We start from the raw sequence: 57,671 nt of genomic DNA, 5'->3' as shown, positions 1-57,671 counted from the left end.
GCAAAGCGCGGGTTTTCTTCCCGCATCGAGTAGCCTTTGTAGTAGTAAAGACTGGCATTCATCCGTTCCACGTAGGGCGTAAAGATGACATCCGCAGTGCCAAATTCATCGAGGAAATAAGGCCCCGGAGTGCTAGCCAAGGCTGCTTCTACCTGGGTGACGACGCTGATAAATTGGTTGCGGTTGTGCTGTTCTACTTTGGCTGAACTTGCTGGGTAGCACAGCCAAGAGCACCAAGCCCTAAACAGCAGTCGTTCTAGCCGCCGCATGGGTATGACTGCGGGGTTTTCCATGCCCAAACCCAAGGGGCCATAGACTCGTTCGAGGGCGATTAAGATGTCATCGCTTTCGGTGATGATGCGGCCGTCTAGTTCGATCGCCGGTAGCATTCCCGATGGCACTTTGCGCTTGTACCAGCTTTCCTTTTCCCCATAGCAGAACATTGTAACTTTGTCAATACGGTAGGGGATTTGTTTTTCTTCCAGCCACAGCCAGATTTTTTGGCAGTAAGGACACCAAGCATGGTTATCGCGGTACAGGGTGACTCGCACATCGGATTCGGTTTTACCGAAGAGGCGCAAGCGGGATTGGGCGTTCGTTGGCCCGTTGACGCGATCGACTTCAAAGTCTGTGAGGGCTTCTAATTCTATCCAGCTTAGGGGGGTCATGCGATTTTAGATTTTAGATTTTAGATTTTAGATTGGAGAATTGAAGACAGCGACTGCTTCGTGGCAATAATAAAACTTACGCACCAACTCTATCTGTAGGGTGCGCTGTGCGCGCACCTTACCTCTACCCATAACGTATTCAACTATTTTTTGGTCTTAGTTCTGAATAAGATAGTTGGTTCTCAGTTAAACAACACTTTGAGGACTCAAGTCCTCACTACAAACTTAACTACAATTAAGGCGACAGTTGGGGAGGGGGTGGGGCGTCTTGAATTTTAGCCAGTGCTGCTTTCATTTCAGGAGTGGCTAGCAACTTTTGCGTATCTGCAATTAAACGATCGCCCCAGAGGTTTTCTTTGAGATATTCTACGGTAGCATAGCGTTTGTCTAGTTTCAGAGCTGCTTCTCCCATCGCTAAGCCTTTTTCTTTGTCACCTTTGGTGTAGAATGCTACTGCTAGAGCTAGCATTGCTTCGGCTGCTTTGTCGTCGATCGCGATCGCTTCTTGCCAGCGTTTGATGGCGCTATCAACATCTCCCATTTCGTATTTGACTAATCCGATATTGTTGACAGCAGGCCACAGGTTTTTTTCTAAAGCAAAGGCTTTTTCGTATTGGGCGATCGCCTGATCAAACCGCTTCAGCTTATAAAAAGCATTGCCTAAATCAAATAATGCACCTGGAGTGTCTGGTTTGAGTTTTAATCCTGCTTGCAAATATTCAACTGCTTTCTCGTAGTTCGCTTTCCGAAAGTAAGCTTCTCCCAAGACAAATTTAATTGATGGATTTTCTGGTGACAGAGATTGAGCTTGCCCCAAAGCTTCAATGCCTTTGTCAAACTGCTCGACTTGAAGGTACAAGCTACCTAACAAAGTCCAAGTTTGAGCATTTTTGGGGGCTAACTGTGTGGCGAGTTCGGCTCTAGGTACCGCTAGTTGGTACTGCTGCAGTCTGGCTAGCTGGACGGCTTCTTCTGCAAGGCTCAAGGCCGTTTGTTCGAGTTGGGCCGAGTCGATTTGCAGGGTGTAAGGCAGGAGTGCCTGTGCCACAGCAGGCTGGGGCATTGCCCCCAAACCGAGTGCGAGTAGCAGAGATAGTAAAGGAATGCGATTAGGCACTGTACAGCCCCAGAAAAAAATATAAGGGTTTCTCGATCGCCTATAATAACTCATATTTTTGAGTTTTGATATTGCTTCTTGACTCGGCACACTTCGGGGTTTTCATTTAAATACTTCTCAAATTATGTTTACACTCAGGCTAGCCCTTTTTATTCACTGTTTTATAGACGACTAATCTCCTCACTACAAATAGGCAAAATTATGAGTTATTATAAACTTGAATCAGTTAACAAATAACGCTTCGCGGTTGTCAGTTAAAGAGTTACAACATTCTGTTTTTGCTCATAAACAATAGTTTATTTTTACTGTTAGAGAGTAGTAAATTCCTCAATACAAACCTGGTAAATTTTTCATTTTCAGGAACTTGAGTGAGTTAATAAAGCCTGTTGAATTTTGTCTAACAATTGTGCTGCCGATAAGGAAGAAGGCAAAATTTTGGCAGATACTTCTTGCAGTAAAAAGTCGATCGCCTCTGATTCCGAATTTACAGCCGATCGATAATCCCAGACTAAAATTGGCAGTTTTACTGCCATTTGGCGCAGGTTCGACAGCGCCTGCAGCATAGCGGTTGATTCTGAGGGGGCATCTCGCAAGCACAGCAAAACTAAGTCAACGCTTTGATATTGCAACTGCTGCAAAACTTCTGTCCAGCAGGGAGCGATCGACCCTCGAAATCCTGCGGTGTGGATGTATTGAATCAAAGCTTGAAGGTTGGGACTAGAAAACTGGGAATTGGGGAGGGGAATCTCGGCATTTGTTCGATCGCAATGTTCCAATTCTTCCGTCGGGTTCCCCCCAGAAGAGGAGTGCAAATCGGGTAAAGTCGAAATGTCAGCAAATAAAATGCTGGGCTTCCAACTCATGCCCGCAGCAACTTGAATCACTTGCCACAAAGCACTTGGCACCAACCCGGTTGGTGAAGTTTCACTGTCGTCGGGACTGGTAGTGGCTAAACAGGGAAATACCGACAATCCTTTGACTTGATTTGCCAGTTGCGTAGTGCGGGGGTCTAAAGTCACCAAGGGGAGAGAACCCAAATTTCGAGACCGACTTAACTGTTCGATAAAAGCTAAGGGGTTTTGCAGTTGACTTGTACCATCCAAGACGATCGCGTCGGGGCGCCAAATTCTGGCCACGAGTTCTGCTTGGCCGAGGTCGTCTGCTTCTAAAACCCGGCAGTAGTTGGGGTTGAGCAGTAAAGCGGAACCTTGAGAGGAACTGTTTTGCGGGCTGAGCCACAATACAGTTAAAGAACTCCTCACCTTGGCGGTACTGCCATTAGTGTCGCCAATCGAGTCCGCCAGCAGTCGCCGCAAAGCGGATTCTTCGATCGGCAAGCTCAAAAAGCCTTCGGCCCTGTTGACACTGGCCCGTTCTTTTTCGCCTCTGGTGGCCGTGACGATCGCCGGAATCGATCGGGTATCCGGGTCACTCTTGAGCAGCGTCAGCACGTCCCAACCCGACAGCAGTGGCAGCAGCGGGTTGAGGAAAATCGCTTCGGGACTGAACCTGCGAGCTTTTTCCAGCGCTTCGGTGCCGGAACGGGCGACTATTACTTGGTAGCCCAAACCTGAGATGACGTTGGTTAAATCTTCGATATATTTGGGAACTGCTTCGACTATTAATACTAAACGAGAGCGAGAATTGGCCGTCAGAGTCGGATATTGGGGTTTTAATAATTCTTCTTCAGCGGCTCCCGATGCCGAGACTTCTTCTCTGCAGTTTGCCGGAGGATTTGGCGGCAGCAACAGGGTAAATTGAGAGCCTTGATTTTCTGAGGAAATAAACGAAACGTCCCCACCGTGCAGCCGAGCTAGGCGTTGAGTCAGTACCAGTCCCAGTCCGGTTCCTTGAAAGCGCCTGGTGAGGGGGCTTTCTAGCTGTTGGAATTTCTGAAAGATTAGATGCTGTTTGTCGGCGGGGATGCCGATGCCAGTGTCCCAAACTTTGAATGCGATCCAGCCTTCCCAAACATTTACTTTCAATCCGATTTTGCCGCCGAGTTCGGTGAATTTTAGGGCGTTGGAAAGGAGGTTAACCAGCATTTGCCGCAGTCGCAGTTCATCCGCAATTAATTGGCTCAGTCCTGGTTCTATTTCGAGTGTAAATTCTATTTGGGCGGATGGTTCTGCGTTTGCTGTGCCGTCAGTTTTGCTTGGTTCGGGTGGTTTTTTTTCTTCTTGCTGTTGCAGTTGTTTTGCTTGTTCAAAGGCTCTTTGGCAGGTTGATGTTATTTCGACTGCTTCGGGAATTAGTTCTAGCTGTCCGGTTTCCATCCGGGTCAGGTCTAATATATCGTTAACTATTGTCATCAAGTGCCGCCCGCTTTTATGGATTAGTTTGGCGTAGCGTGTTTGGCGATCGTTGAGTTCTCCGATCAATTTATCTTTGAGGAGGCTGGACAAACCGAGGACGGCGGTGAGCGGGGTTTTTAATTCGTGGCTGATGCAGGATAAAAATTCGTCTTTTAGTCGGTTGAGGTGGATTAAATCTGCGTTTTTCGCTGCTAGTTCTTTGGCGACTAAATGTTCTTCGGTGACATCTTGTCCCATTACTAAAATTAGCTGCTCTGAGAGCGGTTGTTTGACAAATTGCCAGATCCGTTCTTGGCCTTTTTGTACGGGGCAGTCGCAAATATAGGTATCTGGTTTGCCGGCGGTGGGGCACCAAGCTGGAGCGGTTAAGGTTGAGGGGGAGGCGGCGGCGTACAAGGGCAGCGGGCAACTGGTGGCTGCTGTGGAATCGCGATCGCCCGAACTACGTGCTCCTACTAGGCTCCTGCAGTCTTTTGTGATAGCCTCTAACTGCACGCTCTTGTATTCGCTTGTTAAATGGCTTGGTTTGCGGGGCGAGTGTTTACCCAAATTTGCTGCTGGTTCTGGAACTGGTTCTGGGCCGGCTCCCAGCAAACTCCGCCACGCTGCGTTTTGGCTGACTATTTGTGCGGTAGGGGTTTGCAATCTCAGGGGCAGGGGCAGTTTTTCCAACAGTTCAACTAGGGAGTTCAGGTTTTCCGAAGGTTTCAATCCTGCTTCTAGAAAGCGTAGTTGAGCGTCTAGGGCCGTGGCGATGGCTTCGGAAACCGGTTTTAATTCGATTTCTTTGACGGCTGTTTCCTGCTCTGTCAGGCTGCAGAGCGAGCTGCTGTTGAGTGCGGCGAATTGCAGCAGGCTCAGGCTGTCTAGCATTCCTAAAAATTTACCGCTGGCATCTGTGACGGCGATCGGGCTGTTTGAGGAAATGCCTGCGGTTTGGCCGTTTGGCCGGGCTGGGGTTTTCAATTCCTCTGTTTGCAGGTACTCCCAGAATTCGCTGACGCTCATAGTGGCGGGTAATGCCCTGACTGGTTCGATCGCGATCGAGCTTTCTGACAAAGGTTGCTGCCCGTCGTTTGGGCGATCGGCCGCGCGGGCCCAAAGGCTGCGGAGGTAAACTAATCCCAGGGGCTGTAGCTGTTCGTTGACTATGGCGACTCGATCGCAGTTGCAGGAGCTGAAAATTGACTGCAGCGATGCTAGCGCTGCTGTTTGGAGGCACACCGGCACTGGCTCGATAAAATTTTTGAGACTGGGGGTGGTGAGTGGCATAACAAACCTGAGAGTCGGCTCGCGAGAGCAGTAATATTTTTGATGCTCAATGTAGCTGCGGATTTCTGTATCTTATTTGTTTTATATCAGTTCCTTATCAGGCCCGGGATCTGCACCGAGACCTGGGAGTTCGATGCCTACACCTGATTTGAGGCGACTAGCAATTATTTTAAGGCTTAAGCTTAATTGCAGAAATCACGCTCAGGGTGCTTGACACAAAAACCACGGAGTAAACTTTGAGTCTTCCTCTGGTAGAAGCGCATCACTTATTTTGGGGTTAAGATTGGTTAAAATAAATGTTGAGATGATTGTTAAAATGTTAAGTTTTTTGTAAAGGAGATATCAACTCTGAGCGATCCAGCACTTTCAGGTAACTTAGGTGGTGCACCTACAGCTTTGCTTCCTCAACTTTCTATCGGTATTTTTGTCCGCTCTGAGGAAATTGCAGCCTCTGCGATCGAGCTTTTGAGAGGCGAACGCTATGCTTTAACGCACATTAAGTCGGCAGTGGAGTTTTTGGGGTTCCTTAAACACAATTATCACCTTGATTGTTTGGTTTTGGAGGTGGATGGGGATCTGCGAGCGCTTCTGGGCAAGCTGCAAGAACGATCGCTCTTTTTGCCTGCTGTGATTTTTTCGCCTCACGCGCAGGTAGATGGCAGGCCCGAAGCACCATATTCAGATGGTTTTGAGGCCGCAGCCAGTAACGCCAACCAGAGTCAAGACGAAAGCTGTGCTTTTTTTTATCACCCTGCTGAGGTGCAACTGGCAATCGCTCAAGCGAGCGAAATAGCTGCCGGTATCGATCGGGCGATCGCACAATTTCTGAAACTTTCAACTCCGGTTCCTTTCAATTACCAATCCGTAACGATCGATGCGACAGCCCAATTGACTGCTCAAAGTTTGCTCAGCCGACAGCAGCGGCGGCTGGCGGAAAAACTACGGGAGCGATTAGGATACTTAGGTGTGTATTATAAAAGAAATTCCCAGATTTTTTTGAGAAATCTGTCGGCAACCGAGAAGCAAAAGTTTTTGGAGCAACTCAAGTCAAGTTATCGCGACATCGTTTTGAATTATTTTTCTCAAGATACTGCGGTCAACAATCAAATAGATGAATTTGTGAATTTGGCTTTTTTTGCTGACGTTCCCGTGACTCAAATTGTAGAAATTCACATGGAATTGATGGACGAGTTTGCTAAACAGCTAAAATTAGAAGGGCGCAGCGAGGAAATATTGCTGGATTACCGTTTGACCCTGATTGACGCGATCGCTCATATGTGCGAGATGTATCGGCGATCGATTCCGAAAGAGACCTCTCAAGGTAGAATGTAGAAGGGATTCGGCATAATTTAAGAAACAAAAGGTAGAAGGTAGAATCTAACAAAAAAGAAAGGAGCCGACCAACGGCCGCGCGAGCGCGAGGCTGAAATTATTATAAAATAACAAAGAACAGCGGATTTAAGACAAATAACAACTACAACTAACATCTGACAACTAATACTCAACATTTTAAAAAGTTCATGAGTCCTCTGAAGAAAACCTACGTTCTGAAGCTATACGTTGCGGGGAATACTCCCAACTCAGTGCGAGCTTTGAAAACCCTAAAGGACATCCTAGAACAAGAATTTCAAGGCGTCTACGCGCTGAAAGTCATAGATGTTCTCAAAAACCCTCAGCTAGCAGAAGAGGACAAAATATTGGCAACCCCGACGCTGGCCAAAATCCTGCCGCCGCCGGTGCGAAAAATTATTGGCGATTTGTCCGATCGTGAGAAAGTTCTGATAGGATTAGATTTGCTCTATGAAGAACTTCGCGAAGAAGACCTGAATTCATAAGATAATCAGGTAAGAGTCAGTCGATTTTAGATTTGAGACTTCGGTTTGGCGTGAAACGTTCGGCGAGCGCTCAGTCGAAGCGTCCAGTCGCGCTCTGTCGAACGATTTTAGATTTTAGATTTACTCCACAGATGAATCGGGGAGGTTGAACAAAAGTCTAAAATTTCTATCTTTCCACGACAGGAGTACGTGGCACGGTATCGGTTTTTGGGCGGGGTCATTAGTCAGCAGTCAGCAGTCATTAGTTATTGAGCAAGAGCCAAAACTAAAAGCTGGGTACAAAGACTCATGATCGGCGGTTAATGAGTGACAACTAAAGAATACTGAGAGTTGACAAAAATCGACATGAATGAAATTAGTCAAACGGTTAAACGAGAAGGATTGGTAACGGCAGGAGTTGAAAAAATTCGCACGATGATTGAGGGTTTCGATGACATCAGTCACGGCGGAATGCCCATCGGCCGAACCACCCTAGTCAGCGGCACATCAGGAACGGGAAAAACTTTATTTGCCGTACAATTTCTCTATAATGGAATTACCCATTTTGACGAAGCTGGAGTTTTCGTAACTTTTGAAGAATCTCCGACAGATATTATTAAAAATGCTTGCAGTTTCGGTTGGGATCTGGCACGGTTAATCGAGGAAGGCAAGCTATTTATTTTGGACGCTTCCCCCGATCCAGAAGGTCAAGATATCGTAGGAAATTTTGATTTATCAGCCTTAATTGAGCGAATTCAGTACGCCATTCGCAAATACAAAGCCAAGCGGGTTTCAATAGATTCTGTTACCGCCGTATTTCAGCAGTACGATGCTGCATCGGTGGTGCGCCGAGAAATTTTTCGCTTAGTTGCGCGCCTCAAACAAGTCGGAGCAACTACAGTTATGACGACGGAACGGGTGGAAGAATACGGCCCGGTGGCTCGGTTTGGAGTGGAAGAGTTTGTGTCGGATAATGTGGTGATTGTTCGCAACGTATTGGAAGGAGAACGCCGCCGCCGCACCATCGAAATTTTGAAGTTGCGCGGTACAACTCACATGAAGGGCGAATATCCTTTTACTATGACTAATGACGGAATTAATATTTTCCCATTAGGGGCGATGCGATTAACTCAAAAGTCTTCCAACGTGCGGGTTTCTTCGGGCGATAAAACTCTCGACGAGATGTGCGGTGGCGGCTTCTTCAAAGACTCGATTATTTTGGCTACGGGTGCAACGGGAACCGGCAAAACGCTGTTGGTGAGCAAGTTCTTGCAGAATGCTTGTATGAACGGCAATCGGGCGCTGCTGTTTGCCTATGAAGAGTCGCGGGCTCAGTTGTTCCGCAATGCTTATTCTTGGGGCATTGATTTTGAGGAAATGGAACAGAAAGGAATGCTGAAGCTGCTGTGTACTTACCCGGAATCTGCCGGTTTGGAAGACCACTTGCAGACTATTAAATCAGAAATTGCGGAGTTCAAACCTTCTCGAATTGCTATAGACTCGCTGTCGGCCTTAGCTAGGGGTGTCAGCAATAATGCTTTCAGGCAATTTGTGATCGGAGTGACAGGTTTTGCGAAGCAGGAAGAAATAACCGGCTTTTTTACGAATACAAGCGACCAGTTTATGGGTTCTAATTCGATTACGGACTCCCATATTTCTACGATTACTGACACGATTATTATGCTGCAGTATGTAGAGATTCGAGGCGAAATGTCGCGGGCCATTAATGTGTTTAAGATGCGCGGTTCCTGGCACGATAAAGGAATTCGGGAATACACAATTACTGAAAGAGGCCCACAAATTAAAGATTCGTTCCGTGGTTACGAACGGATTATCAGCGGTTCTCCGACTCGGATTACGATTAATGAGAAGAGTGAGCTATCGCGGATTCTCCAGGGTGTGCAAGGTCAAGACGATGAGGATATTTGAGAGTTAACAGTAATTCGTCGTTGTTAAAAGTAGGTTGGGTTGAGCTAGGAAACCCAACTTTTTTAATTTGAGGAGTTTGTGAACATTTATAGCAACCGCGACAATGTTTTGCAGGTTCTTAATTGCGGAAATAGGAGCTTTTATTGCCTATCGAACCCAATACCTATAGTTTTTATACAGCAACAATACCTTGGGTCAAATCCAATACCCTGGCGATCGCAAATCTCTTGAATTGTGCTGGGAAGGCGAATGCTTGCTGTATGATCAACCTCAGCTCAATTGGCAAACAGGTAGCCTTGCTGGTGTTAAAGTTATAGTAGGAGAGCCTTCTCCTGAACTAGGTTGGATTCATCGCTATCGATGTATTCCCATTGCCGAAAAAACTGGATTGATTTTGCCCGAAGAGCAAATTGATTTTAGAGCAAGCTTGTGGGCAATATCAGCAGTGGCTAGCAGCCCGACTAATTCTGCCTAATATCGCGGTGAATCTGTCGGCACGTCAACTCACCCAGCCGACTTTAATCGCTAAGAGCGATCGCATTGTTGAGCGCACCGAGATGAAGCCAAAATATCTATAGCTACAGATAACGGAAACTGTCATGATGCTTAATGTTGACATTACCTACAATCTTTTGAGCCAATGATCGAAGCGTGGTATTTGGATTTTTGTCGATGATTTTGGGAGTGGCTATGCTGCTTTTAACTACCTGAAAAATTTTCCGGTAAAGTCGCTCAAAATTGATCCCTCATTGTGCGCGAGTGATTTAGCCAGCGATCCGCTCTATCGCGGAATTGCCAAACCCATAGTTGTAATCCCAGATGGCTTAAATCCGATCGCAATTTCCGAAGGAATTGGAACCCCAGCGCAAGGGCAATAGTTAAAAGCGATCGCGTGTGAAATCGGGCAGGGTTATATGTTTAGCCAGCCTGTCAGTGCTGAGGTTGCCACTCAATTAATCCCACATCCTGAATTGTTGTCTACCACTATGTGGGATCAGCAATCCTCGCTCATGAAAGCGCACAAAAGTCTTATAATTAATTTAATGCTCGTGTCGCTCAAATGACTAAAAAAATTTTCTTACGTAATAATATAAAAGTGTTTGGACAAGGCACCCAGACCATGATGTTTGCTCATGGATTTGGGTGCGATCAAAATATGTGGCGTTTCGTAACAAGGGCATTCGAGAAGGACTACAAAATTATCCTATTTGATTATGTAGGTTCTGGAAAGTCTGATATTAGTGCCTACAGTTATGAACGTTACAGCGACCTCCATGGGTATGTTCAAGATGTCCTCGACATCTGTGAAGAATTGGCGTTAAGGGATGTGATTTTTGTAGGTCATTCTGTCAGCAGTATGATCGGCCTTCTGTGCTCAATTCAAGCTCCTAATTACTTTAATAGCCTGATTCTCCTAGGGCCTTCACCTTGCTACATCAATGATTTACCAAATTATTACGGAGGGTTTGAGCGCAAAGATATTGAGGATCTCCTCGATATCATGGAGAAAAATTACATTGGTTGGGCAAGCTTTCTGGCGCCAATGGTGATGCAGAATCAGGATCGTCCAGAGTTAAGTGAGGAACTTGAGGCAAGTTTTTGTTCCACCGATCCGGTGGTGGCAAGTCGCTTTGCCGAGGTGACTTTTTACTCTGACAATCGCAGTGATTTACCGAATGCCTCAGTACCTTCACTGATATTGCAATGCGCTGATGACGTGATTGCTCCCACTGAGGTAGGGCATTACCTCCACCGCCACCTACCTAAAAGTACGCTACGGCTGATGAAAGCTACGGGACATTGCCCGCACCTGAGTCATCCACAAGAGACGATCGAGATGATTAAGGAGTATTTGAGTTTACCTCATACTACTTGATTTGTATGGCAAACATGACCTACCAGATAAACGAACTACTCAACACGTCACCCTGTGGATTCCTCTCGTTTGCTGACGAGGGTACGATCGTAATGGTCAACGCCACATTACTGCAATTACTCGGATACGAAACCGATGAACTGCGGGGACAGAAAATGGAATTCATTCTGCCAATGGCCAGCCGGATTTTCTATCAAACCCATTTCTTCCCCCTGTTGAAGCTCCACGGTAAAGTAGAGGAAATTTACTTTTCATTAAGGTCAAAGCAGGGTAGTGATATACCTATGCTGATCAACGCTGTGCGTCGGAATCAGGGAGGAAACTTCATCAACAATTGCATCTTGATCTGTATCCGCCAGCGTATCCTATACGAAGGTGAAATTATTAAAGCCAAAAAAGCAGCAGAGGCAGCTATTCTCGCCCAAAAGCAAGCAGAAATCGCTCTGCGGAAACAGTACGACAAGGCTATATTACTTCAAGAAATTACTCAACACATCCGTCAATCTCTTGATTTGTCTACAATTTTTGAGATTGCTTCGCAGGAGATTCGCTTGTTTCTTGATGCCGAGCGCGTCGGCATATTTAAGTTCGATCCTGACAGTAAATTTGGATATGGTGAGTTTGTTTCAGAATCCGTAGGCGAAGGATGTAAATTGGTAAGCAGAAATCAATTTAACCACCACTGTGGTGGTGGACAATATCCTGATTCATATCAAGAAGAGAGAATGCAGGTAGTAGAAGATATCAATAATATTGACCTTCAACACTGTTACCGCGCTCTTGGGAAACAATTTCCGGTTCGGGCTAATTTAGTTGCGCCGTTGCTCAATGGACAAGATTTGTGGGGGTTGTTATGTATTCATCAATGTTCTGCTCCTCGGCAATGGGAAGAATTTGAAGTTGACCTTGTTAAACAGATTGCTAATCAGTTAGCGATCGCCATTAAACAAGCGGATATTTTTCAGAAGTTGCAGAAGGAATTGGCAGAAAGGCAGCAGGCCCAAGCGCGAATGAGAGAAATTAATCAACAACTTGCACTCTCTAACGAAGAGCTAGCCCGCGCTACTCACCTCTTAGAACAAGTGGTAAATATTGATGGGTTGACTCAAATTGCTAATCGCCGCTGTTTTAATGACCGCTTAGAGCATGAATGGCAGCGGCTATACCGGGAACAAAAACCTATTTCTCTTTTGTTGTTTGATGTGGATTATTTCAAACGCTATAATGATTGCTACGGTCATCAAATGGGGGATGATTGTCTGTTCAAACTTGCTCAAACGGTGCAAGAGGTGGTGTACCGTCCGGCGGATTTGGTGGCGCGTTACGGCGGAGAAGAATTTGGCATCATTTTGCCTAATACAGATCTTGAAGGAGCGAGTTCGGTGGCCCAACGGATTCACGCTGCTATTAAAGCTTTACATATTCCTCACAAAACCTCTGATGTGAGCGATGTAGTTACTGTTAGTATGGGTATCGCCAACTTGATTCCGATTTCGGAACTATCATCGGCTGACTTGATTGCGATCGCCGATCGTTCACTGTACCGTGCCAAGCAACAGGGGCGCAATCAGTCCGCAACCTCCGACTACAGCGGCGATTCGATTTTTGACACTGACGCTTAAATCAAAATAATTGAGACCGAGGACAAAAATTTGTCCCCGGTCTCTCAAAATCAGTCATTTTATAAATTTAAGTGAGCACGGAGGGATTTGAACCCCCGACCCTCAGGACCGGAACCTGATGCTCTATCCACTGAGCTACGTGCCCTCGACTTTCTGAAGTATAACACGTCTTGCGGAAAATGGCGAGTGCCGATCGCAAATTTCCTGGCCGGCCTCCAAACCGCTTGACCCATGCGGGTTAAACTCGCCCGCGCGATCGGATATCAGGCTGTTCTCGCAGCCAGAGACTGCAACTTTTAGCTAAATGGTAACAATAATACGACAATGGGTAAAATAAGAGATTTTAATCGAGTAAACATTAGGTTCAGATTCGATCGGGGTCGAGCATCTACCACAGCTAAAATAGCCCGCATCAATTCCCCCTAGCTAATCGGCACTAAATAAATGGTGCTGCAGTTAAGACAGGTTGTGCAAATACGGTTCTAGACTAAGTTCACCAAACCCCTCAATCTTATGGTTTCTAAAATTTTAGACAAATTACCGCTGCGAACTGTTCTCATAGTTCCATTTGTATTGCAAATCGTGGGAGCCGTGGGACTTGTAGGATATCTGTCTTTTAGAAACGGACAAAAAGCAGTTAATAACCTTGCCAGTCAGTTAATGAGCGAAGTGAGTTTGCGTATCGAGCAAAACCTGCAAGTTTACCTGACAACTCCCCATCAAATCAATCAAACCAAGCTGGATGCTGTCAAGCTCGGCTTGTTAAAGATGGAAAACTTATCAGCTTGGGAGAAATATCTTTGGCGGCAAGTACAATTATATCCATATATCAATTTTACCTCCGTTGGCAACAATAAGGGAGATTATAGATCCGGTGAACAACTGTCTAACGGCTCCCGAATGATGAATGTGATAGAAACATCTACTGGGTTAAATTTTAATTCTTACAATACGAACGAGCGAGGCGATCGCACTACATTTATCACCCTTGTAAAAAACTATGATAATCGGCAACATCCTGCGTACAAAAAAGCCGTAAAAATCGGAAAAGCTACTTGGAGTTCGGTTTATGTTTCCTTGCTAGAGCCGACCTTAATTATCAGCGCTATCCAACCCGTATACAGCGAAAAAAATCAGCTAGAAGGAGTCTTATTTACAGCATTGCGTCTCGACCATCTTGGGAGATTTCTCCACAGTCTAAAAGTTGGCAAATCCGGTCAAACATTTATTATAGATCGCCAGGGTACTTTGTTAGCCACTTCCACCAGAGAAAAACCGTTTCGCACTAAAGGTAATGAAAGACAATTGTTTAAAGTAGAAGAAAGCAGCAACCCTTTGACTCGCTCGACAGCTAAATATTTGACTGCCAAGTTTAAAAAATTAGACCAAATTAAAAAATCCGAGTTATTGAGCTTTGAAATAGATGACAAGCGACAATTTTTAAAAGTCTTGCCGTTCCAAGACGGCAAAGGTTTAGACTGGCTGATTGTCGTAGTTGTTCCCGAAGCAGATTTTACCAAAGAAATCGATGCCAATACCCGCACAGCGGTTTTGCTTTGTTTCGCAGCTTTAGGAGTAGCTGTGGCGATCGGCATTCTGACTTCTCAGTGGGTGACAAATCCTATTTTGAGCTTAAATACAGCAGCCAAAAATATTGCTAAAGGTGAATGGGACAAAACAGTAGAAAGCGAACGTTCTGACGAATTGGGGGAATTAGCCAAGTCATTTAACAGCATGGCTCAACAACTGCAACAATCTTTTGAAACTTTAGAACAGCGAGTGCAAGAGCGGACGGCAGAATTGGCTATAGCTAAAGACAAAGCGGAAGTAGCGAATCAAGCTAAAAGCACTTTCCTTGCTAATATGAGCCACGAATTGCGATCGCCTCTCAATGCAATTCTCGGCTTTTCCCAACTGATGACTCGCAGCCAAACTCTATCTCCAGAAAATCAAGAAAATATTAGCATAATTAGGAGCAGCGGAGAACATCTCCTTACCCTGATTAATAACGTGCTGGATTTATCTAAAATTGAATCGGGCCGCACCACCCTCAATCTCCATAAAATAGACCTCTATCGCCTGCTAAATGACTTGGAAGATATATTTCAACTCAAAGCAGATGACAAGCACTTACAGTTGGTTTTTGACCGCAGTCCCGATGTGCCACAATACATAGAAGCTGACGAGTTAAAGTTGCGACAAATCTTAATTAATTTGCTCAATAACTCTCTTAAGTTTACCCATGAGGGCGGTGTGGCGGTCAGAGTTAGCAAGCAGTCATTAGGCAGAAATCAGCAGGCAGAAGGGGGAAATTTTGAGCACTCGCAAGAATCAACAAACACAGAAATTTCCGCCATTAATGGTCTTAAAATATCTCAAGTCAGTCAGTCGCACAACCAGATCATTGCCACGCCAAATGACGATTCAGCTTCTACCTCTTCCTTCTTCCTTCATTTTGAAGTCGAGGATACTGGGCCCGGTATTGCTACCAATGAATTAGAGGATCTTTTTGAACCTTTCGTGCAAACCAAGACAGGCAAAGATTCGCAAGAAGGTACCGGCTTGGGATTGCCAATCAGTCGCAAATTTGTGGAATTAATGGGCGGCGAAATGAGCGTCTCTTCTGCTGTTGGTAAGGGAACTAATTTTAAGTTTGACATTCAAGTTATTGCGGTCGATGCGGCTGAGATTGAAAGCCCTAAACCGAGCCGGAATGTTATCGCCCTGGTTCCCAGTCAACACACCTATCGAATTTTGATAGTAGACGATAAACCGCTCAACCGCCAACTGTTAATTAAAATTCTCTCTCCTCTGGGTTTTGAACTAAAAGAAGCTACTAACGGTCAAGAAGCTATTGAGATTTGGGATAGTTGGGAACCACATCTAATTTGGATGGACATGAGAATGCCTGTAATGGACGGCTACGAAGCTACGCAATACATTAAAGGTACTATTAAAGGTCAAGCTACTGCGATTATTGCGCTGACAGCGAGCGTTTTGGAGGAAGAACGGGCAATTATTTTATCGGCGGGCTGCGATGCTTTTATGAGGAAGCCTTTCCGGGAAGCCGATATTTTTGATGCTATGCACAAACATATCGGAGTGCGCTATATTTATGAAGATCCGGGTCAAACTAATTTATCGCCAATCAAAGAGGTCGATCGCGCTATGAGTGCGGCTAATTTCGTAAAATTGCCTGATTCAGTGGTAGCTGATTTAAAGCTAGCAATACTGAATGCAGATATGGATTTAATTGATACCTTGATAGAGCAAATTCGATTAAAGGATGCAGTAACGGCAGGTGCGATCGCAACTTGTATAGAAAATTTTGAGTACGACAAAGTTTTAAAGTTAATATCTCAAGCAATATCACATGAATAACGACATTCTTAGCACCGATCGCGGTAATATTTTAGTAGTTGACGACACCCCAGCTAATTTGCGGCTGCTAGCCGGAATTTTGAATAGCAAGGGCTATAAAGTGCGCCCGGTACCTAGCGGCGAGTTAGCGCTTTCGGCGGCAAAAGGTATGCCTCCTGATTTGATTTTGCTGGATATTATGATGCCCGAAATGAATGGATATGAAGTTTGCGAAAAAATCAAAGCTGATGAACGAACTTGCGACATCCCGGTGATTTTTATTAGTGCGATTAATGACGTACTTGATAAGGTCAAAGCCTTTGCTGTGGGCGGGGTAGATTATATTACCAAGCCCTTTCAGGTGGAAGAGGTTCTAGTGAGGGTAGAAACCCATTTAGCAATATGCCACTTGCGAAAAAAACTCCAACAGAAAAACAATCAACTTACAGTTACTTTAGACCAACTGCAAGCTACTCAGAATCAATTAGTGCAATCGGAAAAAATGGCGGCATTAGGGCAACTGATTGCGGGCATTGCTCACGAAATTAATACGCCGTTGGGGGCGATTCGGTCGTCTATTGGAAATATTACCAGCTTTTTAGATAACAATCTCGAAAGTTTGCCAGTTTTTTTTAAAGAACTGTCAGCAGAACGCCAGCACGATTTCTTGCGTTTGATGTACAGTTCTACTCAACAAAATTACTCTTTATCTACGCGAGAAAAACGGGAATTTAAAAAAGGGCTGAAGCAGCAACTAAAGTCCGAAGGAATTGACAATGTTGACAGCCTTGCTAGCATTTTAGTCAATATCGGATTGCAAGGAAATCTGCAAGAATTCTTGCCGCTGCTCAAAGATCCTGACAGCGAAAATATTATAAAAACAGCCTACGACTTTGCTAGCATTCACAGAAGCGCCCGAACCATCGCTACCGCTACTGAACGCGCTGCAAAAGTCGTCTTTGCTCTGAAAAATTACGCGCGTTACGATGTAAACGGAGAAAAAACAGAGGTGAATATTACCGAGGGAATTGAAACTGTATTAACTCTTTATCAGAACCAGATTAAGCAGGGTGTGGAAGTTGTCAGAAACTATCAAGATCAATTGCCTGCGGTACTGTGTTATCCCGACGAACTCAATCAAGTTTGGACAAATTTAATTCACAATTCCTTACAAGCCATGGACAATCAAGGAACTTTAAGAATTGACGCGGTACAACAAGATACCAACGTCTTGGTAAAAATTATTGACAGCGGTAAGGGGATTCAACCAGAGATTATTCCGAAAATTTTTGAGCCTTTTTTTACTACTAAACCTGCGGGAGAAGGCAGCGGGTTAGGATTGGATATTGTCAAAAAAATAATTGAAAAACATCAGGGTAAAATTGATGTGGAGTCGATGCCCGGTACAACAGAATTTACCGTGTCTTTGCCGATTAATTTAACTGAGTAGGTAAAATGCCGGAGACTGAAGTCTGAGGCGAAAATTTGCAGTCTACCCGCGCAGAATGTAGAATTTGGAAAACGGTGTGCTGCCCATGGGGGTTCACCCTGCCACACTAAAGAAGGAAACTAGCGATGTCTAAATCAGCAATTTTGTGTGTGGACGATGAAGTAGGAGTGTTGGAAAGTCTGGAAATTGAACTGCAACAGGCATTTAACGGTAAATATCTTTGCGAATTTGCTGAAAGTGCTGCCGAAGCCCTGGAAATTATTGAAGAGCTATGTGAAGCTGAGGTTAACATTTTAGTAATTGTCTCTGATTGGTTGATGCCCGGAATGAAAGGAGATGAGTTGCTGATTCAAATTCATCAAAAATATCCGCAAATTGTGACAGTGATGCTGACTGGCCAAGCAGACAAAGAGGCAATCGAACGCACAAAAACTCAAGCAAATCTTCATGCTTTCATAGAAAAACCTTGGCAAAATCAAGAATTAATTGAAGCGATTAAGTCTGGTCTAGCAAATTTATGAAAAAACCAGTCATTATTTGTGTCGATGATGAGCAGACTATACTCGATAGTCTGGAAATAGACCTGCTAAAAGCCTTTGAAGATAAATATTTAATTGAAACGGCCCAAAGTGGCGAAGAAGCTTTAGAGTTGCTGTCAGAACTTTTAGCAGAACAGTATGAAGTTCCTTTGGTTATTTCGGATCATATCATGCCTAGTATGAAAGGAGATGAACTATTAAGGAGCGTTCATGCTATCTCGCCGAACTGTCTCAAGATTATGCTGACGGGGCAGGCCGATTTGGAGGCGGTAGCCAATGCTATTAACTATGCTAAATTGTACCGATATATACCTAAACCTTGGCAATGTGATGACTTAAAATTAACTGTCACTGAGGCAATATATAGATATTTTCAAGATAAACAATTAGCTGAAAAACAAAGAGAACTTCAGGAAATGAATCAGGAGTTGGTAAAATTAAACCGCAAGCAGGCAATGCTGATTGCCAAACTCCATGAAAACGAAAGTCGCTTGACACAATATCTAGAAGCTATGCCATTGGGCGTGTGTGTACTGGATGCAAACGGCCAATCTTTCTACGCTAATCAGAAGGCACGGGATGTATTTGGCAAAGGCACTGTGCCGCATATTAATTCAGAGCAAAAAGCCGCAATTTATCAATTCTATAAAACCGGAACTAATCAGAGATGCCCCGTGGAAGAATTGCCAATTATGCGGGCACTTCGGGGCGAAAATGTGCGGACTGAGGATGTAGAAATTCGTACAGCTAATAAGATCATTCCTGTAGAGAGTTGGGCAACTCCAATTTATGATTCTACAGGCGACATTTCCTATGCGATTATTGCTTTTAGTGACATAACTGAACGTAAGGAAGCTGTAGCGGCGCTAATTCAAGCTGAAGAGAAGTATCGCGGGATATTTGAAAATGCTCTAGAAGGTATTTTTCAGACGACGCCAGACGGAAATTTTATCAGTGCGAATCCTGCTCTGGCGGAAATTTACGGCTACGATTCCGCGTCAGAATTGATAGAAAGTATTAATGATATTCAGCAGCAATTGTACGTGGAACCGAACCGCCGTCAAGAGTTTCTGGCGCTGATGAAACAGTACGGTACTCTGGGTGAGTTTGAGTCTCAGGTTTACTGTCGAGATGGCAGCATTATCTGGATTTCTGAGTATGCGCGCACAGTTTATGATGCTAACGGTGAAGTGCTTTACTATCAGGGTTTTGCTAAAGATATTAGTTTGCAAAGACAGGTGGAAGTAGAACGAATCAGGTTTACTAATGATTTAGAAAAAGCTTTGGCAGCCGAAGAAAAGTTAAATGAGGCACTGTCAGAAAACGAAAGCCGATTGACTCAATTCCTGGAAGCGATGCCAGTGGGAATATTTGTTGTCGATGGTAAGGGGAAACCTTTTTACATGAATTCTTGGGGCGAAAGGATACTAGCCGAAGGTTTAATTTTTGATGGGGGTACTGAGCAATTCCCTGAAGCTTATCATTTTTATGACGCTGGAACTAATCAATTGTATCCGAGGGATAGCCAACCGATTGTTCGGGCGTTGCGGGGAGAATTTGTGCGTATGGACGATCTAGAAATTCATGGGTCGGATCGGATTGTGCCGATCGAGGTTTGGGCGACTCCAATCTACGACGAACGGAAAAACATAGTTTACGCGATCACGGCTTTTCAAGACATCACGGAACGTCTAGAGGTAGAAACCGAGCGCCGCCAATTCACAGACGAGTTACAAAAAGCTTTAGCAGCGGAAGAAAAATTAACAGATGCTTACGGGCGGTTTGTGCCGCACGAATTTCTCCACTTTCTGGGATATGAAAGTATTCTGGAAGTCAAATTAGGCGATCAGGTACAGAAAGAAATGTCGGTGCTATTTTCAGATATCCGCGATTTCACTTCTCTTTCAGAAAGGATGAATCCCGAAGAAAATTTTAAATTTATCAATGGTTATTTGTCGCGAATGGAACCGGCAATTACTAATAATTTTGGTTTTATTGATAAATACATGGGCGATGCGATTATGGCGCTGTTTGATGGCAGTGCGGATGATGCTGTGAAAGCTGGAATTGCAATGCTAGAACAGCTTAAGGAGTATAATATTAGTCGCACTCGACCCGATTGCCCGCCGCTGCAAATTGGCATTGGAATCAATACGGGTTCTTTGATGTTAGGCACGGTTGGCGGTCAAAGTCGGATGGACAGCACGGTGATTAGCGATGCGGTAAACTTAGCCTCCCGCGTGGAAAATTTGACAAAAGAGTATGGAGTTTCGATGTTAATTACTCACCATACTTTTATACAGTTGAACGATATTTATGATTTTAGGTTGATCGATCGCGTAGCAGTTAAAGGCAAATCGCGAATGGTAACAGTTTATGAAGTATTTGCGGCCGATCCGCCAGAGTTACGACAGAAAAAGTTAGAGACTAAGACAATCTTTGAGCAAGCTTTGGTACTCTACAATAGTGATCAGTGTGTCGAAGCTAAAAGATGGTTTTCGGCCTGCTTGGAAATCAACCCTAATGATAAGGTAGCTCAAATTTATATGCAGCGGTGTGCGAAAGGAGCGATCGTTCCTCCATAATACAATTTTAAATTTTAGATTTTATAATTGGGAATGATTTATTCGATAATGGTTGGGAGTTTGCCTACCGTTATATTCTTTTTTGAAACTGGAATAATCATTGTTTAGACAGGCAGAGAAACGCAAACTATTGTTGCTTGCTGCGGCGGTAAACTTTCTATTTTAAATTCTCCTCCGTGCAATTCTACAAGGCGTTGAACAATAGCCAGCCCCAATCCCAAACCTGCTTGTTGGTACAGTTTGCGATCGAACTGCCTGTAAGCTTCTAGCTGTGCAATCTGATCGGCAGTCATGCCGCGGCCTTGGTCTTTGACAGACAGAATAAAAGTCTGATTTTCGACGAAAGTGCTTAATAAAACTGGCGTTCCTTCTAATGAAAATTTGAAGGCATTGTCCAATAGTTCTTCAACAATTTTTGCGAGTCTGACAGAATCCATAGCTACCGACGCATCTTGCAAGTTTAATTGTAAATCGTCTGTTCTATTCGCGTGTTTTGCTTGCTGCCGCGCTTTTTGACTCAGCAAAGATTTTACACAGCTAAATTCGCTATTACGCATTTCCTTTAGCAGTTCGGGATTTGTGGCTGCTATCTCCAGTTCTGCATACAGCAAAAAGTTCTGAATAAGTCGATACAAGCGATGACCGGAAGTTTGAATTTGACCGATCATCTCTAAGATATCTGATTCCTCTAAGACCTGATATTCTGACAGAATCAGCTCAGAAAAACCCAGAATTGCATTCAAAGGAGTCCGCAATTCGTGGGGAAGCGACATACTAATATTAGTGCGTAATTCGTCTAGCGTCTTTTGAGAGTGCCGACTAATTGTTTTTTGTTTTTCAAGTCGAATAGCAATCGCTTTTAGCAGTTCTTGCGGCGTACAAGGCTTAGTAATGTAATCGTCCGCTCCCAGTTCCATGCCCGTGCGAATGTCAACTTTATCGGCTTTGGCAGTGAGGAAAATAAACGGAATTGTGGCAGTCAAGGGTTCCGAGCGCAAAGCTTTGAGGACGCCGTGACCGTCTACTTCCGGCATCATCATGTCGCACAAAATTAAATCAGGGATTTGTTCGATCGCCAATTTGATGCCGACTTGGCCGTTAATCGCTCCCATTCCTTCAAAATTCTCGGCTTCCAGCAACTCTAAAATATTTTCTCTAATCGATTCTTCGTCTTCTATTACCAAAATCTTAGTCACGGTGATACCTCCTTTGAGTTAGTAGGTTGTTGGAAAAATCCTGGGCTCATACACTTGATAAATTTCTTTTTAAGGCGCTTAAGTGAGGGTTAAGCAGCGGATATGTATAGTTGATAATTCACTTGTTATGGACAGGGAGCGCAAATTAAAGGCAAGGTAATAGTGAAAGTTGTGCCTTTTCCTTCTTGACTGTCGAGTGCCAGTTGGCCACCGTGAAGTTCCACAGCCCTCTTCACAATTGCTAAACCGAGACCTGTTCCCGAAATGGTGCCGACATTTGGAGAGCGGTAAAAAGTTTCTAATATCCGCTCTCGATCGGCTTGGGGAATGCCGATGCCCTGGTCTTGAACTTGGAACACAGCTTCTTTGTTTTGACAGTTTAGGTGCAAGGAAACTGTACTGCCGACGGGGGAATATTTGATGGCATTTGAGAGGACATTTCCCAAAATTTGCTGCAGCAGTTTTTCATCCATTTGAGCCTCGCAGTTGCCGCCTTCATGTTGAAAGGCGATCGGGTGTTGGTTACTGTCGTTGAGCTGCTGCTCTTCTACCAGTTGACGGCAAAATTTTTCAAGGTTTAAGGAAACCGGTTGAAACTGCAAGGTATTGGCTTCTATTTTGCCAATTACGAGGATATCTTCTAATAACTCTGTCATGCGTTTAATTGCTAATTGAATCCGCACAAAATGTGTAGATTTTTTATCTTGGGGCCACTGAGAACTGTAATCTTGCAGCAATCCAGCGGAAAATTGGATGGTTGTCAAAGGTGTGCGGAACTCGTGAGAAACCATTGTGACAAATTTAGCTCGCAGTTCTGAAAGCTCCTTTTCTCGTGCGAGGGCTTTGAGAATTTCCGCTTCTGCTCGTTTACGATCGCTAATGTCACGGGCTTCCGCTATCAGCAGCAAAATTTGTCCTGTCTCATTTTTAACAGGTTTCAGTGAGAAATCAACTGTCATAATTTGGCCACTTTTGCCTAACAAGTCGATTTCGCTGCGGAAAAACTCGCCGCGACTTGCTTTGCCGATCGCGCATTGCAATTGTTCGGAAACCTGTGGCGACTGGGCCCAAATCGCCATTTCCCAAATCGGGCGGCCCACAATACCCTCCGATCGCAATCCGGCAAAATCGAGGGCTGTCTCGTTGACTTCCAGCACAATTCCTTCGGGCGTCAACAACTTGGTTAGCTGAAATGATGAGTCAAAAATCGCCCGAAAGCGGCGCTCGCTTTCCCGCAGCATTTTAAATGTTTGAGATCGTTCGATCGCGTAGCGGATCGTCCGCACTAATAATTGAGTAGTAATTTGACCTTTAACAATATAGTCTTGAGCTCCCAAGCGAACTGCTTCTAGGGCGATCGCCTCATCGTCCAAGCCTGTCATTACCACCATTGGCACATCAGGAGCAACTTCTCGCAGGCGAGTTAGCGTTTCCAAACCGCGGCTGTCGGGCAAAGAAAGGTCGAGCAAAACTACATCAAAGGGTTGTTTACACAGTTGTGCGATCGCCTCATGCAGGAACTCAACAGACACCAGTTCCCACTGGACTCCCACAGATACTTCTAACAGTTCTGCAAGCAAATCAGCATCAGCCGGATTGTCTTCTACTAACAGAATCTTAATCCACATAGCTTTGACATTTTTGACTGTAAAATTTTTACTCTACCAATCTTAGGTTAAACTTTTTTGCTTTCCCTTGCCATTTTCAACTTGAAAATTATTATTTGGGAACTGTCACCACCACCAGCCACCACTCCTCAATCCATCTCACAAGCTTAGCGACTTGACTAAAATGGATAGGGAGCATCTCAATGAAAGCAGGCAAGCTAAAAATTGGAGTTTTGAGGCTCTCTTGCTGCGAGGCTCTCTTGCTGCGGAGAAAGAGTCAGAAGGAAGAAGCCAGAAGAAGTGTTTTTACAAATATGAGATGCTCCCAATGGATAGGCTTAGTGATGTAGCAACGGGCTGACAGGGCATAAAACTGGAGCATCTCTTTATCGGCTACTGAGGTTGTCATAATTACCACCGGAATCATTTTTAACTTGAGTGGTGAGTTAATTTAGATCAATATTTCCCAACCATTTTTTATGCCAAATCAAGTCAAGCAGAATTAAATCGGGACTGGAAGGTTAACAAACAAGCCTTCTTTATTCACTAAAATTATTGGTGATCCTCTATTTTCTACTGTGCGACTTGTTAATAATTTGCTTGTCGCCAGATTTTATAAAGCCCATTCAGCATCCCTGAGCGAATGATCCACCAGCCGAATTTCCATAGGTTGAAAACTTTTATAGCGTTCATAAGCCAAGCATCTGTTCGTTTAATTTAGAGGAAGTTTGACGACTGCCAGCCAGAAGTCCTCAATTAACCTGACTACTTTAGTAAATTCTACGAAGTCTACAGGCTTGGTTATGTAACAGTTGGCATGGAGCGAGTAGGACTTAAAAATATCTTCGGGAGCTGCTGAAGTGCTGAGAATAACTACAGGAATTAATTTTAACTTGGGGTCGGTTTTAATTTCTTCTAGCACTTCAATACCGCTTTTTTTCGGGAGATGCAAATCGAGCAAAATCAAATCGGGACGGGGTACTCTGAGATAAGGTTCTTTGCGGCGCAAAAACTTGATTGCTTCGACTCCATCCTCCACAAAATGTAAGTTATTCAATATTTTACCCTGACCTAGGACTTCTCTTGCCAAATCGGCATCGCTGGGAGAATCCTCAATCAGCAGAATCTCTATGGGCCTAACAGTGCTTCGATCGCTCATAATCGGCGTATCCTTTTGAGTATAAAAACAAAATTGAATTTTGAGCCTTCAGGTACTAATTATAGGAATAGTGAAGTAAAAAGTCGCTCCTTTTCCCTCCTGAGATTCCACCCAAATGCGGCCGCCGTGGCGTTCAACAATGCGCTTGCACATCGCCAAACCTATGCCAGTACCAGAATATTCGCGGCGGGAGTGCAGGCGCCCAAAAATGATAAAAATGCGATCGGCATACTGCGGATCGATGCCAATGCCGTTATCGCGGACACTGAACACCCATTCGCTCTCTTTCCTGCGGGCAGCGATATGAATCAAAGGGATATCTTTGCGACAAAATTTGATGCCGTTGCCGATCAAATTTTGGAATAATTGCACCAGTTGAGATTCATCCGCCATCACGGTTGGCATCGCGTCGCAGGTGATTACAGCTTTTGTTTCGGCGATCGCAATTTGCAAATTGCACATACTTTGCTTAACCACAGCGTTGCAGTCCGCCTGGTCAAACTCCTGACCCCTCGTTCCCAGGCGCGAATACGCCAACAAATCGTTAATTAACTGCTGCATTCTGGTGGCGCCATCGACAATATAATTAATATACTTATCTGCGCGATCGTCCAAATTTCCTTGATAGCGCTGGGCAAGCAATTGAGTGTAACTGGTAACGGCTCGGAGTGGTTCTTGTAAATCGTGGGAAGCCACATAAGCAAATTGTTCTAATTCCTCGTTGGAACGCTTCAAATCTTCTGTCAGTTGCAGCAGTTGCTGCTCTGCTTCTTTGCGGCTTGTAATGTTGTAAACCAAGGCGCAACAAGACAGCAGATTACCCTCGGAGTCCATGACTGGACTGGTAGACATATCAGTCCAAATATCTTTACCGTCCTTGCTTTTGAATTTAAATTCGTGTTGTTCACCAATACCTTGCTTGCGCCGCTCGATATGATCGAGAGCTTTTTCTTTTTCCGGTTCGTCCATGAACTCAAAAAGCGGCCGACCGAACATTTCTAATTCACTATAACCTAGCATTCGCGCCATTGCGTGGTTTACGTAAGTCGTGAGGCCATTTCTGTCAATTACCCAAATACCTTCTTCTGCTAATTCAACTATTTGCCTGTACTTGAATTCGCTTTCCTGCAAAGCAGTTTCAGTTAGTTTTCGCTCAGTGATATCTTTCATAAAACAGTGATGGCCGTTAAATATCCCTTGTGAGTCGCAAGCTTTTACCATTGTTAATTGCTTATAAAAAAACGAGCCATTTTTCCGAACGCCCCTAGCTTCAACTTCTACTTTGCCAGAAATTAACATTTCCTGATAAGCTGAGAGCATCATCTCAACATCGCCCGGATGTACGGTGAGCTGCCATTCCATGCCAAGCATTTGTTCCGGTTCGTAACCGCATTTATGAGCGTAAGCTCGGTTAACCTTCACGTAGCGTCCCTCAATATCAAGCAGCGAAATGCCTTCCACCGTATTTTGCATGGCATTTGTGAGGTCACGCAGCTCTTTTTCAGCTTGTTTGCGATCGCTAATATCCTGACCGATACCCAAAAAACCGTTAATATTTCCGTTACTATCAAATAAGGCAGTCACCGACAGCAGTACCGGAAACCGCGAACCATCTTTGCGAATGTAAGTCCATTCATTTTCGTCCGCGATTTCTCGGCACGGGAAGGCAAAAAATACTTGAATTCCCGGCTCTATTTTCACTCCCAATTCATGAGAAAGAACTTCAGCTCTTTTAGCTATCTCCCGAGGATCGTGAATTATTGCTAGCGTGACTTTCCCCACCACTTCTTCTAGCGAATAACCTAAAAGTTTCTCAGCAGCACGATTAAATGTTTTAATTATACCGTCGGTATCTGTAGAAATAATTGTGTAGTTAGCGCTATTAAGAATTGCATTTTGCAGTTGCGTCAATTCCAACAAAGTGAGAGCAATTTTTTCGCGGTAGGCTATTTCTTTTTGCAATTGGTGGTTAGAAATTTCCATTTGAGCAGTGCGCTCAGCAACTCGATGCTCCAGAGTTTCATTGAGCCGTCGATTTTCATCTTCTACCTGCTTGCGTTCTGTAATATCAGTAATAGTACACACATAACTTTTGACCTCCCCATTTTCTCCGATTTGACCGACAGATTGACCGAACACCCAACTGATTTGAGTGTGATTAATGCCTTGAAAGCGGTACTCTGATTTAAAGGGCAATTTCTCCTGCGCGGCGCTATACCATTCAGAAAAAACCCGATCGCGGTCCTCTGGATGAATGCCTTGCAACCACCCTTTGCCCAAAGCTTCATCACAGGTAATTCCCGAAATTTGACACCAGCGCTCGTTGACATACAAGCAGTCTCCTACAGCATCTGCATAAAATATTCCTACCGGCGAAGCTTCAGTTAAAGTTTGATAGCGAGCTTCCGTTTCTCGGCGTTCTATTATTTCTTTTTGCAGTATTAGATCGATCATCCCTAATTGAGTTGGGCTGAGGAGAGTTAATGATTGAGGAAGTAAAGGAATTAATGCAAAAGCGCTGTAAGCAGAAATCGTGGCGGTAATAATTTTTAGAATGCCAGAAACCCAATAAACAGGATGCCAAAGCATCCAAACATCCATTATATGAGTAGTGCCGCAGGAGATAATAAAGGCTGCAAACAGCCAAAAGATATTGCGAAAGGGCAAGTCTTTTCGCTGAAATATAAAATAATAAATTAGCGAAAGAGGTATTGAATAGTAAGCCAGGGCAATGATAGAGTCTGACACTATGTGGAGTGCTACTAGCTCTGGCTGCCAAAGGTAACAGTGGCCGTGAGGAATATAATTTCCTGTGAATAACAAGTGATTTAAAAAGTTCCAAATCATAAACGGAATGGGAAATGGGGAAGGAGTAATTTAACGTAATAACTTATAACTTATCTTAACTCTCTGAAATATAAAGTTCTGGAGGCACGGGGGGCTAAAAACCCGGTTTCATCATCAATGCCTCGTTGCCAAACCGAATATTGTTGTAGAAACTGGTTTTTCTTCCGTAAGTCTTAATATAGCAATTCTCAATGATTCGCAAGCTGTAGCGAGCTCTAGGTTGGGTATAACTCATATGTTGCACCATTCTCAATAATCCTTTTAGGAACAGGCTTTCCGGCCCGTTCCACAAGAGATGAATTTTCTTGTGGAACAGGCCGGAAAGCCTGTTGCTGACAATGGTTCAAGATGTGAGGTATGACGAAGTGAAAGCCTATATAGCAATCCTAATTCCTTTGTGAATTTCTTACTCCCTCCCCTTGCTAAGGGGAGGGTTGGGGTGGGGTAAAAAATTTACGACTCCTCCAAGGATTGCTATATGCCGATTTGAGATTTTAGGATTTTAGCTTTTCCTGTCTTCTTCCTTATCTTCTAAATAACTAAAGCCTTCTTCCATCCATCCGTTACATCTGCTACATCGGAAGAAAGCGAATCCGTTGCCGAACTTCCTTCTGCTATAAAAAATGGGGCGAGCCTGAAGCCCGCCCCACCAAAAATTATGCTGCTGCTATTAGCCCAACAGCGCCTGAGCCTTAGCTACCACATTATCAACGGTGTAGCCAAACTTTTCTAAAGCAACGGGGCCCGGTGCAGAAGCGCCGAATCTGTCAATACTGAGGCTATCGCCTTCAGAACCCAAATAACGTCCCCAGCCGAAGCTACAACCTGCTTCAACGGCCAACCGCTTAGTAACAGCTTTCGGCAGTACAGATTCGCGGTAAGCGGCATCTTGTAAGTCGAACAATTCCCAGCAAGGCATCGAAACTACGCGCACTTTATTACCTGCGGCGCGCAATTTTTCAGCGGCATCAACGCAGAGGTAGGTTTCGCCGCCGGTGCCGATTAAAATGATGTCGGGAGTGCCGCCGTCGTCAGACAAAATGTAAGCGCCTTTGGCGGTTCCTTCGATCGAACTTCCAGCCAAGTTGGGCAGATTTTGGCGCGACAAAGCCATTAAAGTTGGGCGAGTGCGGCTTTCAACTGCCACTTTGTAAGCGCCGGATGTTTCATTACCATCCGCAGGGCGCATTACCAACAAATCGGGAATTACTCGCAGAGAAGCGATGGTTTCCACGGGTTGGTGAGTTGGGCCATCTTCGCCCAAGGCTACGGAGTCGTGAGTCATTACGTAAATAACTCCAGCTTCCGAGAGTGCAGAGAGGCGAATTGCTCCCCGCATATAGTCAGCAAATACCAAGAAAGTGGCGCAGTAAGGAATTAAACCGCCGTGCAAAAGCATACCGTTGGCGATCGCACCCATGCCGTGTTCCCGCACACCAAAGCGCAGGTTACGTCCTTCGTACTGACCTTTTTGGAAGTCTTTTTCACCCTTGAGCAAAGTCATGTTTGAAGATGCCAAGTCAGCGGAACCGCCGATCAATTCAGGTAGAACACCTGCCAAAGCATTCAAACATTTTCCAGAATGATTCCGAGTCGAATCGGCCTTATCTTCTGCCTTGTATGTCGGCAAAACTTTATCCCAACCTTCGGGAAGTTTGCCGGCCACTGTGCGCTCATATTCTGCTGCTTCTGCAGGATATGCTGCTTTATAAGCATCAAAAGCTTTCTGCCATTCTTGCTCCGATTGAGCACCGCGATCGACTGCTTTGCGGAAGTGTGACAAAGCATCATCAGGAATCTCAAACGGTGCGTGTTCCCACTTCAAGAAATCGCGAGTTGCTTGCACTTCATCGCTACCCAAAGCAGCACCGTGAGCGCTGTAGGAATTGCGCTTGTTTGGAGAACCATAACCAATGATGGTACGGACTTTTATCATGGACGGTTTGTCCGTGACTTTTTTGGCTTCTTCAATAGCTTTGTGAACTGCTTCTAGGTTAGTATCTTCGTCTAGAGCGGTATTGTCTACTGTAATAACGTGCCAGTTGTAAGCTTCAAAACGCTTGCCGACATCTTCAGTAAAGGCCAAGCTTGTGTCGCCTTCAATAGAAATGTGATTGTCATCGTACAAGGCAATTAATTTGCCGAGTCCGAGGTGTCCGGCCAAAGAACAAGCTTCGCCAGAAACGCCTTCCATGTGGCAGCCGTCACCCATGATGACATAGGTGTAGTGGTCAACAATGGTGTGGTCGGGCTTGTTAAACTTAGCAGCGAGGTGAGCTTCTGCCATTGCCAAACCGACGGCATTAGCAATTCCTTGTCCGAGGGGGCCGGTGGTAACTTCTACGCCTTCGGTGACAAAGTTTTCGGGGTGTCCAGGGGTTTTGGATTCCCATTGACGAAATTGCTTGATGTCGTCGAGGGTGACGCTATCGTAGCCGGTCAAGTACATGAGGGCGTACTGTAGCATACAGCCGTGGCCGGCGGAGAGGACGAAGCGATCGCGATTAAACCACTTGGGGTTTTTGGGGTTGAACCGCATGAACCGATCCCACAGCACGAAGGCCATAGGGGCAGCGCCCATCGGCAGTCCCGGGTGTCCTGATTTTGCTTTTTCTACCGCATCGATGGCCAAAAAGCGGATAGAGTTGATGCAGAGTTCTTCGAGTGATTGGGTTGCAACAGCCATAATTCTGGTTTTTATACGTTAAGAGAGAGTGTGTGTGGTCGATTCTGACAGAGGTGCGATGAGCCGAGTTCGATCGCTCGCGTTTCTGCTGTTCAGTTTCTATGGAACTGCCGTGAGGCTGCACTACATATCATCTCACCAGTTGCGATCGACAGACAACTTAATTTTTTAATGTTTCGGTCGCTTTGTGCAGTCGATAACAATAGTTGTCTGTTGACTGTTGACTGTTGACTGTTGGGGAGAGGGAGTAGGAGGGATGGAGAGGATAGAAGACTTCCGTCAGGATTAAAACCTTACTGACCTTCCGCATCTGTCGATCGCCAGTGTGTCTGGATTATCTGACAAATTGGTCTATGTTGACCAGTTATGATAGAGTTTGGTGTTTCTGACATTTTGCAGCTCGATCGCGAACAGGCAAGATGCCTGTTCCACAAAGAGTGAATTTTCTTGTGGGGCGTTGCTTTGAGCAATGCCCGATCGCACGATCGCCAGAATAGTGCAAGATGTCAGATATTTGTAATTTTAATCAGGCAATAACTAATGACTCTCAGTGAAGCCGAAGTCCGCAGTCAAAAAGTAGACGAACTGCGATCGCAAGGCATAGAACCGTATCCCAGTGAATCCTACGCGCGATCGCACACAGCCAAGCAAGTTCGCGAAATATTTAGTCAGCCGGGAAAAGAACTCGAAAACGGACAAAGTGACCCCGAAGAAATTTCCCTGCGATTAGCCGGCCGCATCACTTCCAAGCGAGACAGCGGCAAAATTGGTTTCATCGATTTAAAAGACGCCACAGACAAAATTCAACTCAAAATCGAGAAAGCAATCGTCACCGGCGAAGTTGGTTTGAGCTTTGAACAAATTAAAAAATTGCTCGATGTCGGCGATTTTGTCGGCGTCGAAGGTATCGGCTGCCGCACCCCCAGGGGAGAACTTTCTATTTTAGTGAGGGAATTAAAGCTTTTATCAAAAGCTACCATTCAATTTCCCGATTCTTATTACGGAATTAACGACCCCGAAGTTTGCCGCCGTCACCGCGAAATGGATTTGGCAAGCAACCAAGATGCGCTCAACCGTTTTATGCTTCGCAGCCGCATCGTTCAAAGCATCCGTTCCTATCTCTGGCAAGCCAATTTTTACGAAATAGAAACGCCCACACTGCAAGCTATTTACGGCGGTGCTGCTGCTAAGCCATTCATCACTCACCACAATGCTTTAGAGGTGGATTTGTATTTGCGAGTTGCTCCAGAATTATTCTTAAAAAGAGCAATCTGCGGCGGTTTCGAGCGAGTATTTGAACTAGGCAAAGCATTTAGAAATGAGGGCATTGACAGCACCCACAATCCAGAGTTTACCTCTTTAGAAGTTTACCAAGCTTATGCCGATGTTTTCGACATTTTAGGAGTTGTCGAAGACGTGATGTGTTTCGCGGCTGCGGCGGTATTTGGGGATGTCAAAGAAATTGAAAATCAGGGGGAAACGATTAGTTTAGAACGCAAGTTCGACTACAGCGAAAAATATCCCGGTTTCAGCGGCAAACACTGGCAAGTGAAAACGATGGTAGAAGCTGTCAGAGACGAGTTTGGGCTGGATTTTGACAGTTTGGACTTGGAAAGTGCGATCGCCTCTGCAACCAAACTAGAATTGCACCTGTCTAAGTTAGAACAACAGAGTTTAGGCTACGTGCTGTATGCAGTTTTTGACAAATTAGTTGTTCCCAAACTAATTCAACCTACATTCATCATCGACTATCCTGTCGAAGTCAGTCCCTTAGCAAAAGGACATCGCAGCAAGCCGGGATTTGTAGAACGTTTCGAGCTCTTTATCAACGGTACAGAATACTCGAACGGCTTCTCAGAATTGAACGATCCGAAAGAGCAAAGAAAGCGGTTTGAGGAACAGTTGGCGCAGAAAAATGCAGGCGATGACGAAGCGCATCCAATGGATGAAGACTTTATTCAAGCGCTATCTTTGGGAATGCCTAATTGTGCGGGAATGGGTATCGGCGTAGACAGATTGGTGATGCTTTTAACTAATACTCAAAGCATCCGAGATGCGGTGATGTTCCCGACAATGCGGCCTGTCAAAGATTGATTCGTAATTTCTTGTAGGGGCGGGTTCACCAATAACATTTAATTCCCACAAACAATCTATATAAACCCGCCCCCACCCGACAAATAACCTACATCAACCTTGATTTCGATCAAATACGAAAAATGTGCATTGCGATTTACCTTTGGGTGGGGGCGGGTTTATTTAGATCGTCAATTATTGGCTAATATTGTTGGTGAACCCGCCCCTACAATTATGCAGAAAATGTGCATTGCGATTTACCTTTGGGTGGGGGCGGGTTTATTTAGATCGTCAATTATTGGCTAATATTGTTGGTGAACCCGCCCCTACAAGCCTGAATTTAACAGATTTGATATCACCGCATAAACGAACCCACAACACCGTTCATATCTTCAGCCAAAGGATTTCCCAAAGCCTTAAATTTCCACTCACCGCCTTCTCGATAAACTTCTCCCATCAACATATTTAATTTTCCTTCATAAGATGGGTCATTGGACAAGCGATAGCGAGCGATTTCTTTCCCGGCGGCATCTACAGCTCTCACAAAAGCATTTTCTACCAGGCCAAAATGCTGTTTTCTCTCTTTTCCATCGTAAATATTTACGCCCAAAATAATTTTGTGATATTCTGCTGGCAAAGAACTCAGTTTCACCACTATTTGTTCGTCGTCTCCCTCTCCCTCCCCCGTGAGATTGTCGCCTGAGTGAACAACTGTTTTGTCCTTTGACTCCAAATGAGAGTAATAAATTACATCCTCTTTGTAGTTCTTTATTTTGCCATTTTCTCCCAGCAGCAGAGCGTAGGAATCTAAGTCAAAATTGGCACCGCTGCTGCGGCCGAAAAGACCTTTTTTAGCTTGGGCAACATCCCAGCCCAAACCCATTGTCAGTCTGGACAAGTCGTATTCGCTTTTGCTGAGAACGATCGATTGTCCTTTTGTCAAGTTGATAGCCATAGTTTTGTGATTTTTTAAGGTTTATGGTGAAGTTGAATGATTGCCCTAAGCTAGCATTTTGTTTGCCTGCAAAAGCTGTTTCTAGGGTAAGAGATTTTTGATTCGTGCTGATTTTACCCAATGCGGATATTCGGCAGTCAACAAATCGTATAATTCCTCATCGGCAATATGTTCCGGGTCTTCTAAACTGAAGAAATCGGCGTTGTCTAGGTAGCGATCGCCCATTTGGTCAAGCTGCTCTAAAAAGCTAAAATCGCTCGCTACGGCTCTTGCTAACCACCCGCGAACTCCCTTGCTTTTGACATCTTTCTGCGATTTGCCGATCGCCATAAACTGCCAAAATATCGGCTCATAGGACGACCATTGTAGCTGCTGCTTGCTTTCCGATTCGTCCGCAGTTTCTCCATCCGTGACAAACATCACGTAGACAGGTCGATCGGCTTTAATACCTGCGTTGCGCCTGCTACCGCGAGCGTCAGGAAAATAGAACTTTCTAATTTCCTTCATCACTTTACCGTAGTAAGTACCTCCTTCTAAAGGATACTGTTGGAGTATATGGTCGATGAAGTTTGAGAAATTGTCGATCGACATTTCACCGGGATTGTGGGGGTTGACTCCAAACAGAAATATGTCGATCGCTGCGTTGTCATCAAACCGACATCCCAAAGCCAAAATCTTCTCTGCCAAACGCTGAATTTTTCCTGAACTGTATAGGGAAGACATGGAACCAGAAATATCGAGGCAAAGCGCTACTTGAGCATCGTGATTGGTGAGATTTGCCTTTTTGAGCGAGATATCGGCTTTCTTCGCTAGATTGAAAATGTGCGGCGCTTTCTCCTCAAGCTTTTTGTCTAATGCTATAGCTTTCTGACTTTTGTGGCTATCTTCAATAACTGGTAATTTAGGCAGTTCTACTGTACGTTTTGCTGGTTTTTCTTGCTGTTGAATCTCAGAATGATACTTATCAACAAAACTCTGCAACCCTGCTTTATATCCTTGTCCTACGGCCTGAAATCTCCAAGCTGCATCTTTTTTATACAACCGTCCAAACTCGACTGCTGTTTCTTCAGAAAAAGCTTCGGTTAAATCATACCGCGCTAGTTCGCTGTCGGTTTCGCGATCGTACAATCGGATAAAAGCATTTCTGATTTGGCTAAAATTTTGATGTTTAGCTTGTGCGTCGTGAATCGTGACCACAAAAACCATTTCCTCAACAGCAGCCGTTACTTTTTCTAAGTTTACATCAATTGTCTCGTCATCCCCTTGAGTTTGACCGGTTTGATTATCTCCCGAATGGGCGATCGATCCGTCCGGCGACTGCGAGTTATTGTAAAATACAAAGTATCTTTCATCGGGAATTTTGCCATCAGAACCTAATGCAAAAACCGAGGCATCGATATCGCAGCTTTGCTGGTTTAAGTTCGATAAATTTAGTTCAGTTGCTATTTCCCAACCCAGCGCGATCGCAACTTTGGTTAAACTTGGAGATGTTTTAGAAAGATTAAATCTTTCGCCCTTCTTTAATTGAATTCCCATCTGGTTTGTCACCTCATGAGTCTGATTGCTTAAAATCGAGGGAAACATTCCTGCTTCCGAATTTCCCCTCGATTTATTTAGCTAGTAGCGATCGACCTTTTATCCGGCATACTTATCTACAAAGCTTTGCAAGCCGGAATTGTAGCCTTGTCCTACAGCTTGGAACCTCCACTCGCCGTCTTTCTTGTAAAGTCTGCCAAACTCTACCGCTGTCTCCCTAGAAAAATCCTCGTCCAAATCGTACTTCGTTACCTCTGTGTTAGTAGTAGTGTCGTAAATCCTGATAAAAGCATTCCGCACTTGACCGAAGTTTTGCCTTCTCGATTCTGCTTCGTGGATAGTTACCACAAACACAATTTCTTCCACCGCCGGATCGACTTTGGTTAAATCGACTGTAACGGTTTCATCATCGCCAAATCCTTCTCCGGTTCTGCTATCTCCCAGATGTATTACAGAAGTGTCCGGCGACTCCTTGTTGTTGTAGAAAACAAAGTATTTTTCGCCGGGAATTTTGCCCGTAGCCCCCAACATAAACACGGAAGCATCTAAGTCAAATGCTGTGCCGGTGTCTGTAGCATTGGTATCCCATCCCAAACCGATCCCGGCATTTTTCAGCCCGGGTGCTTCTTTAGATAGATTGATTCTCCCGCCTTTTTCCAAATTGATAGACATTCGCCCTCCTATTCACAACATCACTGGCGTTACTACTAGCAATTATATCAAGTGTTATAGTAAGTTGACAATTTGCTTTTGGTACTCGTCCTCTGTGATTAGTTCGTGGGTATTTTCCACTCTGTCTAAAAACACGATTCCATCTAAATGGTCGTGTTCGTGTTGAAAAATTCGGGCCACAAAGTCTGTCAATTCTTGTCGGTGGAGTTTGCCGTCTCTACTGGTGTATTCTATCTCGATCGCCCTACTTCTCGGCACCAATCCCCGAATACCCGGAATGCTCAAACAGCCTTCCCAGTCTTTGACTGTCTCTGTTGATGCAGCCACAATCCGGGGATTAATCATCGCTGTGGGTTCCATGTTGGGTGCTTGGGGATACCGCAGGTTGGGGCGGGATGCGACGATGAACAGACGATCGGACTGAGCCGCTTGAGGGGCGGCAATCCCCACTCCGTGCGCGTGTTGTACGGTAGAGATTAAGCTGTCAATCAACTGTTGAATGCGATCGTCCTTAATATTCTCGACAACTTGCGATCGGCGGCGCAGCACAGGATTTCCTAATTGTGAGATTTGTAAGATTTCTGCCATAGTTATTGATTATCTGTTATTGGTTATTTGTTGTTACAGTTTTGTCGGTTGAATGGAGGAACAAAATATAACTTACTCACTCAATAATTAATCCGTGTATCCGTGTCCAAATCCGTGTCGTGCTTTCCTTCTTATCCAACTTTCTGAACCGGCAAACTCCCCGGTTTAACAGTCAAATTAACTATTTGCCCGTTACGGTTGATTTCCATTTGCAACAGACCGCCCACCTTAGCATTTTGCACGAACTCCTGAACAGCTTCCGACTGAATAATCGGCTGATTATTAATTTTTTGAATCACATCTCCAGCCCGCAAACCGGATGCTGCTGCCGGAGAATTAGGAACAACACTAACAATAGCCACACCCCGATCGACTGTAACTCGCAGGCTGCTGTTAGCGTTGCTGTTAATTTGCTCCTTAACATCCGGAGTCAGCGTCGCCATTTCAATTCCCAAATAAGCGTGTTCGACTTTCCCCGTCGTAATCAGTTCCTTCGCCACCTGTTGGGCCGCCTGAATGGGAATCGCAAACCCCAATCCTTGAGCACCTTGAATAATCGCCGTATTCATGCCAATAACTTGGCCCGAAGCATTCAGCAGCGGGCCGCCGGAATTCCCCGGATTAATTGCAGCGTCTGTTTGAATAAAACCGATCCGCTTGTCGGGTACGCCCACATCAGAGCTCGATCGCCCCGTAGCGCTAATAATTCCCGCAGTTACGGAATTGTCCAAACCCAAAGGATTGCCGATCGCGATCGCCCATTCCCCAGGCAACAGCTTATCCGAATTGCCGATCGCCACCACAGGCACATTATTCGCCTCAATCTTCACCACAGCAACATCCGTCACCTTATCCGCCCCCAACACCCGCCCCTGATAGCTACGGCCGTCCTTAAGAGTTACATTTACCGTATCGGCTCCCTCTACAACGTGAGCGTTAGTGAGAATCACGCCGTCGGCACCGATGACAAAACCCGAACCAGTGCCCCGTTCGATCCCGCCCCGGCCGCCCGAATTCGGTTCTATGCCAAAAAAATCTTCCGGCGACAGCCCTCTATTTCCCGGTTTCACCCGGCGCGAAGCATCGATCCGAACCACTGCCGGGCCAACTTTTGCCACGGCAGCCACAATAAAATTCACATTAGCCGCGTCGCCCGACAAGGAAGCCGGCGGCAAGACTTTGGTAGCTTGATCCTTTGTATTAGGAGGCAGTTGCAATTTCGGTTCCAGCGTCGTTTGTCCAGAATCGCCAGAATTTGCACGAAATTGAGAAACCGTTAGACGATCGCCCAACATGGCGGCCCCGGCTCCCGTTACCAGCAGCAATATGTAAATTGCCGGTTGCTTCCAAAATTTGCCAGTAGAACTCTTCATGGCCATGTTTTAAGGCTTTCCTGCCAAATCTAAATATTTGCTGAGCAGCTCCCCGATACCTGGTTTGGACTGCAGAGCCGCCAAATTTGTGGGCGATGGCGTCCCGCCCCGCAACCTGCGGCAGACTCCCTTAAACTTTAGCATCTGAAGACTAAACTCTCTAGACTGTAGAATTAATATCTTGAATGCCGATCGGCAGAGGTAAGCAGTGGACATTCCCCTAGAAAGTCTGTGGAATCAGATACTTGAACGTCTCCAGGTACAACTGAGCAGACCTAGCTTTGAGACGTGGATCAAAACTGCCAGGGCAGAACAACTCGAAAATAACTGTTTGATCGTCAGCGCCCCCAACCCCTTTGCTCGCAATTGGTTGCAAAAATATTACGTCAAAACTATTGCCGATGCAGTCTACGAAATTCTCGGCTATCCCGTAGACATTTACTTGACAATTGCCGGGGGAAACGAAACAGGCGGCAGCAGCGACTCGGCCATGATTTGGCCCTCCCCCATCGCCGCCGATGTCCCGGAAACCCACTCGCTTCACCCTCCCAAACCCGCCAATTTAAACCCGAAATACGTATTTTCCCGCTTTGTCGTCGGTTCCAACAACCGCATGGCTCACGCGGCTTCCCTCGCGGTAGCCGAGTCTCCGGGTCGAGAATTCAATCCCCTATTTTTGTGCGGTGGCGTCGGTTTGGGCAAAACTCATTTGATGCAGGCGATCGGTCATTATCGCTTGGAAATTGACCCCAACGCCAAGATTTTTTACGTTTCTACTGAGAAATTTACTAACGATTTAATCGCCGCAATTCGCAAAGACAGTATGCAAACTTTCCGCGACCATTATCGGGCAGCCGATGTTTTATTAATAGATGATATCCAATTTATTGAAGGTAAAGAATACACTCAAGAAGAATTTTTTCACACTTTTAATACCTTGCACGAATCGGGAAACCAAGTAGTTTTAGCTTCCGATCGCCCGCCGCAGCAAATTCCCCGCCTGCAAGAGCGTTTGTGTTCCCGATTTTCCATGGGATTAATTGCCGACATTCAATTGCCAGACTTGGAAACTCGGATGGCAATTTTGCAGAAAAAAGCTGAGTATGAAAATATGCGGTTGCCGCGAGATGTGATTGAATACATTGCTTCTAGTTACACTTCCAACGTTCGGGAATTAGAAGGTGCTTTGATTCGGGCGGTAGCATATCTTTCAATTACCGGTTTGCCGATGACCGTGGAAAATATCGCCCCGGTTTTGAATCCGCAAACTGAAAGCGTAGAGGCAACGCCAGATGCAGTAATTGCAGTTGTGGCTGAGGAGTTTGATGTTTCTGTTGAAGATTTGAAAGGAATTTCCCGTCGGCGAGAAATTAGTCTGGCACGTCAAATAGGGATGTATTTAATTCGGCAGCATACTGGTTTGAGTTTGCCGAAAGTTGGCGAAGTGTTCGGCGGCAAAGATCACACGACTGTGCTTTACAGTTGTGACAAAATTGCTCAGTTGCGGAACACTGACCCGAATTTGGCCCAAACTTTGCGTCAGTTGAGCGATCGAATTAACGTTGTCAGCCGCAAAACTTGAGAACAAGTCAGTTGTCAGTTGTCGGTTGTCAGTTGTCATCACTCAACGCCGTCATCACTCAACGCCGTCAACAGTCAACAGTCAACAGCCAACAGTCAACAGTCAACAGTTAACAGTCAACAGTCAACAGTCAACAATTCCCATTCCCAATTCCCAATGCCCCATAATAGACAATCTTGCCTGTGGAAAAACCTGTGGAAAAGTTGCCTTCCGTTTGTGGAAAACTTTACTCGATCGCCCGAAACAGTTTTTGCACAAAAATGGGCGATCGACCGCACCAGCTTTTCCACAAGTTTTCCACAGGTATTTATTACCTATAAGTGACGCCCAGCAAGCAGTTAGCCTTTTTTTCCACAGTTTCCACAGGGCGATCGATACAAAAATAGTTCAATAAATTAAAAAAACTGGCGATCCCTACACACCCTACACACATAGTTCGCGACGCGCGCTGACTTCAGAAACCCGGTTTCTAGCCCCATGCTTAAGCCCTACACACAGAAAAACCGACCCGCCGGCTTTCTGTGATACGATTTGTTTCTGTTTCAAATCCGGTTAATTAACCTTCCTACCATGAAATTGGTTTGCACCCAAAGTGACCTCAACGCCAACCTCTCGTTGGTAAGTCGGGCCGTTCCCTCCCGCCCGACACATCCGGTACTCGCCAACGTGCTCTTAGTAGCGGATGAGGAAAATCAGCGGGTTAGCTTGACAGCTTTCGATCTCAGTTTGGGCATTCGTACCAGCTTCGCAGCAGAAGTAACAGGCGGCGGCAGTTTTACAATACCCGCTAAATTGCTTAACGATATTGTTTCGAGACTCCCGGATGGAGAGATTACTTTAGAAGACGAAGCGGGGGACACCGTAGCATATCTCACTTGCAGTTCTGGCAGCTACCAAGTTAGAGGCATGGGCCCGGAAGAATTCCCAGAATTGCCCGCAATCGAAGCCGGAACAATCCTCAAATTGCCGCCGGAAGCCTTGATAGAAGGACTCAAAGGAACTTTATTTGCTACTAGCCCCGACGAGGCAAAACAGGTACTTGCAGGCGTGCATTTAAAGGTATTGCAAGATTGCCTGGAATTTGCAGCTACAGACGGCCACAGATTGGCAGTAGTTCAAACTGCCAATGAAAAGGCTGAAGGCGAAGAAGCCGCAGAAGAATTTGAGGTGACAGTCCCCGCTAAAGCATTGCGGGAAGTAGAAAGAATGTTGGTGATGCGGCAGTGGACTGAACCTGTAACCCTGCATTTTGAACACGGTCAAGTAGTGTTTGAATGGGCCGACCAGCGGCTGACCACTCGTACACTGGAAGGGCAATATCCCGCATATCGGCAGTTGATTCCGCCCTCCTTTGAGCGGCAAATTACCTTAGAAAGGCGATCGTTCTTAGCAGCAGTAGAAAGAATAGCCGTTTTTGCAGACCAAAAAAACAATATTCTCAAATGCAGCATCGACGAGGAGAGTCAGGAAATTACTTTGTCTGTAGATGCTAAAGATGTCGGCTGCGGCAAAGAGTCAATGCCGGCCCAGATTTCGGGAGATAGCATAGATATTGCTTTCAACGTGAAATACTTAATTGACATTTTGAAAACTGCTCAATCCCCAGAAATTCAACTGCAATTAAACGGTGCTTTAGCCCCCGTAATTTTCCAGCCTTTGGGCGGAGTTAATGCTACATTCTTGGTAATGCCTGTTCAGCTAAGAGCTTAAAAAGAGTCAGTAGTCATTAGTCAGTAGTCATTAGTCAGTAGTCAACAGTCAACAGTCAACAGTCAACAATCACCGATGCTGCAACCGAAATCGATCTAATTCATCTGCGTTAATCTGTGTTAATCTGCCCTCATCTGCGGTTAAAAAAAGAGAATTTCTCGACCGCAGATGACAAGGGATTGACGCTGATTCACGCAGAGGTCGAGAAGAGAGATAGGAATAATTCCGATGCTAATAGATTTGATATGACTTATTCCTTCAAATCAATGGCAACAAAATTTCAAATTCAGTACCAGTACCGGGCGTAGAATGCAAATTTAACTTGCCTTTATGCTTTTCTGTAACAATTTGATGGGTAATTGCCAACCCCAAACCGGTACCTTTCCCGGCCGGTTTGGTGGTGAAAAATGTCTCAAAAATCCGCCGCTGAATTTCTGGCGGAATTCCCGGCCCGTTATCGGCAATTCGGATGGCTATCCAAGCGTTATTTTGATTTTTTTCCGCTGCTTCTGGGCAGAAGTCGCCGTTTTGGCTGGCGGATGATAGCTGTTTTGCATTTTGTCGATCGCCCATAACATAATTTTGAATTAATTCCGAATTCACGCAGTCTCCGTCAGAACTGTCTATTACCTCGGTTTCAATAGTAATCACAGGCACAAAACCTTTTTCTGCTTGTTCCTCTTCCAAAGCGTCGATCGCATTGCTGATGATATTCATAAATACCTGACTCAACTGACCAGAGTAACACTTGAATAAAGGCAAATCACCATAGCTTTTAACTACTTTTATCCCGTACTTCAGACGGTTTTTCATAATTAGCAGCGTACTGTCAATACATTCGTGGATGTTAGCTTCTTTCAAATGGGTTTCGTCCATGTGAGAAAAGGTGTGCAGACTGGTGACGAGTTCGGTCAGCCTCTGTGATGAAACTTTCATACTTTTGAGAATTTCCCCCCAATCTTCTTGCAAAAAATCAAATTCTATGTGTTTTTTGAGTGCGCCGATTTTTTCGCTGTCACCCACAATGTGTTGGTAAGCAGACAGCAACTCCATGATGTCTTTCGAGTAGTTGGACAAAAAGCCGAGATTTCCGCTGATGCAGGTGAGGGGATTTCTAATTTCGTGGGCGACTCCAGCTACCATCTGCCCCAAACTGGCTAGTTTTTCGGTTTGAATTAGTTGAGATTGAGTTTGCTGCCTCAGCAATTTGGTCGCTAGTTCATGAATGTTAGATTGGGCTACTAACAGTTCGTGCACGTCTAGTAAACTATAAGTTTGAGGCGACACTTGAACTACAATCGGTTCGTAAAGCAGTTCTTTCGATCGCAACAGCGACTTCCTGGCTGCATCCACGATTAAAGTATTGCTGGGAAAAATTAAACTCTCAGTTTCGGCAAATCGGTACAAAGCCCTCACAGGTCGTTTTAAAAATAATTCTCGCCCAAAAGGACGGCTGATAAATTCTAAAAATCTCCGCCGGGAAATCATACCGGCAAATTCACCTCGATGGGTGACAATGACTCCCGGTAACAGCGGATTAGCTTCTAACATCTGAGAAATTCGCATTCCCCAATCCGTAGCTTCTACCTGAAAATCGTAAAGCGACAATTTTTGGAGAGTAGAGTCTAAACAAAGTTCTCCTAGGTCAGCCTGGGAGATGGGTTGGACTGGTCTTTCTACGCAGGAGGTATTCAACATAAATTTATCAGCACGCTTTGTTGGGGTTCTATTTGCCAGCAGACACTCAGCTATCAAAGGTCAGCAGGTGAGTTGCTGAGTGCTTTGACCTGCATCCCCCTGGCAAACTGCATTTTAAATTACACAAAAAACTGACTCTAGTAAATGGGATTTTACCACTTAAAGCATTAGGCAAGATTGAGTATCACCGAGATAAATGCGCCCTGGCAATTACACCTGACTTTATTTTATACTGACTTGAGCGGTATTAACGCTTGTTTCGACTATTTAACTATTCATTAATCTTAAGTGAACCTCTTAACCTTTTGTTAATAAGTTTTTGTACTGAGAAATATAATTGATTGACAATAGAATAAAATCGCAATTGCCCGATCGCCCACGCGATCCACTCCGTCAGGAGACAAGTTAAAAGCACAAATTGGAGCGATCGCGTCCCGGAGTTTTAGCTTGCTAAGCGCGATGGCGTCGGGCCCTCGCCCGTGCTACGGCATTGGAGGCTATGTTACCAAAGAACGGGGTTTAAAGCCCCGTCCTTATAGGACGGTTTTAATTTCTAAATTGTCCTAATTTTCTCAGATGTTGTGGTATAGTATAATACGAATAACACAGGAGAGAGAGGCATGAAAGCGCGGTATCAATACAGATTTTATCCTAGTACGGAACAAAAAATTAGCTTAGCTAAATTGTTTGGTTGTACTAGAGTAGTCTGGAATGATGCCCTAAGAATTTGCAAAAACTCTGCCAAAAAACCTAGCTGTGCAGACCTGCAAAAAATTGTAATAACTCAGGCAAAAAAGACTGAGGAGAGAGCATGGTTGGGAGAAGTGTCGGCGATTTGCCTGCAACAATCTGTCTCTGATTTGGAAACAGCTTTTAAGAATTTCTTTTATTCTTGTAAAGGAAAACGTAAAGGCAAAAAAGTCGGCTATCCAAAGTTCAAAAAAAAGACAAACAGCCAATCCGCAAAACTAACCACAAACGGTTTTTCCTTGAGGAATGATTATGTTTACCTTGCAAAGATTGGCAGAGTTAAGCTGATTTGGTCTAGGGAATTGCCAGACCATCCAAGCTCTTTAACTATAATCAAGGATTGTGCAGATCGGTATTTGATCAGCTTTGTAGTAGAGGATTATCCCGAAGAAGTCGAAGCTAAGAACCACAGCGTCGGCATTGATTTGGGCATTAAAACCTTCGCTGTAATGAGTGACGGGACTAAAGCGGTAAGCCCTGACTACAAAGTGTTAGATCGCAAAATTCGCAGATTACAGCGTAAACTTTCCCGTCAAAAACTCGACTCTAAACGGCGGAATAAAACCCGACTGCAAATAGCTAGACTGCACAACCGAATTGCTGACACTAGAAAAGATTTTTTGCACAAACTATCAACTAACTTGGCTAAGGATAATCAACTTGTCATTTTAGAAGATTTGAATGTAGCAGGAATGGTAAAAAATAGGAAGCTATCAAGGGCAATTAGTCAGCAAGGTTGGGGTGAGTTTAGGGCTTTGTGCGAGGGAAAATGTGGGAAGTATGGCAGAGAGTTCAAAGTAATTAGTCGCTGGGAACCTACCAGCCAAGTTTGCTCAGATTGCGGGTTTAAGTGGGGGAAAATAGACCTCTCTGTGCGTTCTATACTCTGCTTCAATTGCGGTATTAAGCAAGACAGAGATGAGAACGCCGCCAAAAATATAAATAAAGTCGGGATAGGGCATTGCCACGACTCTAAATGAACATGGAGACTGAGTAAAATTACTTCGGTAGTATCGGTCAATGAAGTGTTAAGAATCCCCGCGCTTTTAAGCCGGGGAGTATGTCAACCCATCTCTCCAATCCTTTACTGGCAATCCCCCGTAACGGTCAGTGGCACACCCGCCAGTGCGTCTTTTATAGGTTTGTAGCGAGACTAAAGTTCTCACTACAAACCTATTTTATAGCGATCTTTATCTTTATATAAAACAGTTAACCTCGCCCGCAATCTCCAAAATCAGCCTTGCAGTTGTTCTACAATCAACCATTGTTAACCGAAAGATCCATAAAATCGGCGACGGTTTGCAGAGTCAATTATTGATTGGCTGTAGGAGGCGGATATGAATAAAAATTCAGTCCAATTCAAACAACTTTAACCAGTCCAAATCATTCAAGGCATCAGCATTGATTAAATTAGAATGTCTACAAATTCCAGCAAAAAAAACCAAAAAAAATTAACTGGATCTTAACTTAGTGCTATGCTTTGGTATGATCGAAAGGGACTCAGCCAAATACGTGAAACTAAATACCAATTTACCAGCAGGCGATCGATGCAACCAGCCCTAACAAATCAGTTAAATAATGCTTTCACCCTGTTTCTCAGCTTGTTAGTAGAAGCAATACCTTTTCTGCTGCTGGGAGTTTTATTCTCAGGTTTGCTGCTGGGGTTTGTAGACGAACGCAAACTCGTATCGCGCATCCCGCGAAACCCACTGCTGGCGGCTTTGATGGGCAGTTCGATCGGCTTTTTGTTTCCCGTGTGCGAGTGCGGTAACGTGCCCGTAGCCCGCAGGTTACTGATGCAGGGAGTACCCGCACCAGCCGCGATCGGCTTTTTGCTCGCAGCCCCCACCATCAACCCCGTGGTAATTTGGGCTACTTGGACGGCATTTCGCGATCAGCCAGAAATTGTAGTTTTGCGGGTGGTATTTTCTCTGTCTATAGCCACAATTATCGGCTGGGTGTTCAGCGCCCAAAAAGACTTGCGGCCTCTGCTGCAACCCTCTGTAGCCCGCGCGATTCCCCTGCCAAAACCAGATTTTTCCGAAAAAGAAATCGTCCAAGCCAACACTCCGCTGCTGCTGCAGTCGGGAACATTTATGCTCGGTCAGCCGGGGGGGGCGGTGCCGATCGAATCTTTGCTACAAGACGACTGGAAGCGATTACAAACAGGCAAAACAGAAAAAACCTCGAAACGTTCCTCCATGTTCCACCGCGTTTCTAAAGAGCGTTTACGCCTGCTTTTAGATACTATGGTACAGGAGTTGCGCGAATTGGGAGGAGTGTTGGTAATCGGAAGTGCGATCGCAGCCATCATTCAAGTTGGCGCCCCCCGCGAACTAATTCTCAACCTAGGCCAAGGTCCCGTTTCCTCGATTATAGCCATGCTGATATTAGGCGCAGTCGTGTCAATTTGTTCTACAGTAGATGCCTTTTTTGCCCTGTCTTTTGCTTCCACATTTACCAGCGGTTCGCTGTTAGCATTTCTCGTTTTCGGCCCGATGATAGACCTCAAAGGCATCGGTTTAATGCTGTCAATTTTTAAAGGTAGATCCGTAGTTTACTTAATTGTCTTGGCAGCTCAGTTAACCTTTTTAATGACCCTCGCTGTCAACTTGCATTTAGGTTAATAAATTAGATCTATCAGACCACTAATACCATTTTCGATTTTCAATGACCTTGCTCCACGACACGGAAGTCACGGATATACGGATAAGTATTTTTTTCTTATCCCTCTTCCCTGTTCCCTCTTGTTTCCCAATCACTATTAAAAAATGAATCTTAAAAAAATTAGCCCTTGGCTGGACGCCCTAGCTATCTTAGCCTGGGGAATACTGCTTCTTAAATATTGGATCACCGGCAAGTTAAGCATTCTCATTCATCCCAATTACTTTGGCTTGACTCTAGCAGGAGGAATCGGCTTAATGGTTATTGGCGGTTTAAAAACTTGGGAACTCGTAAAACTCGATCGCACCACCAAGCAATCGCGGACATCACCAGCAAATAACTCTCTCAGAATCACAGAAGTTGAACACGTTACTTTGTTTCCCCCCAGTATCGGCAGCACCTTAATGTTGAGCGTCGCATTAATAGGTTTACTAACAACGCCACGCACATTTACCAGCCAGACAGCATTAGAACGAGGCCTCACCGAATCCCTGCCCATCACCAGACTGCAACCCCAAGAATTTCGCAATACTACAAAACCCGAACTGCGATCGCTCGTCGAATGGGTGCGACTGTTAAATTTCAACCCCGAACCCGATACATACAGAGGTCAAAAAGTCAAAGTTCAAGGATTTGTAATTCATCCCCCTAACCTAGCAGAACAATATATGTGGATCGGGCGTTTTATCATTACCTGCTGCGCGGCAGACGCCTATCCGATCGGGTTGCCAGTAAAATTACTGATCGGTCAAAGCCGCACCGCCTTTGCCCCAGACAGTTGGCTAGAAATAGAAGGAGAAACGATCGTAGAAGAACTGCAAGGCAAGCGCAAATTAATCATTCAAGCATCCTCCCTCAAACCAATTTCCGAACCAAAAAACCCTTATGATTATTAGATGGGGAGTAAGTATGAGATTCAATTTTATCTTTATTGCGAAATGGACAGTCCAGACCAAACCTTCGTATAGAGATGAAGATACGGTAAAGTCAGCTATAAAAGTGCCAGCAGCCTCCTGTAGGAGTTGCAAATAACAAATTGAGCAACTACACTCGTAATTAGGAAATAAATTCTGAGTATATGTCATCAGAAAAAAAATTAGCTATCAAAGGTGCTGCCTGGACGATCGCCAGCTATGGAAGCAGTCAAATTATCCGATTTGGCAGTAACTTAATCCTGACGCGTCTACTTTTGCCCGAATTATTTGGTCTAATGGGTCTAGCCTACGTTTTTATCGCAGGGATTAACTTATTTACAGACATAGGTCTGGGCCCAAGCATAATCCAGAATAAGCGCGGGGAAGATCCTCAATTTCTGAACACCGCTTGGACACTGCAAGTTATTCGCAGCTTTTTCGTTTGGATTTGTTTAGTTATAATTACCCAGCCCGTTGCGAATTTTTATGAAGATCCCCGTCTTCTGTGGTTGGTTCCCATAATAGGTATAAATTCCCTAATAGGAGGGTTTAAATCGACTTCCGTATCCACCCTCGAACGCAAAATGAGCGTTAAGGAAGTAGTAATTTTTGAGTTGGGCATACAGATTGTTTCTACAACAGTGATGATTGTCTGGGCCTGGTTCGATCGCAGCATCTGGGCGATCATCGTCGGTGGCTTTACTGGAGCTTTAATGGAGCTAGTATGGAGCCATTTTTTGATTCCCGGCAAGTCAAACCGCTTTGCTTGGGATAAAGAAGCAGCTAAAGAAATATTTTCTTATGGGAAATGGATATTTTTGTCTACGGCTTTGTTTTTCTTGTGTTCTCAAGCCGATCGACTTATCCTCGGGAAAATATTTACTTTAACAATGTTGGGCATTTACGGCATCGCTTTTACCCTGGGGGATATGCCACGCCAAGTCATCCTCGCCATTAGCGGGAGGGTGATTTTTCCCTCGATTTCTATGCTGGCAGAGTTGCCACGGCAGGAGTTGCGCGCCAAGATACTCAAGAACCGCAAGCTAATTTTAATACCATTAGCCATAGGTTTAGCAATTTTTGTGAGCTTTGGAGATCAGTTAATTTTAATACTGTATCGGAAAGAGTATGAGGCGGCATCTTGGATGATGCCAATCTTGGCGTTAGGTATCTGGCACACCACCCTCCACAATATAATGGGTTCTTGTCTCTTAGCGGTAGGAAAGTCTCAGTACCCAGCTATGGGCAATCTGCTGACTTTTGTGAATCTATGTATAAGTATACCGCTGGGATACCACTTAAAAGGTAATTTAGGTGCCGTGATTGCTGTAGCTCTCGGCGACATTCCTACCTATGCAGTAACTAACTACGGTTTGTGGAAAGAAGGACTAACTTGTTTTTGGCAGGATATTCAATTAACAGGGCTGTTTGTAGGGGTGCTGGTCACTCTAGTTTGGTGTAGAGTCGCTTTTGGTTTGGGGCTGCCGATCGATAAAATTTCACCGATGGATTTAGTTCCAATCAATCAACTGTTTCAGTAAACAAAAAGGAGATTCTCTATATGTCAGCGGAACACAATACAAGAAGAAAAGTAATGCACTTTATCTTTTTACAAATGGCTCTGTTACAAGAAATATCGCGAGTGGCCACGAGGTATACTAAACTGATGTTTTTTTATCAAAGAAATCGCATTATAAATTTATTCCAAGAAAACGAACAGCGAGAAAAAGAACGCCCCAAAGTCTTTGCCGCTGTCGCTCACATTACATCAGTTGAAGAATCTAACAATCCAGAAAAAGGCGCAGCAAAAATAGAGAGACTCAGGCACACAATTGATGGACTGTTAACGAGTTTTGCTCATTGTGACCTGACAATTACTATCCAAACTCTACCGAACAGGCACGTTACAGCCTACTTACCTGAATATCAAATTAAGTGCATTCAGATACAAGAAGGCCCTGAATGCGACCCCATGTTTGTAGGGTTTAGACTTCAGGAAGAATTTGTCGAAAGAGTAGAAAAATTTGACTGGTTTTTATTCATAGAAGATGACATTGTTTTGTACGATGCTTTCGTTCTAGAAAAATTAGAAAATTTTAACCGACAAAGCGGGTATGAGAATGCTATTCTTTACCCAAATCGTTTTGAAATGTATCAAGGAACCAAGAGATACATTGATTTGACCATAGAGCCACCAGTATCCTGGAATCAGCTATCTAGTGTAGAAATAGAAAGTGTAAAATTTGCTGAATCTAGCCATACTCATTCAGCATTTTACTGCTTGTCAAAAAGCCAGATGAAACACTGGATAAAATCAGGTCGCATCTTCAAAAATCAAGTAGTGAATGTCGGGCCTTTAGAGAGTGCAGCAACTTTTTGTATTTTGGAATGTTTCTCGATATATAAGCCTCATCCGTCAAACTTAAACTATTTTGAGGTCAGGCATTACGATAGCAAATATTCTAAGCTATATCCCGAACCGGAATCTCCGTATACACTATCAGCGGTTAATAATAATTCCCACACACCAATCGTCAAGGATTCGTGAAAGGGATAGAAGTAGTGGTCATGATTCTTAGTAGGATGGGTAGAGCGCAAGCGTTACCCCTCAACCTATTAAAGAATTAGCGATTTGAGGTTTGAGATTAAATTAAAAATCTAAAATCTCAAACAATGCTGGACGCAACTGGTACAATGGTAGGGTGCTCTACTTTCCTCAAAGCCTCTCTAGATCGAGCAATTTTTAGCTCTGAGGCATCCTAAAAAGTAAAATCTATAATTTCACATCTCCACTCGGTTGATACTGTTGGAAGTGCCGCATACTCCACGGATTTAAGCTTGTGAGTTTAATTCAGTCCTGAAAGTACCAACACTTTCAGAAGCCGAGTTTTTTACCAACATACGTCGTTGCAGTCCTTTTCGCTGGTAAAAAAAAACCTGTTTCAGAGGGTCGGGAGTACGCCCAAGACGGTAAAATTTAAGAGGGAAAATTTGGCAGTTAATTTTCAGCAGAAAGTAGGAGAGAAAGATTTGTGAGTATTTTTAAGAAAAAAATTAATCCTTCACCCTTCGCTATTCTGCCATTCAAACAGCCGATCGACCGCACGGCCATCTTCCTCATGCTAGTGCTGAGCGTCTTAATCGGACTGCTGCTGCTGAGCGGCGATCGCACAGCACCCAGAGTGCGAGAATTTACTTGGGAAAACAAACAAATCGGCGCCGAAGATACCGGCTTTATCCTCACATTCTTTCGGCCGATGAACCAGTCCACCGTCGAGGAAAACTTAAAGCTAGAACCCCCCCTCCCCGGTAAATTTAGTTGGGCTGGAAGGCGCATGGCTTACACCCTCAAAGATCCAGCACCCTACGGCGTTACCTACACAGTCAAACTCGCCGGAGCAACCGATAAGTATTTCGGAGAAAAAAACCAAAATAAAGGAACGCCAATGCAACCGTTTAGCAGTTCCTTTCGCAGCCGCGATCGAGCTTTTGCTTACATCGGTGTCCAAGGCGAAACAGAAAGCAGATTAATGCTAGTCAATCTCAGCAGCAACGACTCAAAACCGATACCCCTAACTCCCAAAGATTTGGTTGTCACCGATTTTAAACCGTATCCCGACAGCGATCGCATTTTATTCTCCGCCACAGATCGATCGATCGCCCGTACTCGTGGCACTCTAAATCAAGAACTATTCACAGTCACCACCGGTCTCAACCCCCAATCGGACTCAGGAACGCAACAAAAATACCCAGCCGGTAGAATCGACAAAATCTTAGACTCCAAAGATTACCAAAACCTCAAATTCGACCTCTCAGCCGACGGAAAAATCATAGTTGTCCAGCGCGTCAACCGCCGCAATCCCGGCGATTTCAGTCCTTGGATTGTGGAAGAAAAACAGGCGCCCAGACCCTTGGAAAATGAACAAGGCGGAGATTTTATGATTCGCCCCGACAGCAAATCGATGGTAATATCTCAAAAACAAGGATTGGCGATCGTCCCCCTCAAACCCGAAGCAGACCCAGTAGAATTTTTGCCAAAATACGAACAAGTATTGGGCATGGCCCGCGACAACTCTGCCGCCGCCTATGTTAAATACAACAGCGATTTTACTCGATCGCTTTTCATCTTAGATAACCAAGGTGTAGAACAAGAAATATTGCGTATTCCCGGCAGCATTATGGCCGTTTATTTCGACCCCCGCAAAAACCAAGACAACCAAGTTCAGCGTCTCTACTGTTTGTTAGCCCAACGCCTCAAAACAGAAAGCTACAAAGAACAGCCTTTCATAGCCACCATCGACCTCAAAAAAGAGGGTACTCGTTTGGTAGGAACCATCAAACCGCTGCTGATTTTGCCCAACCAATTAGATACCCAAATCAGTTTATCTCCCGACGGGCTAGCATTAATTTTCGACCAATCAGTCACAGCAGCAACTCCCTCAGCAGCAGACAGTCCCCGCAACGATAGTGGACAGTCGATCGCCACCAGCCGCCTCTGGCTGCTACCCTTAGTAGAAATACCAGCAGACGGTTCTCTCCCAAAACTACAGCCAGAAGAACTTCCCTTTGCCGGCTATCACCCCCGCTGGCTCCCATAAATCAATTTGAGATTTGAGAGCGCACTCCTGACTAATGACTGGTGACTAATCTAAAATCTAAAATCTAAAATCATTATGACTCCCGAAGAAATTAGCAATACCCTTAAAGACTTATTTGGTGACAGTGTTGAGATGCCGGCTGCCACTTCTTGGCAAGTAGAAACCCCCAATTTTCGCCTGTTAGTCCTCCTTTCAGAAGAGGGAAGTTGGCTGCGGATTTTGCTGCCGATCGCCGATGCCCAGGAAGCTCAACCATTTCTTGATAAACTGCTAGAAGCTAACTTTGACACCACCCTCGAAACTCGCTACGCCTTACATCAAAACGTTTTGTGGGGAGTATTTCAGCACAGTTGTGCCACACTTGCGGCCGCCGATTTCTCAGCCGCCGTCGCCAGACTGCTGGCTTTGCAAGAGCGAGGTTTGTCTGACTTTTTCGGCGGTTTGATAGAAAGCCGCATCCGTCAAATCATCAAAGCTGCGAAGATGCAGGGACAGTCTGTCGAAACTACCCTTCAGACTTTAGACCGTTTCTACGCAGAGGGATTGATGGGTGAAATGGAACTAGGGCGAGAGTCTAGCGAAAAAACTCTCGCCGCTTGGCGGTATCAGCTAGAACGCCTTTGGCCGGAGGTGGAACCCTAAGACGATTGCAGATTGCAGATTGCAGATTGCAGATTGCAAAAAACTGATGAGTATCGAGGTTCGGAAGTTGCCTAAAGTTGCATTTCTTTGTAGTGGTATAGGAACTGTGATCGACGGTTAGGATGTTCTTAATTGCACAAACCCTTGGGGAACATTGCTTCTGACTTCTCTTCTAGATAACTCAAGCCTTCCATCCGTTACATTCGGTTACATCCCAAAACAGCGAATCCCTGGCCGAACTTCCTTCTGCTGTACAAGCAGCAGATTTTGGCCTGGGCCCTAGTCTTGACAGTTGGAGCCTGCAGCTTCCTGGACGATGGCTAATCCCGGTCCTCGAACCCTCGAAGGACGCCCGTATATTCACTGATAACCCGCGAGCGGTTCTCCAATTCCCTTCTATCACGGGAAAAATGGTATAACTTATCACAATAATTCGTTATAAGTATTAAAAATTTTCGGAAAACACGCGCTCGCAGGTATATCATGGTAAAAAGTTTAAAGCGCCTACTCCGTAAGTTCCACAAAAGCTTAGATCGTTTAATATTAACTTAGAAACAAAATCTTTAGCAGACAATGCTGCTGCGATTGGGTTTTCCCATCGGGTGCTGTTGTAATTTCACAAATTAGCAACTACCCGCTACCAATTACCCGTTACGAATTAATAGCAACTTAAGTTGTTCATGAATACAATTTTTAACAGGGGTTTCATCTATGTTTGCTGTGCGTGAGACTAGCTCGGAGTTATCAGTGTTGCATATACCTGAATTTTGTACTTGGAACATCTCCTTAGAATCAACTCTCCTAGACCTGCCACTCTCCAACTGCCAAATTGAATTAACTCAACAGGCAAAAGAAGTAGCCAAGGCTTTTGAAGAAAATTCTATGCTTCCCGGCGTCATTTTGACAGATGGTGGTAATTTTGTCGGCATCATATCCAGGCGTCTATTTTTTGAAAAAGTTAACTGCCGCTACGGAGTAGAAATGTTTTTCAAGCGACCAATAGAGGTACTGTACAAGTTTGCCAAGCCAGAGGAACTCGTACTTCCCGCCAGTAAATTAATAGTAGAAGCCGCCCAGGAATGTCTTTACAGATCAGCAGAATTAATTTACGAACCCGTAGTAGTGGAAATAGCCCCCCAGACCTACAAGCTGTTAGACGTACACCAATTAATGGTCGCTCAATCAAGAATTCACCAATTAACAAATAAGTTACTCCACAAACAAACCCAAGCCAAACTCATCCAAACAGAAAAAATGGCGAGTTTGGGGAGGATTGTAGCAGAAGTAGCCCACGAAATCAGAAATCCGCTCAACTGTATTTGGGGAAATTTAACTTTTCTGCTGTCCTATTTTGAAAACTTGCTTCAGCTAATGTCGGTTTATGAAGAAGAATATTCGGCACCCTGTCCCCGAATTGATGCCCTTAAAAAAGAAATTGAATTTGATTTTTTACAAGAAGATTTACCGATCACCTTAGAAGGGATGGAGTTGGGAGCATCGCAATTGCTAAAAATAGTTAACGGGCTGCACCACTTCTCTCACATGGACGAGACAAAACCAGCAGAGACAGACATTCACGAATGCTTGGAGATGACGCTGTTAATTTTGAAAAACCGCTTTAAAAACAGCATAGAAGTGGTTAAAAATTACGGCAAACTGCCGCTAGTTAGCGGCTACTCCGGTCAGTTGAGTCAGGTGTTTTTGAATTTGTTAGTTAATGCTCTAGACGCGCTGACAGAGTACGCAGCCGATCGAGAAATAAAGACCCAGTGCTCGGACAACTGGCAGCCCCAAATCGAAATTACCACTAAAGTTATAGAAACCGAACACGGCAAGCGGGCCGCAATTTGCATTGCCGATAACGGGCCGGGCATTGCCCCAGAAAATCAGCAGCAGATATTTGACACCTTTTTTACCACTAAACCAGCAGGCAAAGGCAGCGGTATGGGGCTGGCTATCTGCCATCAAATCGTCACAGAAAAGCACGGCGGCCAAATGAAATTGCGATCGCAACCAGGTAAGAATACTGAATTTGAAATTCTCCTGCCTATAGTTGGCACAACATGATTAACTTAAGAATATTCTCGGTTGTTCGCTCCTGCGGTGAAATGATAGGGTAGCCTTAGTAGTAGGTTCTCATTTCACTTTCCCAGCGTTTCGGCAACTAAAAGTTCTAGTGGCAAATAAATTCAGTTCCAAACTCCTTGGCCCTTCACTCTCCGAAGGCAGCCATCAAGACCTTTCCCTAGAGTCTACCCTCTGGGATTTGCCCCTGTATGACTTTCAGGTTAAATCGAGCTGCTTGGCGGTGGCAGTTGCCGAAATGTTTGAACAGCACCCCCTAGTGCCGGGAGTCGTCTTGATGGAAGCAGGAGAGTTTGCTGGCATGATATCGCGCAGGCAACTGCTGGAATATTTGCTCAAACCCCAAGGCCCTGAGCTCTTTTTGCACCTGCCGCTGAAAGTTTTCTACAGTTACGCTCGCGTCGAAATATTATTAGTTGCAGAGAGTACAACTATTTTGGCAGCAGCCCCACAAGCTCTGCGTCGATCGCCCGAATTGCAGTCAGAACCAATCGTCGTCCAAATAGACTCCCAATCTTATCGCCTCTTAGACCCTCACGCGCTAAACATCGCCTACTGGCAAATTCGTGGCATCGAAACTCAAGTCCGCTACGAAAGAGCCCAAACTCAAATGATTCAAAGCGAAAAAATGGCTAGTTTAGGGCGTTTAGTCAACGGAGTAGCCCACGAAATTTTAGATCCCGTAGGCTTTATTTGGGGGAATTTAACCTACGTCAGCGACTACAGCAAAAACTTGATGGAATTGCTCTCAGTTTACGACGCATACTGTACTGATCCCCCGCCGGAAATAGCAAGGCTCAAGGAAGAGATCGACTATGACTTTTTGCAAAACGATTTTCTCCGAACTGTTGCCAGCATTAAATCGGGAGCAGAACGTTTGAGCAAGTTGGCAACCAGTTTGCAAAACTTCTGCCACATCGACGATATTTATCCCAAACCCACCGACTTGCACGCCAACATAGACAGCATACTTTTGCTGCTCAAAAGTCGTTTGACCAGGGAAATCCAAGTAGTGAAAAACTACGGCTACCTGCCACCAGTGCCGTGCTATGCAGGACAGCTAAACCAAGTATTTATGAATATCTTGACCAATGCTATTCATACATTAATTAATGAAGCAGTCGGTCAAGAATTGGCGAAAGAGTTCAAAGGTGGAGGAGTCAGAGACGCCGATCGCCAGCCTAAAATTGAAATCACAACTCAAGTCTGCTGTCCCGAACCTGCGCCGGATTTAGACAAACTTCATGTTCGCTGGGTTTCGATTTGCATATCAGATAACGGGCCCGGAATGTCACCTAGCAAGTACAAAAAAATCATAGAATCATTCTCTACGGAAAAACGCGCCCTCAAAGAAACCAGTTTAGCAGTTAGCTATCAAATTGTGACGGGCAAACACGGCGGTGCGTTCAGAATGCGATCGGAATTAGGCAGCGGCACTGAATTTGAAATTTTGTTACCCTTAGCTTAAAGAAGGAAAGCACTACACGGATTTTGACACGGATACACGGATGAATTATCTAGGGTGAGGCAGTAGTCAACAGTCAACAGTCAACCGTCAACAGTCAACCGTCAACAGTCAACCATTATCTAATTGACTGCCGCACATTTTACAAAATCTAGCATTAGCATCGTGTACAGACCAACCGCAACCTTGACAAACAGCTTTTCCGTGATTAGCACTTTTAACTAAGTGTTTAATCAAATCCCCCAATTGCCAAGGAATCAGAGCAATTCCCGTCAAAATCATCAAAATAGTCAGAAAACGGCCGGATTCCGAAATCGGAGTAACATCGCCAAATCCCACCGTGGTCATGGTGACAACCGAGAAATAAACAGCATCCAAAAAAGTTCCAAAACTTTCGGGATTTGCCGGATGTTCGACTTGATAAATCAAACCAGAATAAACAAAAATTATTGCCAGCAAAGTAAACAAAATCCGAGCAAAAATCGCCCCATCTTCGCTGCTGATGCGGAAAATAGAAATTTTCAATTCCAGAAAACGGATGAGTCGGAGAATTCTAAACCAGCGAAAAATGCGGATAAAACTAACGTTGACAAATCCCAGTAAAAATGGTAATATTGCCAGCAAATCAATAATTGAAAAAAAACTAAAAATAAATTTAACTCGATTTTCGGCACACCATAGTCGCAATAAATACTCAAACACAAAAACAACTAAAAGCGCTGTATCGAGAGTTTGCAAATTAATTCTAACAGTTTCCGAAATCGGGTAAGTTTCGGCGATGAAGCTGGTCGAAGATAAAAGAATGAGTCCGGTAAGAGTTAAATTGACGGTTCTGCCAATTGGGGTTTCGATGTCTTCGAGATAAAATCCAATTTGCGATCGGGTTAACATAGATGAGAGAATTAATACCATTTATGAGGTAAGGGAATTATCGCACATGAGTATCGAATTAACTAAGGGTGAAAGGTTCAATCTTTCTAAAGAAACTCCTAATTTTAGTAAAATTGCGATCGCCCTGGGTTGGCAAGTCAGCCAGACAGCACAAAACTGCGACATCGACGCATCTGTTTTTATGTTAGCGGCGGACGATCGCATTCCTGATGAAAAGTATTTTGTATTTTACAACAATCTGACATCGCCGGACGGTTCGGTGCGACATTCGGGAGACAGCAGGAATGGACAAATTGAAGGAGATGATGAGACGGTTTATCTGGATTTGAGCAAAATCAATGCGGCGATTCAGGAAATAGTGTTTGTTGTGACTATTCACGACGGACAGGAAAAAAATCAAAGTTTTAGTCAAGTTGAAAATGCTTTTATCCGGCTTTACAATTCAGAGAATCTTAGCGAATTGGTTCGGTACAATTTAAATCAGATATTTTCCCAAGAAACGGCTTTAGAATTTGGACGCTTGTATAAGAAGAATGGCGAATGGAGATTTCAGGCCGTAGGACAGGGATATAATGCTGGGTTGCAAAGTTTTGTAGATAAGTATTACGTTGAGAATGCGGTTGAGAAAAGCTCGAATGCTGGTGGGAAGGTTGATGATGCTGAGGTTGTGAGGCGGTTTAGCGATCGGGTGGATCGGTTATTGCGCGAAGAGGCGATCGGGGAGACACCGATTCCAGTATCTAGCAAAGCGGTAAAACAGCCAGTTGCTACTCCTGTAAATGCGGATACTGTGGAATCCGATGCTGACAAAATAGGTGATGATTCTAGTCAAAAAAGTCAAGAAGCCGCTGTTACTGCTGAGGAATTTTGGAAACGGTATAAAGACGGAGAACGCGACTTTACAGGGATTAACCTAGCGGGAGTGGATCTAAGTGGCAAAACTCTCGACTCTAATGTCAGTTTAAGTCAAGCAAACCTAAGCAGTGCCAATCTAGCAAATGCCAAATTGACTGGGGTAAATTTGATTGGAGCTAACTTGCAAGGCGCGAACTTGAACTCAACAAACTTGCAAAACGCTGATTTGATTGAAGTTAATTTAAGTGGAGCTAACTTAACCAAGGCAATATTGTATTCTGCAAGACTAATTCAGGCTAATTTTAGTCAAGCAAACTTAAGCGAAGCAAAGCTAGATAGCGCAAACCTGACTACAGCAAACCTCAGTAGAGCTAACTTAACTCAAGCAAGTCTAGCTAGTTCTAACCTGACAGGAGCTGATTTAAGCCAATCGAAGGTAACTAAAGTCAACCTTAGTGGTGCAAATCTTAGTGGTGTTAACTTAACAGGGGTAAGTTTGACCTGACAGGTGTAGGTTTTTTACAACTAGGAGGAGTTACAAGTATAGAAGGCATCTACAGGAGTGTGAGGGAAGGAGA

At 44.7% G+C, this 57,671-nt stretch carries 41 protein-coding genes and 1 tRNA gene (1 of these 42 running past the window's edge); 26 read left to right on the top strand and 16 right to left on the bottom strand.

The genetic code is table 11. The features are described 5' to 3' along the window. The 3 genes from QUA43_RS00205 to QUA43_RS00195 form a co-directional block, all read right to left on the bottom strand. On the bottom strand, positions 1-668 hold the 5' portion of the coding sequence (locus tag QUA43_RS00205; protein ID WP_333369991.1) for a glutathione S-transferase family protein. Its footprint begins 526 nt before the window's first position; 668 of the gene's 1,194 nt are visible here — the first part of the coding sequence; it begins with the start codon at positions 666-668; the stop codon falls past the left edge of the window. 235 nt (positions 669-903) lie between these two features. Continuing rightward, positions 904-1,785, bottom strand: a complete 882-nt coding sequence (locus QUA43_RS00200) for a tetratricopeptide repeat protein (protein ID WP_445301936.1) — start codon at positions 1,783-1,785, stop codon at positions 904-906. A gap of 356 nt (positions 1,786-2,141) precedes the next feature. Next, positions 2,142-5,372: an ATP-binding protein gene (locus tag QUA43_RS00195; RefSeq protein WP_333369989.1), complete on the bottom strand. Its 3,231-nt coding sequence runs from the start codon at positions 5,370-5,372 to the stop codon at positions 2,142-2,144. Positions 5,373-5,768: 396 nt separating this feature from the next. Between QUA43_RS00195 and QUA43_RS00190 the strand changes: the two genes are divergently transcribed. The 7 genes from QUA43_RS00190 (at position 5,769) to QUA43_RS00165 (ending at position 12,613) form a co-directional block, all read left to right on the top strand. Continuing rightward, entirely contained in the window at positions 5,769-6,704 is a 936-nt protein-coding gene (locus tag QUA43_RS00190) for a circadian clock protein KaiA (RefSeq protein WP_333369987.1), read from the top strand. A 188-nt stretch (positions 6,705-6,892) separates the two neighbouring features. After that, positions 6,893-7,207, top strand: a complete 315-nt coding sequence (gene kaiB, locus QUA43_RS00185) for a circadian clock protein KaiB (protein ID WP_006632119.1) — start codon at positions 6,893-6,895, stop codon at positions 7,205-7,207. 345 nt (positions 7,208-7,552) lie between these two features. Then, positions 7,553-9,115, top strand: coding sequence for a circadian clock protein KaiC (gene kaiC, locus QUA43_RS00180; RefSeq protein WP_333369985.1), 1,563 nt, complete (start codon positions 7,553-7,555; stop codon positions 9,113-9,115). A 190-nt stretch (positions 9,116-9,305) separates the two neighbouring features. Continuing rightward, positions 9,306-9,590 (top strand): hypothetical protein, encoded by a 285-nt coding sequence (locus tag QUA43_RS00175; protein WP_333369983.1) that lies wholly within the window; start codon positions 9,306-9,308, stop codon positions 9,588-9,590. A gap of 181 nt (positions 9,591-9,771) precedes the next feature. Further along, on the top strand, positions 9,772-9,993 hold the full coding sequence (locus QUA43_RS30740; RefSeq protein ID WP_445301935.1) for an EAL domain-containing protein: 222 nt from the start codon (positions 9,772-9,774) through the stop codon (positions 9,991-9,993). Positions 9,994-10,175: 182 nt separating this feature from the next. Next, a complete protein-coding gene (locus tag QUA43_RS00170; RefSeq protein WP_333369981.1) occupies positions 10,176-10,991 on the top strand; it encodes an alpha/beta hydrolase in 816 nt (271 codons plus the stop codon). Positions 10,992-11,005: 14 nt separating this feature from the next. Then, positions 11,006-12,613, top strand: a complete 1,608-nt coding sequence (locus tag QUA43_RS00165; protein ID WP_333369979.1) for a diguanylate cyclase domain-containing protein — start codon at positions 11,006-11,008, stop codon at positions 12,611-12,613. 72 nt (positions 12,614-12,685) lie between these two features. Here QUA43_RS00165 and QUA43_RS00160 read toward each other — a convergent pair. Next, positions 12,686-12,758: transfer RNA gene (locus QUA43_RS00160), tRNA-Arg, on the bottom strand. Positions 12,759-13,126: 368 nt separating this feature from the next. Between QUA43_RS00160 and QUA43_RS00155 the strand changes: the two genes are divergently transcribed. From QUA43_RS00155 to QUA43_RS00140, 4 genes are all read left to right on the top strand, one after another. Further along, positions 13,127-15,994, top strand: coding sequence for an ATP-binding protein (locus QUA43_RS00155; RefSeq protein ID WP_333369978.1), 2,868 nt, complete (start codon positions 13,127-13,129; stop codon positions 15,992-15,994). Next, positions 15,987-17,423: a response regulator gene (locus tag QUA43_RS00150; RefSeq protein ID WP_333369976.1), complete on the top strand. Its 1,437-nt coding sequence runs from the start codon at positions 15,987-15,989 to the stop codon at positions 17,421-17,423. The genes QUA43_RS00155 and QUA43_RS00150 overlap by 8 nt, the downstream gene beginning before the upstream one ends. 125 nt (positions 17,424-17,548) lie before the next feature. Further along, positions 17,549-17,944 carry a response regulator gene (locus QUA43_RS00145; RefSeq protein ID WP_333329008.1) on the top strand — a complete coding sequence of 132 codons (396 nt, stop codon included), beginning with the start codon at positions 17,549-17,551 and terminating at the stop codon, positions 17,942-17,944. Continuing rightward, a complete protein-coding gene (locus tag QUA43_RS00140) occupies positions 17,941-20,547 on the top strand; it encodes a PAS domain S-box protein (RefSeq protein WP_333369974.1) in 2,607 nt (868 codons plus the stop codon). The genes QUA43_RS00145 and QUA43_RS00140 overlap by 4 nt, the downstream gene beginning before the upstream one ends. A 104-nt stretch (positions 20,548-20,651) precedes the next feature. Here the strand turns inward: QUA43_RS00140 and QUA43_RS00135 are convergent, their stop codons facing one another. The 5 genes from QUA43_RS00135 to tkt form a co-directional block, all read right to left on the bottom strand. After that, on the bottom strand, positions 20,652-21,743 hold the full coding sequence (locus QUA43_RS00135) for a response regulator (protein WP_333369973.1): 1,092 nt from the start codon (positions 21,741-21,743) through the stop codon (positions 20,652-20,654). Between the two features lie 125 nt (positions 21,744-21,868). Continuing rightward, a complete protein-coding gene (locus tag QUA43_RS00130) occupies positions 21,869-23,371 on the bottom strand; it encodes an ATP-binding protein (RefSeq protein WP_333369971.1) in 1,503 nt (500 codons plus the stop codon). A 691-nt stretch (positions 23,372-24,062) separates the two neighbouring features. After that, the gene (locus QUA43_RS00125) at positions 24,063-24,509 is read right to left on the bottom strand and encodes a response regulator (protein WP_333369969.1); all 447 of its coding nucleotides are present in this window, start codon (positions 24,507-24,509) and stop codon (positions 24,063-24,065) included. 48 nt (positions 24,510-24,557) lie between these two features. Beyond that, positions 24,558-27,356, bottom strand: coding sequence for a PAS domain-containing sensor histidine kinase (locus QUA43_RS00120; protein WP_445301933.1), 2,799 nt, complete (start codon positions 27,354-27,356; stop codon positions 24,558-24,560). 670 nt (positions 27,357-28,026) lie between these two features. Beyond that, positions 28,027-30,042 (bottom strand): transketolase, encoded by a 2,016-nt coding sequence (gene tkt, locus QUA43_RS00115; RefSeq protein ID WP_333369965.1) that lies wholly within the window; start codon positions 30,040-30,042, stop codon positions 28,027-28,029. 34 nt (positions 30,043-30,076) lie between these two features. Here tkt and QUA43_RS00110 point away from each other — a divergent pair, with 34 nt between their 5' ends. Beyond that, positions 30,077-30,214, top strand: a complete 138-nt coding sequence (locus QUA43_RS00110) for a hypothetical protein (protein WP_333068296.1) — start codon at positions 30,077-30,079, stop codon at positions 30,212-30,214. A gap of 368 nt (positions 30,215-30,582) precedes the next feature. Then, a complete protein-coding gene (gene lysS, locus QUA43_RS00105) occupies positions 30,583-32,136 on the top strand; it encodes a lysine--tRNA ligase (RefSeq protein WP_333369963.1) in 1,554 nt (517 codons plus the stop codon). A gap of 334 nt (positions 32,137-32,470) precedes the next feature. Here lysS and QUA43_RS00100 read toward each other — a convergent pair whose 3' ends face one another. The 5 genes from QUA43_RS00100 to QUA43_RS00080 all read right to left on the bottom strand — a co-directional run bounded on the left by QUA43_RS00100 (position 32,471) and on the right by QUA43_RS00080 (position 37,239). Beyond that, entirely contained in the window at positions 32,471-33,070 is a 600-nt protein-coding gene (locus tag QUA43_RS00100) for a TerD family protein (RefSeq protein ID WP_333369962.1), read from the bottom strand. A gap of 81 nt (positions 33,071-33,151) precedes the next feature. Beyond that, a complete protein-coding gene (locus QUA43_RS00095) occupies positions 33,152-34,654 on the bottom strand; it encodes a TerD family protein (protein WP_333369960.1) in 1,503 nt (500 codons plus the stop codon). 51 nt (positions 34,655-34,705) lie between these two features. Continuing rightward, positions 34,706-35,278: a TerD family protein gene (locus QUA43_RS00090; protein WP_333369958.1), complete on the bottom strand. Its 573-nt coding sequence runs from the start codon at positions 35,276-35,278 to the stop codon at positions 34,706-34,708. Positions 35,279-35,332: 54 nt separating this feature from the next. After that, positions 35,333-35,866: a peptide deformylase gene (def, locus tag QUA43_RS00085; RefSeq protein WP_333369956.1), complete on the bottom strand. Its 534-nt coding sequence runs from the start codon at positions 35,864-35,866 to the stop codon at positions 35,333-35,335. A 131-nt stretch (positions 35,867-35,997) separates the two neighbouring features. After that, complete coding sequence (locus tag QUA43_RS00080) at positions 35,998-37,239, bottom strand: HhoA/HhoB/HtrA family serine endopeptidase (protein ID WP_333369954.1); 1,242 nt, start codon at positions 37,237-37,239, stop codon at positions 35,998-36,000. Positions 37,240-37,447: 208 nt separating this feature from the next. Between QUA43_RS00080 and dnaA the strand changes: the two genes are divergently transcribed. The 3 genes from dnaA (at position 37,448) to dnaN (ending at position 40,531) form a co-directional block, all read left to right on the top strand. Next, positions 37,448-38,821 (top strand): chromosomal replication initiator protein DnaA, encoded by a 1,374-nt coding sequence (dnaA, locus tag QUA43_RS00075; protein WP_333369952.1) that lies wholly within the window; start codon positions 37,448-37,450, stop codon positions 38,819-38,821. A 25-nt stretch (positions 38,822-38,846) separates the two neighbouring features. After that, positions 38,847-39,215, top strand: a complete 369-nt coding sequence (locus tag QUA43_RS00070) for a hypothetical protein (RefSeq protein ID WP_333369950.1) — start codon at positions 38,847-38,849, stop codon at positions 39,213-39,215. A gap of 176 nt (positions 39,216-39,391) precedes the next feature. Then, complete coding sequence (gene dnaN, locus QUA43_RS00065; protein WP_333369949.1) at positions 39,392-40,531, top strand: DNA polymerase III subunit beta; 1,140 nt, start codon at positions 39,392-39,394, stop codon at positions 40,529-40,531. 258 nt (positions 40,532-40,789) lie between these two features. Here dnaN and QUA43_RS00060 read toward each other — a convergent pair whose 3' ends face one another. Continuing rightward, on the bottom strand, positions 40,790-42,229 hold the full coding sequence (locus QUA43_RS00060; protein ID WP_333369947.1) for an ATP-binding protein: 1,440 nt from the start codon (positions 42,227-42,229) through the stop codon (positions 40,790-40,792). 620 nt (positions 42,230-42,849) lie between these two features. Here QUA43_RS00060 and QUA43_RS00055 point away from each other — a divergent pair. The 9 genes from QUA43_RS00055 to QUA43_RS00015 all read left to right on the top strand — a co-directional run bounded on the left by QUA43_RS00055 (position 42,850) and on the right by QUA43_RS00015 (position 55,350). Continuing rightward, positions 42,850-43,959, top strand: a complete 1,110-nt coding sequence (locus QUA43_RS00055) for a transposase (protein WP_333369945.1) — start codon at positions 42,850-42,852, stop codon at positions 43,957-43,959. A 567-nt stretch (positions 43,960-44,526) separates the two neighbouring features. Further along, positions 44,527-45,606: a permease gene (locus tag QUA43_RS00050; protein ID WP_333369943.1), complete on the top strand. Its 1,080-nt coding sequence runs from the start codon at positions 44,527-44,529 to the stop codon at positions 45,604-45,606. A gap of 144 nt (positions 45,607-45,750) precedes the next feature. Next, on the top strand, positions 45,751-46,539 hold the full coding sequence (locus QUA43_RS00045; protein WP_333369941.1) for a TIGR03943 family putative permease subunit: 789 nt from the start codon (positions 45,751-45,753) through the stop codon (positions 46,537-46,539). Positions 46,540-46,721: 182 nt separating this feature from the next. Beyond that, positions 46,722-48,098 (top strand): oligosaccharide flippase family protein, encoded by a 1,377-nt coding sequence (locus tag QUA43_RS00040; RefSeq protein ID WP_333369939.1) that lies wholly within the window; start codon positions 46,722-46,724, stop codon positions 48,096-48,098. Between the two features lie 20 nt (positions 48,099-48,118). Next, positions 48,119-49,105 (top strand): hypothetical protein, encoded by a 987-nt coding sequence (locus QUA43_RS00035; RefSeq protein ID WP_333369937.1) that lies wholly within the window; start codon positions 48,119-48,121, stop codon positions 49,103-49,105. 484 nt (positions 49,106-49,589) lie between these two features. Continuing rightward, positions 49,590-51,155: a hypothetical protein gene (locus QUA43_RS00030; protein WP_333369935.1), complete on the top strand. Its 1,566-nt coding sequence runs from the start codon at positions 49,590-49,592 to the stop codon at positions 51,153-51,155. 75 nt (positions 51,156-51,230) lie between these two features. Further along, positions 51,231-51,797 carry a hypothetical protein gene (locus tag QUA43_RS00025; protein ID WP_333369933.1) on the top strand — a complete coding sequence of 189 codons (567 nt, stop codon included), beginning with the start codon at positions 51,231-51,233 and terminating at the stop codon, positions 51,795-51,797. 711 nt (positions 51,798-52,508) lie between these two features. Next, a complete protein-coding gene (locus QUA43_RS00020) occupies positions 52,509-53,864 on the top strand; it encodes an ATP-binding protein (RefSeq protein WP_333369931.1) in 1,356 nt (451 codons plus the stop codon). A gap of 109 nt (positions 53,865-53,973) precedes the next feature. Further along, entirely contained in the window at positions 53,974-55,350 is a 1,377-nt protein-coding gene (locus tag QUA43_RS00015) for a HAMP domain-containing sensor histidine kinase (protein WP_333369929.1), read from the top strand. Between the two features lie 108 nt (positions 55,351-55,458). Here QUA43_RS00015 and QUA43_RS00010 read toward each other — a convergent pair whose 3' ends face one another. Beyond that, positions 55,459-56,259 carry an ion transporter gene (locus tag QUA43_RS00010; protein WP_333369928.1) on the bottom strand — a complete coding sequence of 267 codons (801 nt, stop codon included), beginning with the start codon at positions 56,257-56,259 and terminating at the stop codon, positions 55,459-55,461. A gap of 25 nt (positions 56,260-56,284) precedes the next feature. Here QUA43_RS00010 and QUA43_RS00005 point away from each other — a divergent pair, with 25 nt between their 5' ends. After that, a complete protein-coding gene (locus tag QUA43_RS00005; protein WP_333369926.1) occupies positions 56,285-57,598 on the top strand; it encodes a TerD family protein in 1,314 nt (437 codons plus the stop codon). Positions 57,599-57,671 lie beyond the last annotated feature (73 nt).

It is taken from the genome of Microcoleus sp. N9_B4 (assembly GCF_036701635.1).
Lineage (GTDB): Bacteria > Cyanobacteriota > Cyanobacteriia > Cyanobacteriales > Microcoleaceae > Microcoleus.
Note: the sequence above shows the minus strand (reverse complement) of the source record. Positions and strands in the feature narration are given on the sequence as shown.

What these genes read in the sequence shown, in the direction of transcription:
- tkt (WP_333369965.1), bottom strand. Translation starts at nt 30,042, where the DNA reads ATGGCTGTTGCAACCCAATCACTCGAAGAACTCTGCATCAACTCTATC.
- def (WP_333369956.1), bottom strand. Translation starts at nt 35,866, where the DNA reads ATGGCAGAAATCTTACAAATCTCACAATTAGGAAATCCTGTGCTGCGC.
- lysS (WP_333369963.1), top strand. Translation starts at nt 30,583, where the DNA reads ATGACTCTCAGTGAAGCCGAAGTCCGCAGTCAAAAAGTAGACGAACTG.
- QUA43_RS00195 (WP_333369989.1), bottom strand. Translation starts at nt 5,372, where the DNA reads ATGCCACTCACCACCCCCAGTCTCAAAAATTTTATCGAGCCAGTGCCG.
- kaiB (WP_006632119.1), top strand. Translation starts at nt 6,893, where the DNA reads ATGAGTCCTCTGAAGAAAACCTACGTTCTGAAGCTATACGTTGCGGGG.
- QUA43_RS00055 (WP_333369945.1), top strand. Translation starts at nt 42,850, where the DNA reads ATGAAAGCGCGGTATCAATACAGATTTTATCCTAGTACGGAACAAAAA.
- QUA43_RS00145 (WP_333329008.1), top strand. Translation starts at nt 17,549, where the DNA reads ATGTCTAAATCAGCAATTTTGTGTGTGGACGATGAAGTAGGAGTGTTG.
- QUA43_RS00010 (WP_333369928.1), bottom strand. Translation starts at nt 56,259, where the DNA reads ATGGTATTAATTCTCTCATCTATGTTAACCCGATCGCAAATTGGATTT.
- QUA43_RS00040 (WP_333369939.1), top strand. Translation starts at nt 46,722, where the DNA reads ATGTCATCAGAAAAAAAATTAGCTATCAAAGGTGCTGCCTGGACGATC.
- QUA43_RS00050 (WP_333369943.1), top strand. Translation starts at nt 44,527, where the DNA reads ATGCAACCAGCCCTAACAAATCAGTTAAATAATGCTTTCACCCTGTTT.
- QUA43_RS00095 (WP_333369960.1), bottom strand. Translation starts at nt 34,654, where the DNA reads ATGTTTCCCTCGATTTTAAGCAATCAGACTCATGAGGTGACAAACCAG.
- QUA43_RS00060 (WP_333369947.1), bottom strand. Translation starts at nt 42,229, where the DNA reads ATGTTGAATACCTCCTGCGTAGAAAGACCAGTCCAACCCATCTCCCAG.
- QUA43_RS00125 (WP_333369969.1), bottom strand. Translation starts at nt 24,509, where the DNA reads ATGAGCGATCGAAGCACTGTTAGGCCCATAGAGATTCTGCTGATTGAG.
- QUA43_RS00020 (WP_333369931.1), top strand. Translation starts at nt 52,509, where the DNA reads ATGTTTGCTGTGCGTGAGACTAGCTCGGAGTTATCAGTGTTGCATATA.
- QUA43_RS00100 (WP_333369962.1), bottom strand. Translation starts at nt 33,070, where the DNA reads ATGGCTATCAACTTGACAAAAGGACAATCGATCGTTCTCAGCAAAAGC.
- QUA43_RS00045 (WP_333369941.1), top strand. Translation starts at nt 45,751, where the DNA reads ATGAATCTTAAAAAAATTAGCCCTTGGCTGGACGCCCTAGCTATCTTA.
- QUA43_RS00140 (WP_333369974.1), top strand. Translation starts at nt 17,941, where the DNA reads ATGAAAAAACCAGTCATTATTTGTGTCGATGATGAGCAGACTATACTC.
- QUA43_RS00170 (WP_333369981.1), top strand. Translation starts at nt 10,176, where the DNA reads ATGACTAAAAAAATTTTCTTACGTAATAATATAAAAGTGTTTGGACAA.
- QUA43_RS00025 (WP_333369933.1), top strand. Translation starts at nt 51,231, where the DNA reads ATGACTCCCGAAGAAATTAGCAATACCCTTAAAGACTTATTTGGTGAC.
- QUA43_RS00150 (WP_333369976.1), top strand. Translation starts at nt 15,987, where the DNA reads ATGAATAACGACATTCTTAGCACCGATCGCGGTAATATTTTAGTAGTT.
- QUA43_RS00035 (WP_333369937.1), top strand. Translation starts at nt 48,119, where the DNA reads ATGTCAGCGGAACACAATACAAGAAGAAAAGTAATGCACTTTATCTTT.
- QUA43_RS00090 (WP_333369958.1), bottom strand. Translation starts at nt 35,278, where the DNA reads ATGTCTATCAATTTGGAAAAAGGCGGGAGAATCAATCTATCTAAAGAA.
- QUA43_RS00120 (WP_445301933.1), bottom strand. Translation starts at nt 27,356, where the DNA reads ATGATTTGGAACTTTTTAAATCACTTGTTATTCACAGGAAATTATATT.
- QUA43_RS00165 (WP_333369979.1), top strand. Translation starts at nt 11,006, where the DNA reads ATGACCTACCAGATAAACGAACTACTCAACACGTCACCCTGTGGATTC.
- QUA43_RS00155 (WP_333369978.1), top strand. Translation starts at nt 13,127, where the DNA reads ATGGTTTCTAAAATTTTAGACAAATTACCGCTGCGAACTGTTCTCATA.
- QUA43_RS00130 (WP_333369971.1), bottom strand. Translation starts at nt 23,371, where the DNA reads ATGTGGATTAAGATTCTGTTAGTAGAAGACAATCCGGCTGATGCTGAT.
- QUA43_RS00005 (WP_333369926.1), top strand. Translation starts at nt 56,285, where the DNA reads ATGAGTATCGAATTAACTAAGGGTGAAAGGTTCAATCTTTCTAAAGAA.
- QUA43_RS00080 (WP_333369954.1), bottom strand. Translation starts at nt 37,239, where the DNA reads ATGAAGAGTTCTACTGGCAAATTTTGGAAGCAACCGGCAATTTACATA.
- dnaN (WP_333369949.1), top strand. Translation starts at nt 39,392, where the DNA reads ATGAAATTGGTTTGCACCCAAAGTGACCTCAACGCCAACCTCTCGTTG.
- kaiC (WP_333369985.1), top strand. Translation starts at nt 7,553, where the DNA reads ATGAATGAAATTAGTCAAACGGTTAAACGAGAAGGATTGGTAACGGCA.